Origin of the sequence: Alienimonas chondri (assembly GCF_013036045.1) — a bacterium.
In the GTDB taxonomy this organism is placed as follows: Bacteria; Planctomycetota; Planctomycetia; order Planctomycetales; family Planctomycetaceae; genus Alienimonas; species Alienimonas chondri.
In genome coordinates, this window is sequence record NZ_WTPX01000006.1 from 40001 (window position 1) to 97671 (window position 57671).

Annotated in this window: 46 protein-coding genes (2 of these 46 running past the window's edge); 31 read left to right on the forward strand and 15 right to left on the reverse strand. The window is 66.3% G+C overall.

Annotation, left to right across the window (positions count from 1 at the left end):
• Positions 1-1148 carry the 3' portion of a zinc metalloprotease gene (locus tag LzC2_RS01745; protein ID WP_171183085.1) on the forward strand. The gene continues 100 nt to the left of window position 1, outside the view, so only the last 1148 of its 1248 coding nucleotides appear in the window; its start codon lies beyond the left edge, outside the window; its stop codon occupies positions 1146-1148.
• A 505-nt stretch (positions 1149-1653) separates the two neighbouring features.
• On the opposite strand, the gene LzC2_RS01755 is transcribed toward LzC2_RS01745, so the two are convergent.
• The 4 genes from LzC2_RS01755 to LzC2_RS22505 form a co-directional block, all read right to left on the reverse strand.
• Entirely contained in the window at positions 1654-2784 is a 1131-nt protein-coding gene (locus LzC2_RS01755) for a sensor histidine kinase (RefSeq protein ID WP_171183090.1), read from the reverse strand.
• Positions 2785-2883: 99 nt separating this feature from the next.
• Positions 2884-3339 (reverse strand): response regulator, encoded by a 456-nt coding sequence (locus LzC2_RS01760; protein ID WP_171183092.1) that lies wholly within the window; start codon positions 3337-3339, stop codon positions 2884-2886.
• Between the two features lie 66 nt (positions 3340-3405).
• Positions 3406-5712 (reverse strand): ATP-binding protein, encoded by a 2307-nt coding sequence (locus LzC2_RS01765; RefSeq protein ID WP_171183095.1) that lies wholly within the window; start codon positions 5710-5712, stop codon positions 3406-3408.
• On the reverse strand, positions 5709-6347 hold the full coding sequence (locus LzC2_RS22505) for a biliverdin-producing heme oxygenase (RefSeq protein ID WP_171183097.1): 639 nt from the start codon (positions 6345-6347) through the stop codon (positions 5709-5711). Before LzC2_RS22505 ends, LzC2_RS01765 begins: the two co-directional genes overlap by 4 nt.
• 148 nt (positions 6348-6495) lie before the next feature.
• On the opposite strand from LzC2_RS22505, the gene LzC2_RS01775 reads away from it, so the two are divergent.
• A complete protein-coding gene (locus tag LzC2_RS01775) occupies positions 6496-9087 on the forward strand; it encodes a PIG-L family deacetylase (RefSeq protein ID WP_171183100.1) in 2592 nt (863 codons plus the stop codon).
• On the opposite strand, the gene LzC2_RS01780 is transcribed toward LzC2_RS01775, so the two are convergent.
• Complete coding sequence (locus LzC2_RS01780) at positions 9054-10367, reverse strand: glycosyltransferase family 2 protein (protein WP_315854493.1); 1314 nt, start codon at positions 10365-10367, stop codon at positions 9054-9056. The genes LzC2_RS01775 and LzC2_RS01780 overlap by 34 nt on opposite strands.
• A gap of 323 nt (positions 10368-10690) precedes the next feature.
• Here LzC2_RS01780 and gntA point away from each other — a divergent pair, with 323 nt between their 5' ends.
• From gntA to LzC2_RS01850, 13 genes are all read left to right on the forward strand, one after another.
• Positions 10691-11389, forward strand: a complete 699-nt coding sequence (gene gntA, locus LzC2_RS01785) for a guanitoxin biosynthesis heme-dependent pre-guanitoxin N-hydroxylase GntA (protein WP_206678529.1) — start codon at positions 10691-10693, stop codon at positions 11387-11389.
• Positions 11390-11440: 51 nt separating this feature from the next.
• The gene (locus LzC2_RS01790) at positions 11441-12097 is read left to right on the forward strand and encodes a DUF1989 domain-containing protein (protein ID WP_171183105.1); all 657 of its coding nucleotides are present in this window, start codon (positions 11441-11443) and stop codon (positions 12095-12097) included.
• Between the two features lie 150 nt (positions 12098-12247).
• Complete coding sequence (locus tag LzC2_RS01795) at positions 12248-13321, forward strand: ligase-associated DNA damage response exonuclease (RefSeq protein ID WP_171183108.1); 1074 nt, start codon at positions 12248-12250, stop codon at positions 13319-13321.
• Positions 13314-14918, forward strand: a complete 1605-nt coding sequence (locus LzC2_RS01800) for an ATP-dependent DNA ligase (protein ID WP_171183110.1) — start codon at positions 13314-13316, stop codon at positions 14916-14918. Before LzC2_RS01795 ends, LzC2_RS01800 begins: the two co-directional genes overlap by 8 nt.
• Positions 14919-14947: 29 nt before the next feature.
• Positions 14948-15244, forward strand: coding sequence for a hypothetical protein (locus LzC2_RS01805; protein ID WP_171183033.1), 297 nt, complete (start codon positions 14948-14950; stop codon positions 15242-15244).
• Positions 15141-17780 carry a ligase-associated DNA damage response DEXH box helicase gene (locus LzC2_RS01810; RefSeq protein ID WP_171183112.1) on the forward strand — a complete coding sequence of 880 codons (2640 nt, stop codon included), beginning with the start codon at positions 15141-15143 and terminating at the stop codon, positions 17778-17780. The genes LzC2_RS01805 and LzC2_RS01810 overlap by 104 nt, the downstream gene beginning before the upstream one ends.
• Before the next feature lie 64 nt (positions 17781-17844).
• Positions 17845-18528 carry a ligase-associated DNA damage response endonuclease PdeM gene (gene pdeM, locus LzC2_RS01815; RefSeq protein WP_246254649.1) on the forward strand — a complete coding sequence of 228 codons (684 nt, stop codon included), beginning with the start codon at positions 17845-17847 and terminating at the stop codon, positions 18526-18528.
• Positions 18529-19389: 861 nt separating this feature from the next.
• Positions 19390-20790, forward strand: coding sequence for an alkyl/aryl-sulfatase (locus LzC2_RS01825; RefSeq protein WP_171183118.1), 1401 nt, complete (start codon positions 19390-19392; stop codon positions 20788-20790).
• Between the two features lie 235 nt (positions 20791-21025).
• On the forward strand, positions 21026-22336 hold the full coding sequence (locus LzC2_RS01830; RefSeq protein WP_246254650.1) for an aryl-sulfate sulfotransferase: 1311 nt from the start codon (positions 21026-21028) through the stop codon (positions 22334-22336).
• A 311-nt stretch (positions 22337-22647) separates the two neighbouring features.
• A complete protein-coding gene (locus LzC2_RS01835) occupies positions 22648-24090 on the forward strand; it encodes a hypothetical protein (protein WP_206678531.1) in 1443 nt (480 codons plus the stop codon).
• Between the two features lie 110 nt (positions 24091-24200).
• Positions 24201-25154: an SDR family oxidoreductase gene (locus LzC2_RS01840; protein WP_171183121.1), complete on the forward strand. Its 954-nt coding sequence runs from the start codon at positions 24201-24203 to the stop codon at positions 25152-25154.
• A gap of 136 nt (positions 25155-25290) precedes the next feature.
• Positions 25291-26145, forward strand: a complete 855-nt coding sequence (locus LzC2_RS01845) for an SDR family oxidoreductase (RefSeq protein WP_171183123.1) — start codon at positions 25291-25293, stop codon at positions 26143-26145.
• Between the two features lie 53 nt (positions 26146-26198).
• Positions 26199-27110, forward strand: coding sequence for a DUF4437 domain-containing protein (locus tag LzC2_RS01850; RefSeq protein ID WP_171183125.1), 912 nt, complete (start codon positions 26199-26201; stop codon positions 27108-27110).
• Here the strand turns inward: LzC2_RS01850 and LzC2_RS01855 are convergent.
• The gene (locus tag LzC2_RS01855) at positions 27094-28725 is read right to left on the reverse strand and encodes an FAD-dependent oxidoreductase (RefSeq protein ID WP_171183127.1); all 1632 of its coding nucleotides are present in this window, start codon (positions 28723-28725) and stop codon (positions 27094-27096) included. The two genes, LzC2_RS01850 and LzC2_RS01855, sit on opposite strands and share 17 nt — an antisense overlap.
• A gap of 163 nt (positions 28726-28888) precedes the next feature.
• A complete protein-coding gene (locus tag LzC2_RS01860) occupies positions 28889-29878 on the reverse strand; it encodes a zinc-dependent alcohol dehydrogenase family protein (RefSeq protein ID WP_171183130.1) in 990 nt (329 codons plus the stop codon).
• Between the two features lie 176 nt (positions 29879-30054).
• On the opposite strand from LzC2_RS01860, the gene LzC2_RS01865 reads away from it, so the two are divergent.
• Entirely contained in the window at positions 30055-30423 is a 369-nt protein-coding gene (locus tag LzC2_RS01865) for a winged helix-turn-helix transcriptional regulator (protein ID WP_171183132.1), read from the forward strand.
• Between the two features lie 75 nt (positions 30424-30498).
• Here LzC2_RS01865 and LzC2_RS01870 read toward each other — a convergent pair whose 3' ends face one another.
• Both LzC2_RS01870 and LzC2_RS01875 read right to left on the reverse strand, forming a co-directional pair.
• Positions 30499-30729 (reverse strand): hypothetical protein, encoded by a 231-nt coding sequence (locus tag LzC2_RS01870; RefSeq protein ID WP_171183035.1) that lies wholly within the window; start codon positions 30727-30729, stop codon positions 30499-30501.
• Positions 30730-31163: 434 nt separating this feature from the next.
• Positions 31164-32081 carry an HNH endonuclease gene (locus LzC2_RS01875; RefSeq protein WP_171183134.1) on the reverse strand — a complete coding sequence of 306 codons (918 nt, stop codon included), beginning with the start codon at positions 32079-32081 and terminating at the stop codon, positions 31164-31166.
• Between the two features lie 86 nt (positions 32082-32167).
• Here LzC2_RS01875 and LzC2_RS01880 point away from each other — a divergent pair, with 86 nt between their 5' ends.
• Positions 32168-32683, forward strand: coding sequence for a DUF488 family protein, N3 subclade (locus LzC2_RS01880; protein ID WP_171183136.1), 516 nt, complete (start codon positions 32168-32170; stop codon positions 32681-32683).
• A 424-nt stretch (positions 32684-33107) separates the two neighbouring features.
• Here the strand turns inward: LzC2_RS01880 and LzC2_RS01885 are convergent, their stop codons facing one another.
• Positions 33108-33524, reverse strand: coding sequence for a hypothetical protein (locus LzC2_RS01885; RefSeq protein ID WP_171183138.1), 417 nt, complete (start codon positions 33522-33524; stop codon positions 33108-33110).
• Here LzC2_RS01885 and LzC2_RS01890 point away from each other — a divergent pair.
• Positions 33486-37415 (forward strand): nSTAND1 domain-containing NTPase, encoded by a 3930-nt coding sequence (locus LzC2_RS01890; RefSeq protein WP_349771121.1) that lies wholly within the window; start codon positions 33486-33488, stop codon positions 37413-37415. The genes LzC2_RS01885 and LzC2_RS01890 overlap by 39 nt on opposite strands.
• 170 nt (positions 37416-37585) lie before the next feature.
• On the opposite strand, the gene LzC2_RS01895 is transcribed toward LzC2_RS01890, so the two are convergent.
• From LzC2_RS01895 to LzC2_RS01910, 4 genes are all read right to left on the reverse strand, one after another.
• A complete protein-coding gene (locus tag LzC2_RS01895; protein WP_171183141.1) occupies positions 37586-37729 on the reverse strand; it encodes a hypothetical protein in 144 nt (47 codons plus the stop codon).
• Between the two features lie 340 nt (positions 37730-38069).
• Positions 38070-39851 (reverse strand): SIR2 family protein, encoded by a 1782-nt coding sequence (locus tag LzC2_RS01900; protein ID WP_171183143.1) that lies wholly within the window; start codon positions 39849-39851, stop codon positions 38070-38072.
• Positions 39852-40465: 614 nt separating this feature from the next.
• Positions 40466-41584 carry a nucleotide-binding domain-containing protein gene (locus tag LzC2_RS01905; protein WP_171183145.1) on the reverse strand — a complete coding sequence of 373 codons (1119 nt, stop codon included), beginning with the start codon at positions 41582-41584 and terminating at the stop codon, positions 40466-40468.
• A gap of 206 nt (positions 41585-41790) precedes the next feature.
• Positions 41791-42333 carry a Pycsar system effector family protein gene (locus LzC2_RS01910; protein WP_171183147.1) on the reverse strand — a complete coding sequence of 181 codons (543 nt, stop codon included), beginning with the start codon at positions 42331-42333 and terminating at the stop codon, positions 41791-41793.
• 479 nt (positions 42334-42812) lie between these two features.
• Between LzC2_RS01910 and LzC2_RS01915 the strand changes: the two genes are divergently transcribed.
• From LzC2_RS01915 to LzC2_RS01970, 12 genes are all read left to right on the forward strand, one after another.
• Positions 42813-43121, forward strand: a complete 309-nt coding sequence (locus LzC2_RS01915) for a hypothetical protein (RefSeq protein WP_171183149.1) — start codon at positions 42813-42815, stop codon at positions 43119-43121.
• Between the two features lie 46 nt (positions 43122-43167).
• Positions 43168-43575: a DUF1257 domain-containing protein gene (locus tag LzC2_RS01920; RefSeq protein ID WP_171183151.1), complete on the forward strand. Its 408-nt coding sequence runs from the start codon at positions 43168-43170 to the stop codon at positions 43573-43575.
• 17 nt (positions 43576-43592) lie between these two features.
• Entirely contained in the window at positions 43593-43769 is a 177-nt protein-coding gene (locus LzC2_RS01925; protein WP_315854497.1) for a DUF2997 domain-containing protein, read from the forward strand.
• Between the two features lie 260 nt (positions 43770-44029).
• Positions 44030-45499, forward strand: a complete 1470-nt coding sequence (locus LzC2_RS01930) for an AAA family ATPase (protein WP_246254652.1) — start codon at positions 44030-44032, stop codon at positions 45497-45499.
• An 81-nt stretch (positions 45500-45580) separates the two neighbouring features.
• The gene (locus LzC2_RS01935) at positions 45581-46624 is read left to right on the forward strand and encodes a hypothetical protein (protein WP_246254653.1); all 1044 of its coding nucleotides are present in this window, start codon (positions 45581-45583) and stop codon (positions 46622-46624) included.
• 2 nt (positions 46625-46626) lie between these two features.
• A complete protein-coding gene (locus tag LzC2_RS01940; RefSeq protein ID WP_315854495.1) occupies positions 46627-46887 on the forward strand; it encodes a hypothetical protein in 261 nt (86 codons plus the stop codon).
• A gap of 96 nt (positions 46888-46983) precedes the next feature.
• The gene (locus tag LzC2_RS01945) at positions 46984-47190 is read left to right on the forward strand and encodes a hypothetical protein (protein ID WP_171183158.1); all 207 of its coding nucleotides are present in this window, start codon (positions 46984-46986) and stop codon (positions 47188-47190) included.
• 98 nt (positions 47191-47288) lie between these two features.
• Positions 47289-48815, forward strand: a complete 1527-nt coding sequence (locus LzC2_RS01950) for a hypothetical protein (protein ID WP_171183160.1) — start codon at positions 47289-47291, stop codon at positions 48813-48815.
• A 36-nt stretch (positions 48816-48851) separates the two neighbouring features.
• On the forward strand, positions 48852-49313 hold the full coding sequence (locus LzC2_RS01955) for a hypothetical protein (RefSeq protein ID WP_171183163.1): 462 nt from the start codon (positions 48852-48854) through the stop codon (positions 49311-49313).
• 372 nt (positions 49314-49685) lie between these two features.
• A complete protein-coding gene (locus LzC2_RS01960) occupies positions 49686-50948 on the forward strand; it encodes an IS110 family RNA-guided transposase (RefSeq protein WP_171183164.1) in 1263 nt (420 codons plus the stop codon).
• 781 nt (positions 50949-51729) lie between these two features.
• Entirely contained in the window at positions 51730-52728 is a 999-nt protein-coding gene (locus tag LzC2_RS01965) for a transposase (protein WP_171183166.1), read from the forward strand.
• 22 nt (positions 52729-52750) lie between these two features.
• Positions 52751-53074 (forward strand): hypothetical protein, encoded by a 324-nt coding sequence (locus LzC2_RS01970; protein ID WP_171183168.1) that lies wholly within the window; start codon positions 52751-52753, stop codon positions 53072-53074.
• Between the two features lie 218 nt (positions 53075-53292).
• Here LzC2_RS01970 and LzC2_RS01975 read toward each other — a convergent pair whose 3' ends face one another.
• Entirely contained in the window at positions 53293-53511 is a 219-nt protein-coding gene (locus LzC2_RS01975; protein WP_171183170.1) for a carbon storage regulator, read from the reverse strand.
• A gap of 991 nt (positions 53512-54502) precedes the next feature.
• Between LzC2_RS01975 and LzC2_RS01980 the strand changes: the two genes are divergently transcribed.
• Positions 54503-57671 carry the 5' portion of a chemotaxis protein CheB gene (locus tag LzC2_RS01980; protein WP_261345155.1) on the forward strand. The gene runs 1904 nt beyond the window's last position, so the window shows 3169 of its 5073 coding nt (coding positions 1-3169); the start codon lies at positions 54503-54505; the stop codon falls past the right edge of the window.

Below are 57671 nucleotides of genomic sequence, written 5' to 3' on the forward strand. Positions count from 1 at the left end.
TGGAGGTCGAAGCCGATCGACCGGACGCGTTCGCCGGGCTGGTGCGATCCGCGGTCGATCGGTTCGATGCGACGCTCGCGGGGACGGCGGGGGTGTCGGTGAAACTGCTCGCCTTCCGGGGGCCGCACATGACGCCGGCGGAGGGAGCGTATCGTCCGCTGGATTTTCTCCGGGTGGGGATGACGGAGAAGTTGGAGCGCCGTGTCCACTTCCTGCTGATCGTCACGGAGGTGGACCTCGCCGCGACCGCGTTTACCTATACCGTCGCGCTGCCCAGCCGTCTGACGAACGTGGCGGTGATCTCCACGAAGCGGTTGGACCCGGCCTACCGGGGCGAGGAGCCGGACGCCGCCGCCGCCGCGGCCAATCTGACGGCGTTATTGCGGCACTGCTTCGGTCACCTGCTGAACCTGCCGCATCACCCCGACCCGGCGAACGTGATGTACGATTTCGCGGGCGTCGACGAGCTGGCTGCAATGACGGACCTCACCGAGGCCCAGCGATCCCGCATCGGGCGGAACCTGCCGCGGGAGGCCCGCGAGCGGGCCACGGCGAACCGGGCGGGCCGGCTCGCTCGGTGGGGGTTCGCCCTGCGAATCACCGGCGCCAACGCCGCCGGAATCGTGGCGGCGGCGCTGCGGGCGAACCCGATTCGCCTGCTCGGCCGGCTGCCGACGCTCGTCACGACCGCGTTGAGCGTCCTGCTGGTTCTGTTCTTCAGCCCGGAGCCGTGGGACGTCGGCAGCACCGTCGAGCTGTACCAGTTGGCCTTGTTCAGCGCGGTGGCGGTGCTCGGGGCGACGGCGGCATTGTATCGGGCGTTCGCGTTCGGGGCCGCTCGGGACCGCGGGCGGGCGCTGTCGGAGAGCGCGGTCGTGACCGCCGCCGCCACGATGCTAAGCCTCGGCGCGACGATGGCGCTGCTGTTCGTGCTGCTGGCAGGCTTGGTCTGGCTCGGCTCCTCAACGATCTTTCCCCGCAAGCTGATGGAGACGTGGCCGACCGTCGACCCAGCGGTGCGGACGGCGGATCACCTCAAGCTCAGCCTGTTCGTCGCCGCGATCGCGACGCTCGCCGGGTCGCTGGGCGGTCGGGCGGACAGTCGCGACCTCGTTCGCGGCGTCCTGTTCGTAGACGAGGAGACGTGAAGGCGTGCCGCCCCCGGCATCGATTTGGCGGATGGGCTGGCCGGAGCGTTCGGCGTGGTTACCGCAAACCTGATCGCCGGCAGCGAGGAGCGGGAGAGGTTGGCTGCGCGGCAGGAGCAGCGGACAGCGGGGCCTCCACGCCGCCGACGCAGGAGCCGTCCGGCAGGCGGCAGAGGACTTGGCCAAGGCGGTCGGTCGGCAGCGAGTCGCGCGGGAGGAGCCCTCGGCCGCAACGTGGGGCTGCTACGTCATGCGGTTCTGCGAACCCACCGCCAGAGAATGAAGCCCGACCACAGCATCGGGATCGGCAGCAACCAATACACGCTCACGACGACGTATAGCATTCAGGGCGTGCGTGTCGTCGAAGCCGTCGGCTCCGTCGTCGGCCGGAGCGGACATGGCGGCGCAAACGATCGAGACGGTGCGATTCAACCTGGCGGTAGCCACTTGACGCCGCACTTTGTCCCACGCAAACGGTTGTCCCCGTTCGCCAAGTTTCCGTGGATTAGGACGACGAAGTGTTGCCGGAACGCTGTGCATACTCCGTTGAGCCATTGGCCTCCGCTGGTTCTCCGAACGTCGCTTCGAAGGTTGAGCCTTGTTGCGGGATCGATTGAATCGTGATGTCTCCGCCGTACCGCTGAGCGATCCGCCGACAAAGAGCCAGACCGACCCCCGTTCCGGTCACCTCGGCCGGGGGATCCCCACGATAAAAGACGTCGAAGAGTTTCGGCAGGTGCCGACCTTCAATGCCGCGACCGTTATCCGTCACGCGAACGCCCCGCCTATCCGACGCCGCCGGGCCGATCTTGAGGACCAAATCGCGTTCGGGGCTGCGATATTTAATGGCGTTCCCGATAAGATTCTGAAACAACAGCGAGAGTTGAGCCGCATGAGCGGTCACCGTGGGCAACGGCTCTCGCTCGACCCGGGCGCGGGCCCGATCGAGATCCGGCCGAAAGCGGTCGAGAACTCGGTCGATGATTAAATTTAGATCGATCGCTTCCGGCGGGGACGAACTGTGTTCGATCTCCGCGAAGTCCAAGAGTTCCCGCACCAGATCCGAGAGCGTTCGGAGCGACTCCTCAGCCAGGGCGACGACCTCCTCGGACTGATCCGACAGCGGTTCGAGCCGCACGGCGCTCAGCGCCATGAGCGCCGCGGCGGCCGGGTGACGCACCTCGTGGGCGACCGTGTGGGCGAAGTTTCGCAGCTCCTGGTTCGACCGCTCCAGCGCGAGCGTCGTTTGTTTTCGCTCTACCGCGTAGCGCAGCGAGCGGACGACTCCGTCCCGAGAGAGCTGCGATTTGACGAGAAAATCCTGAGCGCCCCCGGCCACCGAGGCGGCGGCGAAATTCAGGTCGTCCAACGAGGTCAACGCCACCAGGGCGACGGTCGGGCAAGCCCGTTTGAATCGCTCCAACGTTTCGCCCACCTCACTGTCGGGCAAGCCGAGGTCGAGGAGCACGGCGTCGACCGACTCGGTCGTCAGGTAGCGCAGCCCCCCCGCCAACGTCGTCTCGCGGTGGAGTTCGATTCCGGATACGTCAGAGGTTCCGACACGACGCCGCAGGAGTTCATAGTGATCGTCGGCGTCTTCGACGACCAACACGCGCAGAAGGGGCGGTGATTGCATCAACAGCAACGGAGCATGAAATAGTCTGGGCCGACCGAACGCGAGAGGTCGCAGCCGATCATAAATGACGCGATGCGGTCGATGAGATGCTCGTCTCCATTAGTTCGGCGAAGGGGACGCGGCGCGGGCGTCCCAGCCGGACCAGTAATCGCTCAGGTCGCGCACCATCTGGCGGAACTGCTCAAAGTTGAGCGGTTTGACGACGTAGCTGTTCGCATAGTGCTGATAAGCCCGCGTTCGATCGCCTTCGTCGGCGGAGGAGGTGAGAATCACCACGGGGATCATTCGAAGTTCGGCGTCCGCCTTCATCGCCGCGAGGACTTCGTGCCCGGAGAGTCGCGGGAGGTTCAGATCCAGCAACACGACCTCGGGCCGCTCCGCCGTTTCATAGGGCGATTGACGGGTGAGGAGCCGCATTGCGGCTTCGCCGTCTTTCACGCGGACGAGGCTGTGCGCCGGCTCCTGCTGCGCAAACGTACGGGCCACCAGCGCCGCGTGATCGTCGTCGTCCTCCGCAAGCAGGAATCTCGTCGGTCGAGGATGAGGAGAGGGCATGAACGGGGGGGAATCTCGAGTCGAAAGGTGTGGGGGGCCGGAAGCCGATCAGCAGGGACGCTGCGATCATACGGCGCCGGCAAAGCGATGCTCGAGGGGCAGCTCGCGCGGAAAGGCCAAGTGGACGATCAGCCCGCCGTCCGAAGCGTTCTCCAGCCAGACCCGTCCGCCAAGCTGCTCGACGATTTTCGAGACGCTGGCGAGGCCGACGCCTGTTCCGTCTTTCTGAGTATGAACTCGTTGGAACAGCTGCATCGCCTTCGCGTGATACTCTTCCGGAATCCCTTCGCCCCAGTCGCGGACGGAGACGATGTGCTCGACCGCCTGAGATCGACAGGAGACTTCGATCCGGCGATTTTCTCCGTCGCAACCGTATTTGAGCGCGTTCGATAAGAGATTGTCGAAGACGCGAAGCGCGTCATGGCGGCGGCATACGAGCGTCGGCAGTCGGTCGTCGACGTCGACGGTCACGTCCTGCGCCTGAATACGGGGGGCCAGTTGGCCGAGCACATCGTGGACGACCTCGTTCAGGTCGACGGGGGCGCCTTCCCCCTCGCCCGCGCGACCGATCTGACTGAACGCCAGGAGATCGTTGACGAACGTGCCCATCGTCGTGGCGGCACGCTCGATTCGCCCGATCGAGTCCTCCAGATCCTCGGTTCGGCCGGCGGCGAGGTCTTCCCGCAGGACGCCGAGGAATCCCTGACAGGTCACCAGCGGCGACTTGAGATCATGCGATACGGAGTAGACGAACTGCTCGATCTCGTCCGTCTTTTGCCGCAGTCGCCGATTGAGGACTTTCAACTCGCGGGTGCGGCGGAGCACGAAGACGGCGAGCGCCTTTCGGAAATCATCCGCCGTCTCTCTGTCCACGTCCGTCCAGGCACGGCAGCGACCGCCGACCTGTTCGACCCATTCCGCGAACGAAGCCCTGGGCAGCAATCGTCCGCTGGCATCGCGGGACACCGCCTTCTCGGGATTGCCGCCCCACCGGACGGAACGAGCCTGTTCTTCGCGGAAGAACAGGATGAAGTCGCGTTCGCGAAACTGCAGCGACGCGACCCCGGCGACCCCCTCGGCGACCGCCGCCGCGTTCGGCAGGTCGCGGAGCAGCGACTCGGAGAAGAACAGGCCGTCCCCGCCGAGGCGGCCGATTTCGTCCATGAGCTTCGCCGCGTGTCCGCGTTCGGGAGCCTTGCCGAAGGTCCAGACGTCCTCGCCGAACCGCACGGCCAAGCCGTCGGCCTCCAATAACGCGATCAGGTCGTCCGCCACTTCCGCAAGCTCGGCGACGAGATCCTCAGCGGAATGCAGGCGGTCCAGAACGCGATTCTGAGTGACGAACCGGCCGTTCAGCGCCTGACGCATGCGCCGCTCTTCCGCCATTTGCACGCGGATCGAAATCGTCTCGCTGACCAGCGCCATCGCATGGACGGTATCCAGCGAGATCGCTCGGGGCGTCGCATGATGACAGGCGACCAACCCCCACAGTCGTCCCTCGCAAACGATCGACAGCACGACGCTGGCGGCGACGCCCATGTTCTGCAGATAGACGCGATGAATCGGCGACATGCTCCGCAGTCGGCACGCGGACATATCCAGCGGATCCCGGTTCGCGTCGTCCCCTAACAGCTCGACCGGTTCATACCTGACGTCGGCCAAGGCTCGGACCGGCGTCTCCAGATACAGCGCCCGGGCCTGTTCCGGGATGTCGCTGGCGGGGAAGCGAAGGCCCAGGTACGAGTCGAGCGATTCGTTGCGACTCTCGGCGACGACCTCGCCGCTGTATTTTGCATCGAATCGATAAATCATGACATGGTCGAAGCCGAGCCGCCGGCGGATCGCCTCGACCGTCATTTCGCACAACTGTTCGATCGTCCGGTCGCCTCGCGTCTGCCCCAGCAGCCCCGTGATCAGATCGTAGGTCTCGCGGCGAGACGCCCCCTCTCCGGAATCGTCCCGTTCCTCCGAAGCCGGTTCGAACTCCACGACGGTCTCGTCCCCAGCCTGATGGACGGAGGCCCGCAGCGGACGATCCACGTTTTGCGGCGCGTGAACCGTCACGAGCGTCGCTCCGCCCTCGAGTCGTGGGCGATCGAACTGAAAAGAATCCGGGAACCGCAGAACCTCGTCGATCGGCCGACCGACGGCCGCGTCCGCCGCGACCCCCGCGAAGGCCTCGAGGTTTCGACTGGCTCGGGTGATGCGCATGCCGCGATCGACGGCGATCAGGGCCCCGTGCGGCTGGATCGCCCCCGGCGTGCGGATCGGTTCCTGGGCGCACTCGTCCAGCAGCTCCTCGAGGGCTTCCTGAGGCTTCGTCTCGGAGTGGTGCGTCGTCTGTCGCCGTGGACGCTCGATCTGGCCGCTCATAATCTGTTCGACGTGGCCGGAAGAGAGACGACCGGTGGTAGGGGCTGACGAAGGAAATGCTCGAACGCGGCGGTCGCAGCCGCAGCCGCGCCGGCCCGCTGGGATTCCGTCCGCGTTCGGGCGTTGAGGATCTGCTTGAAGGCGTTCCACGGCCCGAGGGGATCGGCGGCATTGCGGAGGAAAAACGAGGCGCCCGTGGACGCCGTCACTCCCAATGACCGCCTTGCCATCTTGGCGATCGCCATCCCTCCGAGCGCCGAGCCTTCCACAACGTACAGGGCCCCGAGGAGATGCTCGACGGACTCCCCGTCGAACACCCACGTCGATCCTGAAGGAGCAAGGTTCGCCTCCGCTCCGACCGTTCGGAGGTCAGCTTGGAGCAGGGCGAAGCCGAGGGACCGCGGTCGTGCCGGGAGGGTCTCGCTCTGCGGGTGGGCGTCCACCCACCGCTCGACCGGCCCGACGCAGGCGGCGAAGTAAGCGAGCAGGGACGTATATCCCCGCCGGGTCTTCAGCAGAGCGGGAACGTCCAGCTTTTCTTCGACCAATCTGTGCCGCTCCGCCGTCACGGATCGCAGGTGCGCCGCGGCTGTGTCGGAGTTGAGATACGGCGGTACGGCGTCGGCTTGCGTCACCGGACAGCCCTGTCTTGCGAAAAAGGAATCGCAAAGTTTACCCATTCCCGGCGCTGAGTTCCCAAGCCCGGCGACGATCAAGCGGCGGCGACATGAGAAATCGGGAGGTTCCCCAGGCGGGCCCCAAGCGGCGTTCGTAACGTCCGACATGCCCGCCAGCCTGAACGACGCTGTTTCGTCTCGGTTTGACCAACCGCCTCGAAGACCAGCCGCTCAGGCGGCGCAATTCGCAGACGAGTTCTGTGCCCGAGAGAACGATCCGCGATACGGCCGAGCGGACGAGGCGACCGCCGATCTCTCCGAAGCCCTCTCGGTGCTTCGGCGTAGCGGACTGACGGTCGCTCCGCTCGCTGCGGAACGGGGCGGAAGCGGCTTGGGCGTCGCGGCCGACCAATGGCTGGAGGCTCTGGACGTTTGCCGGAGCCTCGGCCGTGCGTCGCTGTCGCTCGCTCGTTTGTACGAAGGACACCTGAACGGGGTTCAGCTGGTCGAACTCTACGGCGACGACGGCCTCCGGGAGCGGTTCGCCGCCGACATCCGGGACGGCGCCCTCAGCGCCATCTGGAACACCGAACGCCCCGGCCATTCGCTGGAACTCGTTCCCGACGAGGGACGCGTTCAACTGCGGGGCGGAAAAGTCTTCTGCAGCGGCGCCGCGACGGCGACCCGACCGGTGATCTGCGGCACGCTTGTCCAAGACGAAGGCGACGAGCCGGGCGGTTGGCAGATGACCGTGGTCCCGATGGACGACACGCCGCACACCCTGTTGCCCCCGGAGGGCGAACCGATGGGCGTCCGCGGCGCCGGAACGCGGTCGATCCTGTTTGAACCGACGGCCTCGATCGAGCAGGGCTCACTGGTCGGGGCGCCGGGCGACTATCTGCGCGAACCCATCCTGACGGCGGGAGCGGCCCGGTTCCTCGCCGCCCAAGTCGGGGCGTGCGAACGACTCGTGGAGTTGGTCCGGCAGGAGCTTCAGGCGGCGAAGCGCACGGACCACCACGGACAACGAACCCGAGCGGCGACGCTCACGCGGCTGACGACCCGCGGGCGACTCTGGCTCGACGGCTTCGGTCCGCGATGCGAACGCTGGCTCGACGACCCGTCGCAGGTAGACCGGCTGGTCGCCTACACCCGGGCCGCCCGAACGGAGATCGAGGAGCTTTCCCATGAGGTCATCCAGCTCGCCTCCCAGTGCATCGGACTCCGCGGCCTGGTGACGCCGCACCTGTTGGAGCGGCTGATTCGCGACCTCTCGACCTACCTCCGGCAACCGGCCCTGGACACGAGCGTGGAGGGCGTCGCCCGATTCACGCTCGACGAGACCGACGGCCTGTTCGCCCAAGAGTTGCTGGATCCCGACGTGACGGCCCCCGGGCCGAACCGGCGCCTGCGGGGCACGCCGTTCGCGGATCCGGCGTCGATCGCGGAGCGACCGGCCGACTGGGTCCGCACGCTGGGACGGACCGCGGTGATCGCCCCGCACCCCGACGACGAATCGCTCGGCGCGGGCGGCACGATCGCCCTGCTGCGGGACGTCGGACTGCCGGTGACCGTCCTCTTCCTCACCGACGGCGACGGCTCCCATCCCGGCTCGCGAAGCCATCCGCCGGCCGTCCTCGCCGAGTTGCGGCGTGAGGAAGCCCGCACCGCCTGCGAGCGGCTCGGCGTGGACTCCGACGCAATCCACTTCCTCGGTCTGCCCGACGGCGCAGTTCCGCGGAGGGGCGCAGACGGCTTCGAGGAGGCGGTCGAGCGCTTGCGAACCGTCCTCTCCGACCTGCCGGACGGGCCGCCCCACACGCTGCTCCTCCCTTGGCGACGAGAGCCGCACGGGGACCATCGCGCCGCATACGACCTGGCGACGGCGTCCGGCGGCGGGGCGCGACTCGTGGAGTACTGCGTGCACCTGTGGAAGACCCGGCGAGACGCCGACCTTCCGCGAAGGGACGGCTCGGCCGCCGAGGTCGTTCCGATAAGGCTGGACGTCTCGACCGTGTGGGACCGCAAGCGAGCCGCGATCGCGTCCCATGCGTCGCAGATGGACCCGCACGTCATTTCGGACGCCCCCGCGGGGTTCACCATGCCGGCGGAGTGGCGCGAGCAGTGCGAACGGCCGGGCGGACTGCAAACCGAGATTCTGCTGCTCCCCCCGGACGGACGAGCGGCGGACACCGTGCCGACTGCCTACTTCGATGCGAAGTACGAAACCGCCGTCGACCCCTGGGATTTCGCCGGCAGTCCCTATGAAGCCGCGAAGTACGAGGCGACGCTGGACGCCCTGCCGAAGACGCGATTCCGCCGCGGCCTGGAACTCGGCTGTTCGATCGGCGTCCTGACCGCGCGCCTGGCCGAACGCTGCGAGGCGCTGCTTGCCGTGGACGCCGCTTCGGCGGCGGTCGCCCGCTGTCGAACGCGATGCGAAGAGCTGGACCACGTCGACGTCCGCACGGCGGTTCTCCCAAGAGACTGGCCGGACGGTACGTTCGATCTGATCATCGCCAGCGAGGTTCTGTATTACCTCTCGAACGGCGATCTGGACGAAACGCGGGCCGCGATTCTGAGAAGCCTGGAGCCGGGCGGGCGCCTCGTACTGGTGCATTGGACAGTCTTCGTCCCGGACTACCCCCGCACCGGGGACGACGTCCACGACGCGTTCCAGGAGACGCCGGGCTTACGCCGCCTCAAGAGCAAGCGGGAGCCGTTCTATCGAATCGACCTGTTTGAGAAGGCAGATTGACAAGGGGGCTCGCGGCGGACGGTTAGCTGAGCGACGCGGTCGCTGAGTCGTTGAACGGCGTCTTTCAGAGGAACGGTCGGCGGATCGTGGGCCGCATTGAGATCCGCGACGATCCCCCCGAACGGCTCCCCCGCCGCGTGCCGGCGGGCAAGCGCGGTGCGGTCCAGCAGTCCGTGCGTCTCGTAGCGCTCCGCCGGCGCCGGCGGCCTCGACCAGATACGACGCAGCGCGGCCCGCACGTGCAGGCGACGTTCCCACCGCCGCGGGTCTTCGACGAGCCGGTCAGTCTCAGACTGGTCGGACGAAGAGGCCGAGCCGAGTCGCGTCAGCAAGTCCGCCAATCCGCCGGGACATCGGCCGTCGCGTCGGCGACTGGTCCGGACGCTGACTCGCGGGTCGTGACGGACGCGACCGCCGGCCCGCCGCACGGCGTCCGCCAGGGCGCGATCTTCCCCGCAGCGAAGGGCTGGGAAGCCGCCGCAGCGACGGAGCGCCTCCGCCGTGATCGCGAGGCTCGCCCCGGCTTCGTCCGTGTGCCGCGGCCAGGGGTCGTCCGGTTCCGGGTCGATCAGCCAGGCCAGCCGGTCGCTCAGGCGACGATGTCGGCGACGCAGCCCATGCCAACGGGCGGCCCGCCGGCCGATGAGGTCTGCGGGATCCGGCGCTTCGACGAGCACCCGCCCGCAGACGCAATCCGCCCCCTCCCGAAGCGCCCGCAGGTTTTCGGCGACCCAATCGACCGCCGGTTTCGTATCGGCGTCCGTGGTGAGCACGGCGCCTCCCCCGGGACCCCGATCGTCTGCGATGCGTTGGAGAGCCGCTCGGGCGAGCAATCGCCTCGCGGTCCCGACATGCGCGACGTCCGCGGGGAGCGAAACGTTCGCCGTCCGAACGACGAGACCCGCCCGCCGCCCGTAGTGCTGAGCGGCGGCGGCGGTTCGGTCCATGCAGTTGTTGGCCAGTACGAACACCTCAAAAAAATCCCGACCCGCTAATCCGCCTTGAGAGGCCAACGCCTCCATGAGCGGAGGCATATTTTCTTCTTCGTCGCGGGCGGGAACCGTCACCACCGCCGCCGGCCCCGTCCGGCCTGCGGAGCGCTGTCGAATCGCTCGCCTCAGAGGTTTTTCCCTCATCCATTCAGGAAACCGTGAAGGAAGGGGCGGCCGCGACCGAGAGCGGTTCGTTTTGAGTGCGGCGGATTCGCTCAACAAGAACCTTCCTGACAGGTCTTTCGGCAGTTTCGGAGGTGCGACGTTTACGAAGGCCGGAATAGACATTGGGAGATGTAGGCGCCGCCCCCTCAAGGCTGCACGGTCGGGGACCCAGTCGCGACTTGGGGATCTTCCCCGGGGGATCGCTCCGGTCGATTGCGGGGCAATCCGGCAGTGGCCGGACACCTGTGCGACCGAACACTAGTACCATGCTCGCAACGCCTCTCTCGCCCCCCTCGACCCGGTCTGGGGTTTGTCCTGCAGCCACATCGTGCGCGACGCAAGCGAGGCCGCAGGTTCCTTCAGACGGCTTCTACTGCGCGCCGGGACCGGGGGGCGAACCGGTCGTCCCGGATTCTCGACGGGCACACCTGGAGGATGCGGCGACCGTGCTGGAATGGTTGACGCAACGCGTCGATCCGAGCCGGCATCCCTGCGTCGCCGCCCGAGCCGCGTTCAATGCCGAGTCGTATCGGTTCGGGCTGTACGAGCCGCTGGGGTCTGACGCGGCGACGACCGGTCTCGCAGCGGATCTCGCGCGGTTCGGGCATGGCTCGACCGACGACGAGAACGGCGAGCCCGCAGATGCGGACGCCTCCGACTTCGCCACGTTTATCGCCGTGTTCGACGCACCGGGGCGACCGATGGCCGAGCCCGATCGTTATGCCGACGCAGACGATCCCGAGCAGGCGTTTGAGCGAGATCTCTGGCGGCAACTCTCCGCCCTGCACGCGACTGACGACGCGCCTTGGGACCCGGCGACCAGTGCGGACCCCGCCGATCAAAAGTTCTCGTTCAGCTTCGCCGGCCGGAGCTATTACGTCATCGGCATGCACCCGCGCAGCAGTCGGCCCGCGCGGCGGTTTCCGCGACCGGCGCTCGTCTTCAATCTGCACGAGCAGTTCGAAGCCCTCCGGCAAGCGGGTAAATACGATCGCATGCGAGACGTGATCCGGACTCGGGATCGTCAACGCACGGGCAGCGTCAATCCGATGTTGGCGGACTTCGGCAATCGTTCAGAGGCCCGCCAATACAGCGGACGGGCCGTCCCCGCCGATTGGAAGTGCCCGTTTCACGCCGCTCGATAACGCCGTCGCCGGCCGTTCCCCTTTCCCCCAGCGCCGCGCCCCTCGTCAACGATGCCCGCTCTCGCCCCGCCGCCGCCCGGCCCCGCGCCGCCGTCCGCTGATCCGACCGAATCTCGTCCGCAAGGCCGTCGCCGGATTGCGCCCTGTACCGGAATCGCCTTTGAATTGAAGCGGGGGGAACGTCTTCGCGTCATCGATCCCGGCGGCCGGCAGGTCTCCGACCTGCTCTGCTACCCCGCGGACGACGTGCGGGAGTTTCTCAGCTGCGGACGCACGTTCGACTATGAAGAGACGCTGCTGCTCACGACCGGCAATTTTCTCTGGTCGAATCGCTCGAACAAGCTCATGAAGATCGTCGCGGACACCTGCGGGCGGCACGATTTTCTGCTGACCCCCTGCAGTCCGGAAATGTATCGCATCCTCTACGGACTGGACGATCATCCAAGTTGCTTCGCCAACCTCGCCGAACGACTCGGCCCCTACGGCATCGAGCCGGACGCCATCCCGGGCACGTTCAACTGCTTTATGAACGTGCAGTTCCAGCCGTCGGGCAAGATCTCCGTGGAGACGCCGCTGTCCGAACCGGGCGATGCGGTCGAGTTCGAGGCCCTCGTCGATCTGATCGTCGGACTCACCGCCTGTCCCAGCGAGACGACCAACGGCGGATCGGTCGGCCCGATCGACTTTGAGATCACTCGCCCCGCCTGATCGCAACAAGTCCGGACGACCCGCGTTCCGTGGCGAAATCGTCGCCGCTTCCGAGTGAATCGATTGCCCCCCTGACGGTCAATACAACGGTCGACACGCACGACGGATCAACCGCATGCATTGATCTCTGATTCCCCCGCCGTCTCCAGTATGTCCGAACTCCTCACCCGCACAGACCGCGGTTTGTATTGCGAGGCGGGCGGCTTTTATATCGATCCCTGGCGACCGGTGGAGCGAGCCGTCGTCACGCATGCTCATGCCGACCATGCGCGACGGGGCATGGGGAGCTACCTCACCACCCCCGAGGGCGAGCCGGTGCTCCGCCCTCGCATGGGCGAGGAGGCGGTGATTCAAACCGCGGCGTACGGCGAAGCGGTTCATATGAATGGCGTGACCGTCAGTCTTCACCCGGCCGGGCACATCCTCGGCTCCGCTCAGGTGCGCGTTGAGCGCCGAGGCGAAGTCTGGGTCGTCAGCGGAGACTATAAACTCGGCTCCGATCGCACCTGTGCGACCTTCGAGCCGGTGCAATGTCAGACCTTTATTACGGAATCGACGTTCGGCCTGCCGATCTATCGCTGGCCGGATCAAAACGAGATCTTCCGGCAGATGAACGACTGGTGGGCGGCGAACCGGGCGGCGGGGAAGGTCAGCGTGCTGTTCGCCTACGCGCTCGGGAAAGCCCAACGATTGTTGGCGGGGGCGGACCCGTCGATCGGTCCGATCTACGGCCACGGCGCCGTGCAGGTGTGTAACGAGGGCTATCGACAAGCGGGGATCGACCTGCCGGCGTGCGAGTACGCCGGTCGCGGCGAGCGGGGCAAAGACTGGGACGGCGCCCTGGTCGTCGCCCCGCCGGGGGCGCGAGGCACGCCGTGGCTGCGCAAGTTCCGGAACTACAGCACCGCTTTCGCCAGCGGCTGGATGCTGGTCCGCGGGCAACGCCGGCGCCGCTCGGTCGATCGCGGCTTCGTCATGAGCGACCATGCAGACTGGGACGGACTACTTCAAACAGTCCGAGACACCGGCTGCGAGCGTTGCTTCATCACGCACGGCAGTCGGCGGGTGATGGAACAATATCTGAATAGCGAAACCGAGGTGGAGGCCCATCAGCTCGAAACGTGGTTCGAAGGCGAGACCGACGAGGGCAGCGCCGAATCGGACCGGGAATCGACTGACGAAGAACTCGCCGAAGCGGCGAACGAGGGCGCCGGCAATGAATAAGTTCACGACCCTGTTCACCCGGCTCGACGAGACGAATAAAACGCTTGCCAAGCAGGCGGCGTTGGTCGACTACTTTAAGGACGCCCCGCCCGCCGACGCCGCGTGGGCGGTCTATTTTCTCTCCGGTCGCAAGCTGAAACGGCTGCTGCTCTCCCGCGAGTTACGGGCGTGGGGGGCCGCGGAGGCCGGGGTGCCGGACTGGCTGTTCGAGGCGAGTTATGAAGTCGTCGGCGATCTCGCCGAGACGCTCGCTCTGTTGCTGCCGCCCCCGGAAGAAGCGACCGAGCTCCCGCTCAAAACCTTCGTGGAAGAACGCTTGCTGCCCCTGAAAGGGATGGAGGAGGGCGAGCGCCGGGCAGCGGTGGTGCAGCTCTGGCGGGAGCTGGATCGACCGCAGCGATTCGTCGCCGGAAAATTAATGACGGGCAGCTTCCGCGTGGGCGTTTCGCAGCGGAGCGTCATCAAAGCCCTCGCGATCGTCGGCGACGTTCCGCCCGAACTGGTCGCTCACCGCATGATGGGCACGTGGGAACCGACTGCGGGGTTTTATACGTCTCTCACGCTCCCCGAGGCCGACGGCGAGATTGACGCCAGCCGTCCGTATCCCTTCTTCCTCGCTCACCCCACCGTCGCCCCGTCCGACGACCTGGACGATGCGAACGAGTATTTCGCCGAGTGGAAGTGGGACGGCATCCGTTCGCAGGTGATCCGTCGGCAGGGTCAAAGCTTCGTGTGGAGTCGGGGAGAGGAACTGATCGGGGAGCGATTCCCGGAGATCCTCGCCGTCGCCGACGCATTGCCGGACGGCACGGCGCTGGACGGCGAGATCGTGATCGCCCGTGACGGAGACGTGCAGAGCTTTGCGGAACTCCAGCGCCGGATCGGCCGGAAGACGGTCGGCAAGAAGCTGTTGAAGGAGTGCCCCGCGCACTTCGTGCTGTTCGACGTGCTGGAAGCAGGCGGCGAAGACGTCCGCAACCAGCCATTAGAGCGCCGCCGGGAGTGCCTCGCCGCGATCGCCGAGTCGCTGGCCGAGCAGGGGCTGAATGTCTCCCCGTCGGACCTGCTGGAGGGCGAAACGTGGGAGGCGTTCGCCGTCCACCGGGAGCACAGTCGCTCCATGCGGGCCGAGGGACTCATGCTAAAGCGCAAGGACGCCCCCTACGGCGTCGGCCGGGTGCGGGGACCGTGGTGGAAGTGGAAGGTGGACCCGTATACCGTCGACGGTGTAATGCTGTACGCACAACGCGGCCACGGTCGGCGGGCGAGTTTGTATACCGATTATACGTTCGGCGTCTGGGACGAAGTCGACGGCGAAGCGAAGCTGGTCCCCTTCGCCAAGGCCTACAGCGGCTTGACGGACAAGGAGATCGGCAGCGTCGACAAATGGATCCGCCGCAACACCGTGAATAAGTTCGGTCCCGTCCGCGAGGTGAAGCACGAACGAGTCTTCGAACTGGCCTTCGAAAACATTCAACAATCGACCCGCCACAAAAGCGGCATCGCGGTGCGATTCCCGCGTATCGTTCGCATCCGGGACGATAAGATCGCCGCGGAGGCGGACACGCTGGACACGGTGAAGGGGTTGGTGGAATGACGAACCCCGGGTCTCCGTCGAACGCCCGCTTGGGGCTCATTCTGCTGTCGATGGTGCTGGGCTGGGTCTCCCTCAGCCTTGTGGCCGGCGGGATCGGCCAGTGGGTTTGGATGTCGGACCACAGGGCTGATTTCTGGGGACGGTTGTTCGGTGGATTACTTGTGGCGGCGGGCTTGGCGATTGTCCTTCTGCTCGTGCTGGCTTGGCGGAGACATCTTGGCAATGTGCCGAAGAGCCGTGACCATCGGGAAGCCGACCCTTTTGATCGGTCCGATCTGTCGGCGATCGCCCACCGCCCGCACCCGTCAGATCGACCGGCTCCCTGACGGTCGCGGCTCATTGAATACCCACCTGTCGAAACAGCCCACCGCCGCAGCCCGCACCCGCGCGAAACGCACCGTCCGCGACTGGTTCAGCGCGACCGGCCGGAAGCCGTTCCGCTTTCAAACCCGGGCGTGGAACGCCTATGCCCACGGCGAGAGCGGGCTGATTCACGCCACCACCGGCACCGGCAAGACGCTGGCGGCGTGGCTGGGACCGGTGATCGACGGCCTCGCCCGTGGGGAGACCGTCGACCCGGCGAAAGCGAGGGAGGCCGAGACGAAACGCCGTCGCCGCTCGCCGCCGTTGCGGGTGCTGTGGATCACCCCGCTGCGAGCGCTAGCCGGCGATACGGAGAACAGCCTCCGCGTCCCGCTGGAGGCGCTGGGGCTGAATTGGTCGCTGGAAAGCCGCACGGGCGATACGACCTCCAAGATCAAGTCCCGCCAGTCGAAACGTCTGCCTACGGCGTTATTGACGACGCCGGAAAGCCTGTCGCTGGCCCTCGCGCGGGCCGATTGCGTGGAGCAGTTCGCCCACCTCGAATGCGTGATCGTGGACGAATGGCACGAACTGCTCGGTTCTAAACGCGGTTCGCAGACGGAACTCTGCCTCGCTCGCCTGCGACGCTGGCGGCCGGGCTTGAAAACGTGGGGACTCAGCGCGACGCTCGGCAATCTCGAAGAGGCCGCGGCGACGCTATTAGGGACCAGCGGCGACGCCCCCACGATTCTCTCGGGCGGACGCCGCAAGAAATATGCGGTCGATTCGATCCTCCCGCAGAACGTGGAGCGCTTTCCGTGGTCGGGACATCTGGGTCTGAAGCAGCTCGACCAGGTGTTGCCGATCGTGGAATCGGCGGCTTCCTCAATCCTCTTCACGAACACGCGCAGCCAGACGGAACTGTGGTATCAGGCGATTCTCAAAGCCCGCCCCGACTGGGCCGGCCGGATCGCGTTGCACCACGGTTCGCTTGGAAAAGAGAGCCGCCGGTGGGTCGAGGCGGGATTGAAAAACGGCGAATTGAAGTGCGTGGTGAGCACGTCGAGCCTGGACCTCGGCGTGGACTTTGCCCCGGTCGATCGGGTCTTGCAGGTGGGCAGCCCGAAGGGCGTCGCCCGCTTGTTGCAGCGAGCCGGCCGCAGCGGACACGCGCCCGGCCAGACCAGCCGCGTGACCTGCGTGCCGACGCACGCCTTTGAACTGGTGGAGGTGGCCGCCGCCCGGGCCGCGATGGACGCCGGCCGGATCGAGGCCCGCACGCCGCCGAAGAAGCCGCTGGACGTGCTCATCCAACACGCCGTCACGGTCGCGCTCGGAACCGGGTTTGATCGGGACGAACTTCTCGCGGAGATTCGCACCGCCAGCAGCTTCGCGGCGGTAACGGAGGCGGAATGGGACTGGTGCCTGGACTTCATCACCCGCGGCGGAGAGGCGCTACGAAACTATCCGGAATATTCCCGCGTCGTTTTGCGGGACGGCGAGTACCGCGTCGAAGACAAAGGGATCGCTCGCCGCCACCGCATGAGCATCGGCACGATCGCCAGCGATGCGGCCGTCGAAGTGCGATATTTGAAGGGCGCCCGACTGGGCACGGTGGAAGAACACTTTCTCTCTCGACTCAAACCCGGCGATAAATTCCTCTTCGCCGGTCGGCCGTTGGAATTGGTCAAGGTGTTCGAAATGAAGGCGTGGGTACGCCGGGCGAAGGGCACGACCGGAGCGGTGCCGCGGTGGAGCGGCGGGCGCATGCCGCTGAGCGGCGAACTAGCCGCCGCTGTCCGGGAACGGCTTGAGGAGGCCCGCGACGGTGAATACCGGGGGCCGGAGATGAAATCCGTCCGCCCGATCCTCGAACTGCAACGCGATTGGTCGCACCTGCCGGGCCGGGACGAATTATTAATCGAACGCGTGAAAACCCGCGACGGACATCACCTGTTCTTCTTCCCCTTCGCCGGTCGTCAGGTGCATGAGGGGCTGGGGGCGCTGTGGGCGCTACGGCTCTCCCGGCGAGTCTCGACGACGTTCGCCGTCACGGTGAACGACTACGGCGTCGAACTCCTGTCACCGGTCCCGGCGCCGTTGGAGGCCGCATTGAACGAGAATCTGCTCTCGCCGGAACGCCTTCGCGAAGATATTGCGGAGTCGCTCAACGCGGTCGAGATGGCGAAGCGGCAGTTCCGGGAGATCGCCCGCGTCGCGGGGCTGGTCTTCGTCGGCTATCCGGGTGCCGGCAAGTCGGCTCGACAGATGCAGGCCAGCAGCGGTCTGCTCTACGACGTCTTTCAAAACTACGACCCGGGCAACCTGCTCTTCAAACAGGCGAGCGAGGAGGTGCTCGACCGACAACTCGACGCCGCCCGGCTGCGGGAGACGCTGGAGCGTATCAACGCCGCGAAGGTTCTGCTGAGCGACTGCCGTCGTCCGACCCCGCTGGCCTTCCCGCTGTTGGTCGACCGCATGCGGGAGCGGGTCAGTTCGGAAACGCTGGCCGATCGCGTCCGGCGGATGACGCTGCGACTGGAATCGGCGGCCGGGTGAACTCTGCGCCGGCCGCGCGGTTCCACACACCCGACGATCCCGCTCCGCCCTGCGTTCCGCCCTCATGACAGGCGATTTTCCGCTGACGTTTGGTGGAGCCGATCTCGTGCTCCTTCCCGAAAGGGCGGCGTACCGACCGAACCCGAACGCTGGATCGGGGGGCACGCTGTACGTTGCCGATACGCATTGGGGGAAGACCGCCGCGTTCCGCGCGGGCGGGATCGCCGTGCCGGCCGGCACGACGGCGGCGGATCTGTCGCGGCTCACGGCCGCCCTTCGGCGCGTCGGTGCGACGCGATTAGTGGTGCTGGGCGACCTGCTGCACGCTCGTCAGGGGCGGAACGAACCGGCGTTCAACGAGGCGATCCGCACGTGGCGGGCGGGCGTGGCCGACGTGCGGATCGAGTTGGTCGAGGGGAACCACGATCGCTCCGCCGGCGGCCCGGATCCCCGCTGGGCGATCGACGTCTATGACGAACCAACGCCGGACCCCCCGTTGGTGCTGCGTCACGTTCCCCACGCCGACCCGCGCGGCGCCGTGCTCGCCGGTCACGTGCACCCCGCCATTCGACTGGACGGACCCGGCGGCGAGCGGCTCAAACTGCCCTGCTTCCACATCGCGGGCGACGTCCTGACCCTGCCGGCGTTCACGACGTTCGCCGACGGGCTGTCCATCCGCCCCACCGTCGGCGACCGTCTCTGCGTGATCGCCGACGGCGCCGTGATAGAAGTCGATACGTCGCTTTGATTTAGAAGGATGGTGATCCGCAACGTGAGCGACGGCGTGTCGGCCCAAGCCGAAGAAGGATTTGGGCGGCCGTCGCGACAGCGCGAGTGCGGAGAGGGCAAGGGCGACCACGGCTCCCGAGATTTTCCAGCCGTTCTTGAACGCGGGCGTTCGGGTCGCGGATTGCAGGCAAAATACTTCGGGGGCCCGCTTCAAGGCTGCTCCGCAATGGTTGTCCTGGCGCCCGCGGACTAAGAATCGGTGATTGAGGTTCGGCGCCGTCCGCGACGACGAGTCGCCGGAAGCGGGTGTTGATCACCGGAATCGCCAAGGCGTTCCACGCCTCAGCTGCCTCGGCTGTTCGGTCGTACCGAACCCGCAGCCGCCGCAAACCCATTGCCCAATCGATTATCCGCTCGACGACCCACTGGATCTTCCCCGACCGGCTGCCGTATGGCGGACCGCGTTCCCGGATGGACAGCTCGACCCCCAGCGACCGCAGCACGTACCAGAGATCGTTCAGTCCAGAGATCGTTCAGTACGACGCGATTAAGAAGGCGAAGCCGACCGCTGGCGGCGCCGACCGAGCGGTCCGGCGGCAGGTGGTGAACGGCGACGTCGGCGAACTGTCTGGGCAGGCGGCGCTGGGCCATTACGCGAACTCTTGGACTGGGGGTCGGCCTTATTTCGCGAACTCCGCAACGCATTTCTCTGGCCGGTCCTTAGGTACCGGCCAACCTGACGCCGGCGGCGGTGTGCTGCCCCCGCTCCGTCGCTGTGAGCGGCAGGGCCGGGCGTCCAAAATTGCATCGATCCTCGGCAGGTTGCCGCCGCCGAGTGAACGCCGTAGCGTCGTTGCTCCCAGACCGAGAAGATGATCCGATGAAGCGTTTCGTGTTCGTATTCGCCGCCGGTTTACTCGGATTGGGCGGCGCCGCGTTCGCCCAGACGCCGCGGGTTGATGAGCCCGAGGCCGCGACGGCCGCGTTGCGGGCGCAGGGCGAGCAATTCGAGGAAGAAATCGTCACGGTCTCCGACGGCGTGTTCGTCGCCGTCGGCTACAGCCCGGCGAACGTGGGGCTGATCGTCGGCGAGAACGGGGCCGTGGTGATCGACACCGGCATGTCGGTGGACGACGGTCGCCGGATCGCCGCGGAGTTTCGCAAGCTGACGGACAAACCGGTCCGGGCGATCGTGTTCACCCACTCTCATGGCGACCACACCGGCGGGGCCGCGGCGTTTCTCGAACTCGCTGACGAGAAGCCGCAGGTCTGGGCGCATGAGAACTTCGGCAGCGAGGCCCGTCCGCTGCTGGCCGGCGGCGTTTCGTTTCAACGGGTCCGGGGCGCCCGGCAGGCCGGGTTTATGCTGCCGCCGGAGGACCGCATCAACAACGGCGTCGCCCCCGCCCGCTACCCCAAGCGCGGCGGCAACGCCTTCGAAGCGGGGCGGGAAGTGAAGCCTTCACAATTCCTCGCCGAGGAGAGCCGGACCGTCGAGGTCGGCGGAGTCACGATCGAACTGGTCGCCGCCCCCGGCGAGACGAACGACGAACTGTTCGTCTGGCATGGCGCCAGCCGCACGCTGTTCGCCGGCGACAACTTCTACCGCTCCTTCCCGAACCTGTACGCCATTCGCGGCACGCCGAATCGCAGCGTCCGGCTGTGGGCGGACAGCCTCGACAAAATGGTCGATCGCGACGCCGCGGCGTTGGTCGGCGGGCATACCGACCCGGTGCTGGGCGAGGAGCAGGTCCGCGAAGTCCTGACCGACTACCGCGACGCCGTGCAATACATCCACGACGAGACCGTCGCCGGCATGAACCGCGGGCTGACGCCGGACGAACTCGCCGCGACCGTCCGCCTGCCGGAGCGACTGGCGAATAAAGAGTACCTCCGCCCGTTCTACGGCCACCCGGAGTGGGGCGTGCGGAGCGTGTTCGCCGGCTACCTCGGCTGGTTCGACGGCAACCCCACGAACCTGTTCCGGCTGCCCCCGAAGGAAGAGGCCGAACGCTTCGCCAAGCTGGCCGGCGGCGCGGAGAACCTGCGGTCCGCCGCCCGGGAGGCGCTGGAGGGCGGCGACGGGGCTGACGCCCAATGGGCCGCCCAACTCGCCGACCGCCTGCTGGCCCTCGACCCGGAGGACCAGGCCGCCAAGAACCTGAAGGCCGACGCGTTGACGCAACTCGCCCGCCGCAGCGTGACCGCGACGGCCCGCAACTACTATCTTACCGTCGCCCAAGGGCTGCGGGGAGAAACCGACGACGCGGGGGCGGAGTGACCGTTCTTGTCGGAAGCCCCTCCCGCTGACGGGCGGCCACGTCGTACGCGCCCCGCGATCTGATCGTACTGCGAGCCAATCGAGTAATATGGAGGACGAAATGAAATCCTTTCGGTTTAGATTCAACCCATATTGCTCGCTCGCGCTTGTCTCTTTGCTTCTGGGAGACGGGCTAAACGCACAACCCCCACAGCGAGAACGGATCACAGCCGTCGCGTCAGTCGGCGACGCAGTGATGGAAGAGATCGACCTGGCTTTGCCTGGCGAGTTGTATCAAGGCTACCTGTTTTGGCATCAGGCGGATGAGCTCGCCACCGATGTGGTGAACTATGCAATGCTTCTCGATACTGAGGGGAAGGTCGTTCATCGCTGGGATACCGATTTGAATGGAGGGGGACACACCTCGTACCTGTTGAACGCCGGCGGTCTGCTGCGTACCGGCATCAGGGATAGGCGATACGTCGCGGGGCAGCCCGTGGCCGCCACCGACACCCTTCAGATTACAGACAAGACTGGGAAAGCCGTCTGGGAGCTGAGCGCCGAGGATCTTGATTTCAACGGGAACAAGATCACCTTTCACCACGATCTGTCGCCCCTGCCCGACGGCAATATTCTGGTCCTGATTTACGAAGAAATCAGTCCGGAAGCAGCGGCGGCGGCTGGTTGGACCGCCGGCGAAGGGAAGACGGTTTGGTCGGATGGAGTGCTGGAGATCAAGCCCGACCTGGAAAAGAACTCCTATGAAATCGTCTGGTATTGGCGTTTTGTCGACCACATGATTCAGGATCGGGATGCTGGAGCGGCCAACTACGGCACTGTCGCCGATCATCCGCGGAAAATCGACGGCCACTTCCCGAGTAGCTATGCGCCGATGAATGCCGTGCGGCAACATCTGAATGCGATCGACTATCACCCGGGCCTCGATCAGATCGTCGTCAGCTCCTTTATCTACAACGAAATCTGGGTGATCGACCACGGCACGACCGTTGAACAAGCCGCGGGCTCCACGGGCGGTCGAAGGGGCCGGGGGGGCGATCTGCTGTTCCGATACGGCAACCCCGCTACCTACGAGCGGGGCTCTGAGAACGATCGCCTGTTCCAGCATCAGCACGACGCCAACTGGGTCGATGCAGGTCTTCCCGGAGCCGGCAATATCTTGGTCTTCAACAACAACACGGGCTTGGGCGGCGTCACCGGGGTCAGCGGTGGCGCCGCGGAAGCCGCGGCCGCCCAGGAACAGTTGAAGGGGAACAGCAACGTCCAGGAGATTAGCCCCGCTGTCGATGAGGGACGTTACGTCGTCGGGGAGGCTGGAACCTTTGAGGCGAAAAGGATCTGGTTCTGGGAACACGAAGACTTCTTCGCCCCCTTTCAAGGCGGCGCTCGCCGCTTGCCCAATGGGAATACGCTTCTCACCGATACCGTGGGGAGAAGGGTCTGGGAAGTTGCGCCCGACGGGGGCGTCGTCGTTCGCTATAAAGGTCCTGCTCCTGCCTTCAAAGCGTTCAAGTACGCCGCCGAGCAAGTCGCGGATCTGCTGGAGTAGTCCACATAGATGCCCCGACGGGTGGGCTTTCTTTATGAACAGCGTGCTGTGTGACGTTCGACCGCCTCGTCGCTTGCCCGGGGGCGGCGAACTTTCTTCGATATGCTCATCTCACGCCTCTCGTCGGCCGACTTAGGCCGCCCTGCCGCAGCCCTTAGCACGATTCTCCCATGCGAAGCCGCACCCCCGCTCGACTCGGCCCTCTCGCCGGCGCGGCCGCCCTCTGTTTGCTTCAGGGATCCTTCGGTCTCGGCGAGACCGCCGGCGCCCAAGACGCCGATCCCATCTCCGTCACGGAGCTGATCGAGTCCTTGGAGTTGACCGAGAAGCAGGAAGCGGCCTTTCAGGAGCAGGAAAGGCTTCGCGAGGAGTCCCTAGGCAAGCTCCGGCAGCTGACAGGCGAGGAACGTCAGGCCGCGGCTGAAGCCTTTCAGTTGAAAAGGAAGGTAGCGCTTCAGAAGCTGTTCACGGAAGAGCAATGGAAGCGATGGGATGATTACTGGACGGCCTACTGGAGCCGTCAAGACAGCGAGCCGGGGCCGCCGGACACGTCCGGCCCTCAACCGGCGATGCCTCTGGCGGCGCCGGACCTTGAAGAAGCCACCGGGCGGTTTCAGGTCGCCAGGATGAACGGGCGGGTCAGCCTGGTCACCCCGGAAGGGAAGCCCTTCTTTTCCCTCGGCGTCACCCACATCATCGCCCTCTCCAACCCCGCCGAGGGGGAGCCGAACCTATTCGTCAATCGCTTCGGGCGAGATTGGTCGAACGCGGCGCCGGAGGTTGAAAAGAATCTCCGCGGCTGGGGATACAACTCAACCGGCTACGGCACGCCCGGTCCGCTGGGAGAGCGGATTCCCTACGCCGAAGGAATCCATACGGCGGACACCTCATTGTATTTCGGAAACAGGCAGTTTTCCTATCCGGACGTGTTCGACCCGGGCTGGCAGGCGGAGGTCAAACAGACCCTTCGGAAGAAGATTGAGCCTCACAAGAACAACCCGAACCTGATCGGGATCTACTGGACGGACATGCCGCTGTGGGATCTGCAGTACGGCCGGCGTTCCGGAAAAATGAACTGGGTCGAGGCGATGAAATCGCTTCCGGCAGAGGCGCCCGGCCGGCGGCGCTACGAGGAATTCGTGGCCGAGCGAGGGGATCAGGCCGCCGACGAGGATTTCCTGAGACTCATTGCGCGAACCTATTACAAAGTCCTCGGGGAGGAGACCCGCCGCCTGGCGCCGGACTCCGTCATCTTCGGAGAGCGATACGGCTCGAATATCACTCCCAGCATCGTGATCGAGGAAGCGGCGCCTTGGATCGACGCCGTCGCGGTTCAGCCCTACGGAAACCTCTTCAACGCCGCCGAGTTCGATCGCATTCATCGCGCCTCGGGCGGCAAGGGAATCCTGATTTGCGATCACAACATCAGCTTCCCCACGGAGGAACATCCGAAGACGATGTGGACGCAGCTGCCGACGGCGGAGGAGGTCGCCCGGACCCATGCAAAATATGTCAACGACGCCCTGGCAAAGCCCTATATCCTCGGCTACCACCGCTGCCAGTATATCGACCGCTTCCAACCTCACCGGGGCGTTCTCAAACAGGGCCTGGTCCGGGCGGACGGGACTCCCCATGGAGAACTTGTGAATCTGATTGCGGAGACCAACCGCGCCGTCTTGGATCGGTTTGCGAACTGGGATGGTCCAAGCCGCGAGCTGACACCAAGTGAGAACGCTGGTTCTCCTCAACGGTAGAATCCCGCGGCAGCGGACCCGTGAGACGTTCCCGAACTGCTCGGCGGGTGGCTGGCGCATCCGCCCGAGCTGCGTGACTGACTCCAAAACCAACGATCGCAGGTCCGAACGTGTCCGACGCAGACCCCAACCCGTTCGGCCCCGGGGGCTGGACGCCGGACCGCCTCGCGTCGCAGGCGGGGAAAACGTTCGTCATCACCGGCGCGAACGCGGGCGCCGGCTTCGAGGCGACGAAGCTGCTCGTGAGCCGCGGCGCCAAGGTCGTGATGCTCTGCCGCAGTCCTGAGAAAGCGGAGGCCGCGATCGACGAGATCAGGCGGCAGTTCCCGGAGGCGGACGTGCCGTTCGTTCGCCTGGACCTCGGTTCGCTCGCCTCGGTCCGTGAAGCGGCCGCGGCTGTCGAGCGAACGGTCTCGAAGATCGACGCCCTCATCTGCAACGCGGCCATCGCTCAGATTGCGGAGCAGGAACGGACCGCGGACGGCTTCGAGAGCCAACTCGGCGTCAACCACCTCGGCCACTTCCTGCTGTGCGGGTTGCTGTTCGACCGAATCGCGGAGTCCGGCGGGCGAATCGTCGTCGTCAGCAGCTTGGCGTACCGGATGAACCTGAAGCGGATCCAATTCGAGGACCTCGACTTCGACGGCCGCTACAACGCGCAGGCCGCCTACGCCCAGAGCAAGCTCGCCCAGATGATGTTCGCCTATGAGTTGCAGCGTCGCTCCCGCGAAGCGGGCCGGGACGTGCAAGCTCTCGTCTGCCACCCGGGGGCGTCGCGGACGTCGCTGATTCGAAAAGACGCCCCCCTGGCGACGCGACTGCTGTGGAAGGTTCTCTCGCCGCTGGCGCAGTCGGCGGAGAAGGGGGCGTGGCCGGAGGTGATGTGCGCCGCCGAGGAGGGGCTTGAGGCGGAGGCCTTCTACGGACCGACGGGACTCGGCGAGATGGTGGGGCCGATCGGCAGGTCCAAGCTCCTGCCCCACGCTCTGGACCGGGAGGCCGCGGCGAAACTGTGGACGATCTCGGAGGAGAAAACCGGGCTGGAATGGTCGCCGGCGGCGTAGGGGAGAGGCTCGGCGAAGCGTCGGGCGCCGTTCCGTCCCATCGCGCCGCCGACGGTTGAGGGCCGAAGGGCGGCCGCGCCTGGGTACGATCGCTGCGGATCGCTCTCCCTGCTCCCCCCACGACCCGGAACGAACGATGACCGTCTTCGTGACCGGCGCCACCGGCGCCCTCGGCGGCAAGATCGTCGACCGGCTGGCGGGCGGCGACGCGACGGTGATCGCCGGCGCCCGGAACCCCGACCGGGCCAACGCTCTCCGCGAAAAGGTCGCCGAGGTGCGGCGGTGCGATTACGACGATCCCGCTTCGATGCGAACGGCGTTCGAGGGCGTCGACGTGCTGATGCTGATCCCCAGCCTCGCGGCCGTCGAGCCGCGCATCCGTCAGCATGCCGACACGCTGACGGCGGCGAAGGAGGCCGGCGTGAGCCGCGTCGCGTTCGCCAGCTTCATGGCGGCGGAGCCGGACTCCCGGTTCCACGTCGCCCCGTTCCTGCTGTACGCGGAGTCGAAGCTGCGGCTGTCCGGGCTGGACTGGACGATCGCCCGCGACGGCATGTACCTCGACCCGGTCGCGGATTGGATTCCGGACCTGATCCGCGTGGGCAAGCTTCCGTATCCGGTGCGGCATGGCCGGGTCTCCTATATCGGCCGCGACGATCTCGCCCGCGCCTTCGCGGCGCTCTGCACGGGCGACGGCCATTCCGAAAGGCTCTATAAGCTCACCGGCCCGCGGGCGGTGAGTATGCAGGAACTCGCCGCGGCGGTCTCACGCCACACGGGCGAGGAGATCACCTACGAGCGGGTGTCCGAGGAGCGGTTTATCGAGATTTGCAAGGCGGGGGAGGAGCCGGAGGAGCTGATCAACGTCCTGCTGTCGATGTACCGAGCCGTCGAGCACGGCGAGTTCGAGGAGGCGACGGACCATGTGAAACAGCTGACCGGGGAGCCGGCGGCGAGCCTCGAAGAGTTCTTCGCCGGCTCCGGCGGCTAAAGGGTCTTTCACCGGCCGCCGACAGACAATCGCCTCCAATTGGAATTGATCTCATGAACGTACGACTCGGACTCCTTCTTCCTCCTGCAGCGCTGCTCGCGGCGGCGGTCGGCTCCTCCGCGTTCGTCGCGGCGGGCGTCGCGCAGGAACCTGTCGCTCCGCCGACGTCCGAGGTCGTGTTGTCGTCCGAGGTGAAATGGGGGGCGCTCAATCCGGCCCGCGGTCCGCAGGGGCCGCGGGCCGGCGACCTGTGGGGCGATCGGACCGGCAAGGGCGCCTCCGGCTTTCTCGTACAGTTTGCGGACGGCTTCGCCTCGCCGCCGCACATTCACAACATCACCTATCGCGGGGTCGTGATCCGCGGCTTCCTGCACAACGACGATCCCGGCGCTAAACCGATGTGGATGCCGGCGGGGTCGTTCTGGACGCAGCCGGTGGGCGAGGTGCACGTGACGGCGGCCAACGGCGGACTCGCGTTGGCCTACGTCGAAATCGACCGCGGCCCGTACCTCGTCCAGCCATCGGAGGACGCATTCGACGACGGCGAACGTCCGGTAAACGTGGACGCGTCGAACGTCGTCTGGCTGGATGCGTCCGCCGTGACGGCGATGGCCGGTCCCGTGACCGCGGACAGCCCGGACGGAGCGAAGGTCGCCTACCTGTGGGGCGCACCGCAGAGCGAGCGGCCCAGCGGGAGCTTCGTGAAGCTGCCGGCGGGCTTTCGGGGGGCGATCCGCAGCGCCGGGCCGTCGTGCCGCGCCGTCGTCGTTGAGGGCCGCGTCGAGCGGGACACGGCGGGCGACGACGACGCCCAGAGGTTGGAGCCCGGAGCCTACTTTGGCTCGACCGGCGCCGCGACGCATCACCTGTCGTGCGACGACGAAACGGGCTGCACGCTCTACCTCCGCAGCGTGGGACGTTTTGAGATCGTCCCGGCGCAGCCCGCGGCTACTCCCCCCGGCTGAGGTACTGGTGCACGCAGGTGACGGCGAGGGCGCCGTCGCCGGCGGCGAAGGCGCAGCGCTTGGTCGTGCCGCTTCGGACGTCGCCCGCGGCGAACAGGCCGGGGCGGGTCGTCTCCAACTCGCAGGGCACGCGGTCTTCCTTCCAGCGGTCGCAGTTCTGGATCGACGGGCCGGTCATCAGAAAGCCGTGGTCGTCCCGAGCCACGTCGTCCGGCACCCAGTCCGCACGAGGCTTGGCGCCGACGAAGATGAACAGGGCGGAGCAATCCACCGTCGAGGTCTCCTCGGTTTGATTGTTCCGGAGCGTGAGCCGTTCGAGGCGGCCGTCGCCGGTCAGCGCCTCCACTTCGGTGTGAAAGAGAACCTCCACGTTCTCCGCTCGTTCAATCCGCTTGGTGAGGTAGTTCGACATGCTTTTGCCCAAATCGTCGCCGCGGAGCAGCAATTTCACCTCGCGGGATTGGCCGGACAGGAACATCGCCGCCTGCCCCGCGGAGTTCCCGCCGCCCACGACGACCGCCGTCGCGTCGCGGCACTGCCGGGCCTCCACCGACGTGGCGGAGTAATACACGCCGGCCCCCTCCAGCCGATCGCAGCCGTCGACCGGCAACCGCTGGTAGGCCGCCCCGGTGGCGATCAGCGCCGTCTTCGTGCGGACCCGCTGACCGGTGCAGAGGTGGAGCAGGTGGGCGCCGTCCTCTTCGACGGTCATCTCCCGTACGCCGATCGGGGCGGAGAAGGACGCGCCGAACTTCACCGCCTGCAGGTAGCCGCGGTCGGCCAACTCCGTGCCCGACAGGCCCGCCGGGAAGCCCATGTAGTTCTCGATCTTGGAGCTCTGCCCCGCCTGCCCGCCCGGCCCGACCTCGTCGAGTAGCAGCGTGTCGAGCCCCTCGGAGGCCCCGTAGACCGCCGCCGCCAAGCCCGCCGGACCGGCGCCGACGACGACCAGATCGAACAGCCGGTCCTCGATCGTCCGGGAGATGCCGAGGCATTCGGCCACCTTCGCCAGCGCCGGTCGACGGACGACGTTCGCGCCGCACGCGATGATCGGCGTCTCGTCCGCGGCGGCGCCCCAGCCGGACAGCGCCTCGCGGCCGGCGTCTTCTTCGATGTCCTGAAAGGTGTGCGGGACGTTATTCTTGTAGAAGAACTCGCGGAGCCGCAGGGCGGCTTTGCAGTTCGCCCCGCCCACGACGCGGACGCCCATAAACTGCGATTCCTCCAGCCGCTTGCGGCGGACGCGGAAGGCCCGCATCAATTTGTCGCTCAACTCCGGCAGTTCCCCGAGCATCTCCCGGAACTTGTCGGCGGTCACTTCGAGCGCCCGGCAGTCGCCGTCGGCCACCGCGGAGACGATCGAGGGGCGCCCCGTGAACATCGACACGTCGCCGGTGAAAGTGCCCGGCCGATGGAGGCAGACGTCGCGGGGGGCGCCGCTCGACTCTTCGACGATCCGCACGTCGCCGGACTCGATCGCGAAGAAGGAGTAGTCGCGATCGCCGGCCGAGAACAGCCGCTCTCCCTCGGCAAACGACCGCGACGTTCCGAGCCGCCGCAGGCGGTCCATCTCGACATCGGTGAGGGTAGGGAACATCTCGGCGTCGGTCGCCATGAAAACGCCTCTCTGAAGATTAAGACCGGGTCGGTTCCGAACGCATTCGGAGCCGTCCCGTGCTGAGTCTGACCCGGCGGATCGAGCCTTTTTGATTCTACTCAGCCCCGTCCCGCAAACGTCGCCGTCGGCTCCAATTCGCCCGTGACCGCGGCCGCATCGATCACGGGTTCACGATGACGACCTTGCCCATGCCTTGGCCGCCCGCCAGCCGGGCGTGGGCCTCGTTGGCCTCCGACAGCGAAAACTGCGGCTCGTCGAGCATGGGCGTCAACGCCCCGGACTCGGCGAGTTCGGCGAGCGTGCGCAGGATCTCGCCGTGGGTCTCTCGGCCGACGTCGTGCAGCATCGGGATCAGCATGAACACGACGTGCAGCGAGAGCCCTTTGAAGTGGGCCGGCGTCAGGTCCAGTTCGCACATCGAAACGGTCGTGGCGATCTGGCCGTTCAGCGCCGCCGCCTCGAACGACTTCGTCAGGTTCTCCCCGCCGACCGAGTCGAAGACGACGTCGAAGCCCCTGCCGCCGGTGTGTTCGGCGACGTAATCCTCCACCGCTTCCGTCTTGTAGTTGATGCCGGTCGCCCCGAGCCGCTCGATCAACGTGAGTTGCTTCTCGCCGCCGCCGGTGGCGAACGTCTTCGCTCCGAGATGTTTGGCCAGCTGCACCGCGACGTGCCCGACGCCGCCGGAGCCGCCGTGCACCAGAACCGTCTGCCCCTCGCCTACGCCCGCCTGGGTTAGCCCCTCGTAGGCCGTGATCCCCACGAGCGGCAGCGCGGCCGCCTCCGCCATCGAGAGGTTGCCCGGCTTGCGGGCGATCAGTCGGCAGTCGGCCGCGATGGACTCGGCGAGCGTCCCCGGAAGGTCCGCCAAGCCGCCGGCGCAGCCGTACACCTCGTCGCCGGGCGAGAACCCGTCGACGCCGTCGCCGACCGCCTCCACCGTGCCGGCGAAGTCCATCCCGAGGATCGCCGGCAGGTCCGGGGAGATCGGCAGGTCCTCGCCCGCCTGTTTGATCTTCAAGTCGACCGTATTGACGCTCGACGCGGCGATCCGCACGAGGACCTGCCCGGCCCCGGCGGACGGCGTCGCGACTTCCGCGGCCTCGAACGTCGAGTCCTCGCCGTATTTGCGAACGACCATTGCCTGCATCGGATCACCCTGTCGATTGAAGTCGGAAACTCCGTGCCGTTCGTGCTCGCGAAGCCGCGACCCCGGATCCTCGACCCGCCGCCGCCGCCGTGCGTTGCTCGCTCGGGACGTACCGCCCATCTTGGCGGCAACCGTCAGACCCGCAAGAACGCACCGTTCGCTCTCTAAGGCACAGAATGGATACCAAGCAGGCCCGTCACACCGTATACGACCCTCCGGCGTGCCCGGTCGAAGCGACCCTCGAACTCATCGGCGGCAAGTGGAAGGGAATCGTGCTGTACTACCTGCTGGGCGGTCGCCTGCGGTTCAGCGCGTTGAAGCGGAAGATCGGCTGCGTGACGCAGCGGATGCTCACCAAACAGTTGCGTGAACTGGAAGCGGCGGGTCTGGTCGATCGCCACGTCTACGCGGAGGTGCCGCCGCGGGTCGAATACGAACTGACGGAGGAGGGCCGCTCGCTGGAGCCGATCCTGAACGCCCTCAAAGAGTGGGGCGAAACCCACGCGATGGCGTTGATCGAGCGACGCGCCGGCACGCAGAAGTAACGTCCGGGCGGAGGATGCCGGTGATCCCCAACTCGGACACCGGCCTCCGGATTTCGCACCCGCAAACCGAGTCGATCAAGCTGCCCGTCCACCGATGTCAGGATCACGACGGACGCCGGCGGCCGGTAGGACGAAGCGCTCCGCGATCGCGCGGGCGTACGCCTCTTCCGACTCGGGGATGTCGTACTTGCCCAGGTAGATGTGTTCGCCCGCGAGGATCACGCGGGCGTGGCCGGGCGGTTGGTGCAACCGGTACAACGGCGGCTTGGCGCCGCGACGGGGTGGGGGAGCGGACCTTTCCGGCATGCAAAAGTGGTAGGACGACCACTTCCGCGGGTGGGTGAGGCCGCTCAGTCTCGGAGGGCTGGTCGACGCAAAGGCGTCTTCGGCACGTCGCTTTCCCAATGGAAACCGCGACAAGTATCCCCGAGAGGATTCGAACCTCTGACCTCCGGCTCCGGAACGGACCCTATATCGAGAGACTCTATCGGCCGCAAACGCTACGCAGAAAGTGGCGAGTGCGGACGATACGCATTTCTCGCCCTCCTCGCAAGACGCAACACGGACCCTACAAAACCAGTGGTACGGCGGCGCAAAAGTGGTAGTCGGTGGTAGAAAGTGGTAGTCACCGTTAGCGGGCGCGCGTTCACTACCAGTGCCGTAGTGCGTTCGACTTCTTCAACCGGGTCGGTGAGCGTGCCGGAGTCGATCGTGCCTTGGCAGACGGGCGAGCGATCCACTCAGCCGAGAAACACCTTCCGGCGGTGCCACCGCAGGCACGCCGGGTCAGGCCGATTCGCCTCCACGTTCGGCAGCCTCATCGGCTGCCCCGCATAGTCAGCCAACGCCCGCTGGTCCGGTGCCGCCTCCCGGAAGTAGCGGTCGTTCGCCACCAGCACAGTGAGGTCGTCAGACAACGACCACAGCCCGTTGTCGAACAGCCAGTGCGGCAGCTTCGACAGGGCGATGCCGTTTTGCGGGGCGTTGTTGCGGCTGGCGGCGTGGGCGTGGATGTGGGCCGCGTCGACCGGCGAGCCGACGTCGACGGCGTCCAGCCGGTAGCCGGTCAGGGCGCAGGTGTAGTCGTAGGAGCTGAGCACCGTCAGCCGGAACCGGGCCGCGTTGCCGCGGGCCGGCGGGGCCTCGGGCACCGGCAGGTCGGTGTCGCCCTCGGCGGGGCCGGCGATCTGCAGCAGGGCGTATAGCTCCGCCCGCTCCTCGACCGGGAAGAACGTTTCCACGAGCACGTGCATCGCCGCGAGGCGGTTCTCCGGGTCTCGCAAGAAAGCGACGAAGCCCGGGTCCAAGGCCGCGGTGGCCGCCTTCTTGCGGTCGTCACAGGGGGCGCCGGCCTCGTCGAAGCACTCCCACAGCCCGTCGCTGGAGAGGTGGAAGAACGGCAGCCGCACGCTGGGCGGCTGGGTGCGTCTGTGGGCGACGATCGTCCAGAACACGCCGAAGCGGTAGGCCAGGGCGGGGGAGAGCGTCAGCGTCCGCCCGTCCGGGGCCAGCTCCTCGAACTGATCCAGCATGTTGAGCAGGAGCAGGGCCTTATGCGGGGCCGGCCCGCCCTTCGCCCGGTAGACGTTGAGGTTGGCGAGGCGTTGGAGCCAGTTATCCTTTGGTCGAGGATCGAGGGAGCCGCTCGTGATCGTCATTTTCTCTGGCCGGTCTGGTCCATTTGGGCCTTGACCTCATCCCGCTCACGGAGCGGCGTGCACCCCGTTCGAGTTCGTCGGAGTTGTTGAAGAGGTTCACCGTCGTGAACTGCCTGCCGAACGACAAGCGGGCGGTGGTCAACTGGGCAATGAGGGAGCATCGGGCTGCATGTCGCTGGTCCCCGAACCAGCTCCGCCATACCCGAGCCACCCAACTCCGGGCGAAGTACGGCATCGAGCTGACCCGCACGGTGCTGGGCCACAGCGACATCGCGACCAGCGCGATCTACGCCGAACGCGACCTCGCCGTCGACTCGATCGCCTACACGCACCTCCGCCCCCTCGGCTCGCCGCGGGACGCTCGCAAGCGATTCCAGGCGGACCGGGACTGGTCCACGTTCGCCACGGCCGTCAACGAGCACCTGACGACGCCGGCGGCGGTCGAGGCGCTGGAGAAGTTGGCCGAGCTGGTGTCTGTTGAGCCGTGCTGCCTGCTATGCACCTGCCCGGAACCGGACCGCTGTCACAGGTCGCTGGTCGCGGACGCCCTCGCGGAGGTGAAGCCGGTCGAGGTCGTGCACGTCCGGTTGCTGCAAGAGTGACAGGGGACGATTCGGAGTGCGGCTGGTACTGGACGATGACGACGCGCACGTCGCGTTCGACGCGACATATTCCGAGACCGCAGGGGCGGGAGGTACCGGGAAATCTTGACGACTGCTCTCCGCTACGGCATGTCTGTACACTGCCGTGGTTCGACAGCTTCCCGATCGAGTTTTGCCCGTGCCGTCGTCAGGAGGAGATGCCGGTAAAGCAGGTGATCGATACGAAGCCTTATGGGCCGTAGACGCCGCCCTTCGAGTTCTCCGGGGCGACGCTAAAGAAGTGACTTACGAGTCTCTAGATCCGATCCGCTCGCAGGGCGTCGAGTTCCATCTCCGCACGCACCGGGTCACCGAGTATTGGTCGGTGAAGCGACAGACGACGAAGGCCTCCGGATGGACTCTGGCGGCTCTTTCTTTGCAGACTTTAGGACGCTCGATCCTCGGAGACCTGATCGGTCACGTAGAACGGGAAGCGGACGCAGTTGCAGTATTCGCCTCTACTCAGCTCGCCTTCACGCTCGATGAGTTGCGCGACAACTCCAGCTCCGCTGAAATTCTGGAAGCGCGACTCCGACAATCTGCGGATCTTCGAGGGAAGCATGACAAGCACCTGCTGCCTCTGTTTGACGGCGATCAAGAACGGTGCCTGCGATTCCTCCAGCGCGTAGATGTGAGGGCTGTCGACGAAGGCAGCATGCGGAGCGGCAATGAGGAGGCGATCCGGCAAACTCTCTATTCCGCGGGAGGTGCTCTGGACGCTGCGGACGTACGCCGAGACCTCGTCGAGTTTCTGCTCCTCAACATGAAAACCGGCCTTCGCCGCGACGATCTCCTCGGACATCTGAAGCGGCGCGGCGTTTACCTTCGAGACTGGAAAAACGATCCTTCAGTCAGGCAATCGCTCGCCGCCCGGTGTAATGGGTACGTGGAGCCGCTACGTGAGAGCCTGATCTGCAATACGCTGTTGGCGCTTCCCGGCGCAGATCGTCTGACGGGGCCAGACGGTTTGCCCCCCGCACGTCGGACCTTAGTGACCGGAGGCGCCGGCGGCGGCAAAAGTTCCGAGTTGGCAGGGCTCGTCGTTCGTTTGCAGGAGAACGACGTTCCGGTATTGCCGGTGCGCCTCGATCAGCTTGAAGACGGCGTGCTGGTTCCCGAAAAGCTGGGGGAACAGCTGGGCTTGCCGTATCCGCACTCTCCGGTCACGGTGCTGGCGGGCGTTGCCGAGGGCGCCGTGGCGGTCCTCGTCGTCGACCAGCTCGACGCGGTGAGTGAAGTGTCCGGACGCCGGACGAACGGGTGGGCGCTCTTTAAGGCTCTGCTTGATCAGGCGGACCGGCACCCGAACCTGCGCGTTGTGGCGGCCTGCCGCGAGTTCGATCTCGAACACGACGAGCGGATGCGAAAGCTCAAGGCGAACGGATCGACGTTTCAACAAGTTCAGTTACGTCCGCTCAGCGACGCGAATTTGAACGACGCTCTGGAGGAGCGGGAAGTTCACTCGAAGTTGCGGCCGCTGCTCACCGTCCCGCTTCACCTCTCAATGTTTCTTTCCCTGCCTGCGAAAGAGGCCCGCGGCTTCCAATCGCGGGACGGGCTGTTCCGTAGATTCTGGCATGAGAAGCGACGAAAGGCGACCCGCAACTACGGTCGATCTCTCGATCTCGACGGCTACGTAAAACGCCTCACCCAGTGGATGAGCGACAATCAAGCACTCACAGCCCCGGAAGACAAATTCGACGGGCCCGAAGCGGATGCGCTCGCCTCCGAACGCGTGCTCGTGCTGACGAAGGAGGGCTACAGATTCTTCCATGAATCGTTCTTCGACTATTTGTTCGCCCGCGGGTTCGCGACCTCTGGGCGACTGCTGGACCTGTTGAATGAGGGCGAACAGCACCTGTTCCGCCGCGGTCAAGTGCGGCAAGTCCTCTCTTTTCTGCGATCGCCTTCCAGCATGGAGCGATACGAGCGGGAATTACGCGACGTGCTGTTGAGCGATTCGGTGCGCTTCCACATCAAGCGGGCGGTCTTGCAGCAACTTTCCGCAGTAGACGACCTACGGGCAGGTGAATGGCGAGTTTTGAGGGAACTGGAATCCACCGACGCGGAACTCGGCAACCACGTCTTCGCGACGATCCGGAACCACGGGGGTTGGTTCGACCTGCTCGACGAGCTCGGTTTCCTCGATGCCGGGCTGTCCGGGGCGGAGCCGGCGGAGCCGGCGGAGCAGGAGCGATGCGTTTCCCTTTTGGCGAGCTCGGAAGTGTTGGAGCAGCGTGCGGATCGGGTCGCGGCTTTGTTAACGAAGCATCGCCGGCATGGAGCCGACTGGGACGGTTACCTGCGACACGTCTGTTTGAGCGGCAACGTGTATCACCATCGCGATCTGTTCGATCTCTTCCTCTCGCTCGTAGCCGACGGGACGCTGAGGGGCGGCGAGGCTAACGGTCATAATTGGTGGCATTCTCTTTACGGGATGTCGAAAGATCGTCCGGATCTACTGGCGGAGGTGATCGGCGTCTGGCTCGACGACGCCCTACCGTCGACGCCGCGAGATTTCGCTTGGCGACATCTACAGAAAGGCGGACCGGATGGAGGTCTGATCGCCGATGCCTCGCAGGCTCCACTTGTTTTCGCGAGGCAGGTTTTGCCGAGAGTTGCCGCCTTCTCGAAGGAGCGTGCGGATGACATGCAGGACCAGCTCGCCGCCGACCCCCTCTGGTCCCGCCGCTCGTTCAAATCGTTCGGCGGGTTACTACATGAAACCCTTCTCGAACAGCTCGCCAAGACTCTGGAGTCGCTCGCCGTTTCGAGTCCGGAGGAGCTCGACCGCCTGCTCGATCCTGTCGCGGCTCAACCGCAAGACGTGATTGCTTACCTCGTCCTGCGTGCGTGGACGGCGTCACCGGGTCGATTCGGGGAGCGGTTAGCAAGATACCTCGCCGAAGACCCCCGCCGACTGAAAATCGGCTACGGCTCGTGGAGCGCGCCCGGCGAACCTGCCGTCATCAAAAGCTACCGCTCGATTGAAGCCGTCCGCGTCGCAGCGTCGGCTTGCTCGAACGAGGCGTTCGCTGACTTGGAGCGTGCAATCGTTGAGTTGCGAGACGGATGGGAAGCGCGTCACCCGAACACTCGCGGGGAGCGGCAGTTGCAGTTGCTCAACGCGATGGGCGAAAAACGTCTTAGTTCGGTCGGTCGGTCAAAGCTGGCCGAACTGCAGACGAAGTTTCCGAAGGCGAAGTTTCAAACTCCCAAACCGACCGGGCCCGGCTTCGTCGGCTCGCCAATCGGTCGAATGGCGCAGGAAAAGATGGCCGACGCGAACTGGCTGTCCGCCATGAGGAAGTACACCGGCGACTCGCATGACTTCAACGAGGAGGGCCGGGCCGTCGGCGGCGCCAGCGAACTGGCCGCCGAACTCGGCAGGAGAACGAGGGAGGAGCCCCGTCGGTTCGCGGCGCTGGCGCTGGAGATGCCGGACGACGTGCCCTCCATTTACTTCGATCATGTATTAATCGGCGTGGCGGACGCCGTCTCCCAAGCTTCCGGCGGACCGGCCCCGTTGTCGGTCGCGGAGGCGTCGGACCTTCTACAGCGTGTATATGAATTGCCCGACCGCCCCTGCGGTCGGTGGTCTGGCTACCTCATTCAGAAGTGGGAGGGGGCGGACTGGCCGGCATCGATCCTCGACCTCGTCGTGTGGTACGCAGAACACGACCCGTCTCCCAAGGACGAACTCTGGCGTGAAGATGCCAACGGAGGAGCAACCTACTACGGGGGCAATCCATACGAACAGGGAATGAACTCCGCCCGCGGTGCGATCGCCTCGGCCGTCGCGAGCCTCTTATTCGACGATTCCGCGAGGGCGGACGCTCTCGAGCCGACGATTGATCGTCTCGCCCATGATCGCTCCGTGGCAGTGCGGTCCTGCGCGATCGAGGCATTACTGGCTTTGATGAACGTGAAACCTGACCTCGCGATCCGCTGGTTCTTGGAGTGCGTCGACGTCGACCCGGTCTTACTGACCGGGCACTCGGCGACCCGTTTTCTTCGATACGGGGCCCATCGGGATCACGCGGCAGTTCGGCTTGTTTTACGCCGGATGCTCGACGGCGAGTCCGACCCGGCGGCCAAAGCCGCCGCGGAGATCTGCTGCGTGTTCGCTTTAGAGGCGGACGACGTGCCGGCCGCCGAGGAGGACGCCTCACGTGTTCGCTCCGGAAAGCCGCTACTGCGGATCGCAGCGGCCGACGTATACGGCAGCAACATCGGGCACGACCAATTCGGGGGGGCTTGCCTGAAGCTGTTGAAACCTCTGATTTCAGACGAGAACCGTGAAGTCCGGGCAGAGGCCGCGGAGGCGTTCCGGCATTTACCGAAGCTTGGTGAGTCCGAGCAGCGCGAGTTGCTAGACGCATTCCTCAAAACGGACCCGAGCGCGGAGGCGCTGGAGCCGGTGACGCACGCCCTCGCGGAATCTGCCGAAAAGCTGCCCGATCTCGCCGTCTGCCGACTCGTCGAGATGAGTCTGGCCTCGCTTGGCGAAGAGGCTGGCGACATTCAGAAGAGAACGGCCGGCGTGGCGGACGATCTCTCCAAGATTGTGCTGCGGTTGTACGCACAGTCGGGCGACACCGACGTCCGCCGGCGTTGTCTCGAAGCCATCGACCGCATGGCACTTGCGCGAGTCTACGGGTTGGCGAGGGAACTTGAGCGAATCGACCGCTGAAGGAGTAACGTGATTCACTACGCCCCGACGTTGCGATGAATTGCAGCGTGACGCGTTAGCCGTATTAACACGTAGTCGTGCCATCCGTAGATCCGCACAGAGGTTACGCGGGTGAAAACCGTCCGCCGAGGGTGTTAAGGCCATCTCGGCGGACGGTCCGCGTCGAATTGCTACCGCCGCGACTCGCTCAGAACCACGTTCGCTGCGAGCGCCAGCAGCCCCAGCACGATGACCGGGGGCGTGCACAACATCGCGAGGTACTCCGAGACCTGCCGGGGTTCGGCGATCGCGGCAGCCAGAAACGGGGTGAGCATCCTTGCTCCCCAGATGAGGAACGAGATCGGCCGAGAGATTCTGCGCGTCCGTCTACCACATGCACCTTCCGGACGCGCACCTTACTCGCCTCAACCTCTTAAAGTCCGAAAGAACTTCCTGCCTTTCCAGCGGTGTTTTTGCCCCCTTGCGATTGCAGCGTCGCCGCAATTTGGCCCTGCGGTGTACAGGAACAGCTACCTCGATTCCTGTGACGAAGTCACGTACCGTTTGGCGATGAAACCAGCAATCGCGTACCCCATCTGACCGATAGGGGGTTTCGTGGTTCCGTAGACCGAAAGCCGCCTGCCAGTGCTCTGTCGAGCGGGACGGGAACTGGATCTACAAGGAACGGTCAAATCGGTCTTGCACTGCCTTCCGTACCCTGCGGACGGTCAACTCCAGCCGAGTTTCGTCTCCGCCGCAGACTCCGGCCGAAGCCAGAGCCGCCATATACGAACGGTCCTCGAGCAACAGCTCGAAGGGATCGACCTCGTCGGAGCGAAACGAACCCAGCTTCCACAGAAAGCGACCGGGCCGCGGGAAATAGTTTCGGCCGCTGGAATCGGCGTCCGGCGAGGACTCGCTCCCGTATCGTAGATCTACTTCCACGACGGCCTGCACCGCCTCGAAGCGGTCGAATACCCGCTCATACCTGCGATCGGCCGGGATTGCCTTCTGTAGGAGCGGCCGGCAATGACGAAAGAGCCACTCGCTCATAGGCACGCGGTACTCGTCTGGAGCCTGCGCCTGCTGGAAGTGGCCGGAGGGATCGTCGTACCGGATTTCGCGTAGGAGCGGACCGACTGCGCCGAAGCGCGAGGTTGTGACCTTTGGATCAGCAAGCAGCCGGACCAGCGTCCGCACGTTGTCTTCCGCCGTAGCCGCCAACCCTAGAACGTACAGAGCCTGCACAGCGGGGATGACCTTCATCGCGTCGTTGCCTCGATAGCCCGCTCGATCGACGGCTTTCTCGCCGAGACGTTCCAGCGAGCGAACGATCAAGTGGTCGGTGGCGACATCGCCCCATCGTGTGACCGGCATCCCGCACGCGAGATAGATCGAGAGGTCCGAGAGCGTCCCCTCCACCAAAGCCTTGGCGGCTTCGGTCTGGTTCGCCTGTGGCTCCGTCGTCGCATACCGCCGTTCGAGCTTGGCGACCGCCTGCTCCGTCGCCTCGTGGATCAGGTCGTGTAGGCGAATCCGGTCATCTGTCCGGGCGACGTACCGTTTGGCCGCGGCTTCGGCGGCGCGAACTGTCATCGGATGCTCGTGTCCGGCCTCCGCGATCGCTTCGACTCGATCGGCGAGTGCCGAAAAAAACTGATCGGCACCCTCGATCGGCACGACGACGCCCGCCCTGTGCCGGATCAATCGGGACGCGAACTCCGTCAGTTTGCCGAAGGTTGTCCAGTAGAACGTATAGCGGCGGGCAGGCGATGACTCGATCGCCCGGCAGAGAGCCGTATCCCACTCGCCGGACCAGCCGCACACGATCAAGCCGAACTCGTCGAGCACCCGCTCCAGCAGTTGTTCGGTTCGGGCGTCATAGTCGTCCAGTTCTTCGGCGGTGTTCTTGATGCGGGCGTCGAGGTAGTCGCCGTGTATTTTCACGACCAAGCAGTGCTGATGGACCAGCGGCTCCATGCCCTCGACGGCGTCCGGGGTGGAGACGACCGCCGGCTGGATCCCCTCATCCTCGAGCGCTCGCTCGATCAGCCGGTCGAAGTTCGTGGTCAGGATCACGCGGACGAACCCGCCCTTTACCAGTCGGGCCACGGCCCGGTGGGCGGGCGTCGGCTGCTTCTTGCCTTCCTCGTCTTCTTCGGGGGACGGTTCGAAGTACCCCCGGAGCGTCCGCTGGCGCTCGGCCGGCGTCTTGGCGAGCGTGTCCAGCAGCTTCGAATAGTCCGGCTCTCCGCCGAAGGTCTCCCGATACCACGCCTCCGGATCGGCTCCCTCGCCGGCGTCCTCCGCGGCGGCCAGTTTGCGAACGAGGTCCATCGTGACGCCCCAGCCCGTCGGGATCTGGGCGGACTGCGAGACGCCCGATCCCAGCAGCAATGCGTAGACGCCGGGGCTCGACTGGACCGCGAAGCTGAGACTGGTGAGCGGGTCGATCATCGGTCGGCCGTCGATGCAAGAAGGTGCCGGAGGTCGAGTGTACAGGAGGTGAACGCACGTCACACCGGATCGGATCAACGGAGAACTGTTCTAGCATCCGCAAAGCGAGGTATGGCCGACGCCGAAGCAGAGCGGTCTACGAAACCCCCTCGCTGCCCAACACGGAACAAACCCGGGCGCGCGGGGCGATGAGACTCCGCCGGGCAAAGATTTTCACCCCTGTGCCTCTGGCGCGAAGTCGAGGACCGACTGATCAACTTCTTCGAAATACTGCGAGAGTTTGGCGTGCGGCCGGTACTGGGCGTTAATGACGCCGTCAACATGATATATCTGAACGCCGCCAGTGAGCCGCCTTCGGTCGGAGGCAATTCGATGTGCGTCGATCAACACTGGCAAACGAAAGCGTGATTTCGCAGACGTCGGCACCGTCACTGGCCAAGCTCCTCCCGCCCCAGTCTGCACCGCCGCCAGCCAGTTTGTCACGCCTTGGCGCTTCGGCAGCAGTCATTCAGAAATCCGTTTACCTTGCTTGACCTCACGTAGGCACGACAGTCGCCAGCGGCGCGGGCGAAGGGGCTGGACCCTACTGAACAGGACCCGGTGAATCTGGCGACCTAGAGAATGTAGACCCCGGCTCTGCCGGCCCGCACCACTCTGCCGTCCCGCCTCACCATCACGTCGAGATAGTGAAGCCCCCTGTACACGGTCGGCTCCCAATGTTCGACCTCGTGGGGCGGATTGCCGCGAACGGGGACGGCTGTCTCATGATTGCCACGGTTGTCGCCGTCCCGCTCTTGCGCCTCGCGTCCGTGATTCTCGACGCGAAAAACAACCTCCGGCTTGCCGTGGGGCGTGTACGGTAGCCGAGCCCGAAACTTGATCCACTTGTCTTTAGGCACCGCCCGCCCGCCCGGCGCTAGGGAGTAGAGTTCAGGAGCGTCCTTAGCATCGTGGACTGAAGCCTTGACGACAATCGGCGAATCGCCGGGGAATGCGAGAGCGAAGGGGGTGCATCGCAAGTATTCGTCCGCATCGAGCAGCCATTGACAATAATTCACCGGCCGCCCGTCGGCCCCCTCATGGTTCGGCGTCACGTACGGCGCCGGCACGTCCTCAGTGCCCCTGCGGATTGTTTTGGATCGGAGCAGCTCCTCCGGGAAGTCGATGTGCTCCCGCAACGCCTGTCCCAGCATGACGTTATTCCGGCCCGCCGCCTGCTGCAGCTTCGCGGCCACGTCGACATGAAAGGAGGTCGCCGTCACTTCATGGGTCGGCCCCACGCCGTAGCTCGACCAAAGCACTTTCTCCTCCGGTCCGTAATCCAAGCCGACCCGGACGCCAATGCTCTTGCGGACCCCGGCCTCCTTCAACTTCTCGGGCACGACGTTCTCCGCGAACCAACGCAGTACGGCGGCGGCGTTGAGAGCGTCGATCACGGCGTTTTCGGTGCGGCCGCTCTTGCCACCGAAAAAAGCCAGCACGGCGTCGCCCATCAACCGATGAACGTGCCCATCGAACGACTGCACGATCGCGATCGCCGATTGCAGAAAGGCGCTCTTGATTGCACGCACCTGCCGAAGGTCGTAAAGGAGGCCGAGTCGGGTGGAGCCGGCGATGTCCATGAACAGGCTGACGATCGGGCAGTACTCCTCCCCCGCTGTTTCTGCGAGGTGGAGAAAATCCGGGTGCGGCCCGATTGAATGCTCCCTCGTCACCTCGCTGCGACCGAACAAATCCCGTAGCCGAGGCTCGAGGCCGGCGACTGCGGCTGTGCCGGCGGAGTTTGTGATCAGACTCCCTGACTTAGTCGCAGTCCTTCCCGTGTCGGAGAGCTGAACGCTTTCCGGAAAGCCGGCGTTGAGAACCCCCCCGCTGAGTCGAAGACGATCGCCGAAGTCGCCGCCGAGGGCAGACTTGATTGAAGTGCCGGGAGCGATCATCAGTTGGAGAGGATAAAAATCGTGGAGGTAATGGTGGAAGCGGCGGCCGCCAGCAGCGCCCAATGAAGTGGTCGGTATTTCCCGTCCGCGATCTCGCTCAGCACGTAGACGTGGTTGGCCAAGGCTGAAACTTGGTCAGCCCCGGAGGCCTTGACCAGCGCCGCCCGGTAAGCCGCTGGCGAACCGTGACGGAGAACGTCACGCCAGAAAATCAGACCGGCCTGAGGCTTCTCTCCCTTCCACCAATCGCGAACTGACGCCGGCAGCGAGCGCAACCTCGGGCAAACGGCGCATGCGCACCCAACGACGGCAACGGCGACGGAGCCGAGCGAGAACCACCCGAACCATGCAAGGTTTGCCCTCCCGGACATAACTGAGGCTAAGCCGACATCGTCGTGAAGGTAGGACAGGATCCCGACGCACCAGCCCGCCAGTACGACCGCCTTCGCGTCCGCGAAACGGATGTATTCGTTTAGGTAGCTGTGGACGCCCCAGACGAACGAGAGATCATCATCCGCTGGCTCCGAATTCTTATCGTTCATGCTCAGCGCGATAGCTTACGGGTGGGCGAGTTTGCTCGGCTGCGATTGAAGCCGAGATCTGCTCGCGTGTCCAGTATGTTCTGCGAGAGGGGCCGACGCAGCCCCAGATTGTTTCGGGCGGGTCGAGGTAACACCTGCGGCGCCTAAACCCGCCGCCGATTCGCGTCACTGTGAAGTAGTCCGCCCCGCTACATGCCGGGCGCGAGGTCCTTCCCGCACTCGGAGGCATGCATGCCCGAGTCCCCGTCGTCGGTTTGGCTGGCGCTGCTGAAGAGGTGCATGGGCGCCGCCCTCCTCCTCGCCCGCGTCTGAGGGGCTTGAGGAACGCCACAGCGGCTATCCAAGCGGTCGTTCGTCCGTCAGAGCAGTCGTTCGTCTGTCAGATGACGGGGAAGCTTCTGAATAGAAGAGCAGAACGCCGCACTGTGAGGCGCCGCCGCGGATTATCCGCCGGCCCCTCTCTCCAGTCGGAAGACACCATGCCCGACCCGTCGCCGATCGCGGCCCCGCTGCTCGCCGCCACCGGCTCCTCCGGCCCGTGGGCGAACGACCTGTTCCCCGCCGTCCTGCTGCTCGCCCTCGGGGCGGCGTTGGTGGCCCTGGGGGCCTGGATCGTCAAGCCTCCGCCGCCCCGGCACAACGAGCGTCGCCCCCGCGGCGACCGCAAACGGAACCGCGGCCCCCGCCGCGACAGCCGTGGCCGGTTTCGCGGTCCGTCGCCGAACGGCCCGGCGACGCAAACTAGCCCCCCGCCGGACCCGATCCGCCGCCCGCTGCGGCTGCCGTAGTAGGTCCGCCCTTTCCCGCATTCCCCTGAAACGAAAGGAGGTGACGATGAGCCACGTCGTCACCATCGAGACGAAGCTGAGAAACTCGGCGGCATTGTCCGCCGCCTGCGTGAGGCTCAAGCTCCCCGAGCCGAAGCGGGAGAAGGTAAAGTTCTTCGACGGCGCCGAGCACAGCGGCTTGGCCGTCCGCCCGCCGGGGTTCGTCTACCCCGTGCTGGTGCAGCCCGACGGTGCCGTCCGCTGCGACACCTACGAGGGCCGTTGGGGCGACGACGCCTTCCTCGGCCGGCTGAAGCAGGCCTATGCGATTGAAGCCGCCAAGCTGCAGGCCAAAGCCCGTGGGCACCGGATCAGCGAGACCCCGCTACCGGACGGCGGCGTGAAGCTGACCGTCACCGCCGGGGCCGCCGGCTTCGGCAGCGCCCCGCAGCAACTGTACGGGGGGCTCGCCTAATACCCCCCCACATCGAGATCACCGTCACGCCCGAGGGCGAGACGAGCGTGGAGACGAAGGGCTTCGCCGGACCGAGCTGCAAAGCCGCCAGCAAGCCCTACGAGGACGCCCTCGGGGCCAAAGCCGCCGAGCGACTGACGCCGGAGTACCACGCGACGCAGACCGTCGCGGACGAGGGGCGGCTGCGGGCCTGAACCCCGCCGCCGAGTTCTTTCCCAACCTGAACCACAGAAAGGAGGTGCGGATGCCGCACTTTCATGCCCCCCGCGGGCGACCGCGGCGGGCGTCGCAGCGACGCGGGCGACGCAATGATCGGCCGAACTTTGGCCCCCGCCGGTCGTCCCGCAGGTCGGGAACTACGTCCGGCCGCGGTCGTACCAAGTCGCGGTCCCAGAAAAGCCCCGGCGAGTGCGTCGCCTGCGTCGATGCGTCGCCAGTCGGCAGCCCCCTCAGCTTGACCGCCCGGCTGACCGAACTGATCGCCGCCGCCTTCCCAGGCGTGCTGGTGACCAGCGACGAGCCCGAAGAAGTGTTGAGAGACCTCGCCCGCCTGTGCGGCGAGCGGAAGTGGAACTTCGCCACCTGGACCGCCGACGGCGGCGAGGACGGCCCCGCCGACCCGCTCGCCGCCGTGAAGGCCCTGCCGCAGTCCGGCGACGGCGAGACGCCGGCGGTGTTGGCCATGGTGCACCTGCATCGCTATTTCCAGTCCGCCGAACTGCTGGCCGCGGTTCGTACCGCGTTGGCTGCCGGCAAGACCCGCAGGACGCACCTCGTGCTGATCCAGCCGACGGGCGACCTGCCCGCGGAACTGCGTAGGGACTTCGTGACCGTCACGCATCCGCTGCCATCGCGGGATGAACTGGATGTCGTCGCCCACGGCGTCGCTACGGAGCCGGGCGAACTGCCCGACGAACTGCACACGGTACTGGACGCCGCCGCGGGGCTCACGCGGGGCGAGGCCGAGAACGCATTCGCGTTGAGCCTTGTCCGGCACGGCAAACTGGACCCCGACCCATTGTGGGAGCTGAAGGCGAAGCAGCTCGCCGCCGGCGGTCCGCTGACCCTCCACCGTAACGGCCCCGGCTTCGGCAGCCTCGGCGGGCTGAACGCCCTCAAGGAGTTCTGCCGAGCCGCGTTGACGAACCTGCATGCCGTGGCGGAGCCGAAGGGCGCCCTCCTGCTGGGGGCGCCCGGAACTGGAAAATCGGCGTTCGCGAAGGCCCTCGGTAGCGAAGTCGGCAGGCCCACGCTGTCGCTGGACATCGGCGGGTTGATGGGTTCGCTCGTGGGGCAAAGCGAGGAGAACACCCGGCGGGCGTTGGCCACGGTCGAGGCAATGGCCCCGTGCGTGCTCTTCATCGACGAGGTCGAAAAGGCGTTGGCCGGGACCTCCGGCGGTCAGCAGGACAGCGGCGTCGGAGCCCGCTTGCTGGGCACGCTGCTGTCGTGGCTGGCGGACCGCCCGCGGGGCGTGTTCGCCGTCGCCACCAGCAACGACGCCAGCCGGTTGCCGGCGGAACTCACCCGCAGCGGCCGGTTCGACGCCACGTTCTTCCTCGACCTGCCCGCGGCCGAGGAGCGGGCGTTGATCTGGGACCGCTACCGGGCCGAGTACGGCATCGACACCGGCAACGAGCCCGTGGACGACGAAGGCTGGACGGGAGCCGAGATCGAGTCCTGCTGCCGCCTCAGTGCCTTGCTGAACGTCTCCTTGGCCGAGGCTGGGAACTACGTCGTGCCGGTCAGCGAGAGCGGCAGAGAGCAACTGGCGAAGCTTCGCCGGTGGGCGTCCGGTCGGTGCCTGGACGCCGAGGACGGCGGGCCGTACCGGCATCGCGATCGGCAGCAGTCCGACGACCCGCAGCAGCCCCGCCGCAAGACGCAGCGGAGACCGCCGGGCGAGAGCTACTCGCTGAATTAAACCCGGCTGCAGTCACGCCAACTTTTATACGCCTCGGCATTTCGCCGGGGCGTTTCTCATTTCCCACCCACAGGAGCCGCCATGACGCTGCTGATCAGCCCGCCGCGACGCGGGCGAACCCGACCCGATGACGAAGACCTGCCGGACGCCGAGACCGACCACGGGGCCGCAGAGATCACCGTGCTGGACGAAGAGCGGGATCACCGGGAACAGGATCCCGCCGAGCGGCTGCGGGAAGACGCCGCCGCGGTGCGGCTGCACATCAGTTGGCCCGGCCTGCGACGGACGCTGTCGGCGGAGCAGAAGGAGGACGCCGCCAGCCCCTTCGACGCCGAGTCCGGCTCGTTATCCGCCAGCAAGAAGCTGCTGGACACGAAGCATCCGGCCCTGCGGGCCGCCGCCAAGGTGCGGCACGCGGCGGTGTCGTACTGGAAGAACGCCAGTCTGCCGTACCCGGAGGCCGGCGTCCGCCTGCTGCCCCGCACCGATCTGCCGGCCTTCGAGCGGCGGATGGGCGACTTGCAGGCGGAGCTGGCCGACGCTGCCGCGGATGTGGATGCGCACCGCGACGAACTGGTGTCCCGAGCCAGACGGCGACTGGGCGACCTGTTCGATCCCGTGGACTATCCCCCGTCGCTGGCGCCGTTGTTCGGCCTGAGTTGGGATCTGCCCGCGGTGGAGCCGCCGGACTACCTCCGTCGCCTCTCCCCCAGGCTGTATCAGCAGGAGTGCGATCGCGTGCGGCAGCGATTCGAACAGGCCGTGGAGTTGGCCGAACAGGCGTTCGCGCAGGAACTGGCCCAGTTGGTCGAGCATCTCCGCGAACGGCTCACCGGCGGCGAAGGCGGCGGACCGCGGGTGTTCCGCGACAGCGCCGTCGAGAACCTGACCGAGTTCTTCGCCCGCTTCCGCCGACTGAACGTTGGCGGCAACGAGGAACTGGACGCCGTGGTCGCCGAGGCCGAGGGCCTGATGCGGGGCGTGGATCCCGTTGATCTGCGGGCGTCGACCGGCGTCGGCTGGCTGCAGGACCGCGTGCGAGACGGCCTGACCGGCGTGGCCGAGGCCCTCGACCCGCTGCTGACCGACGCCCCCCGCCGCCGCGTGCTGCGGGCGCCCCGATGAGCGTGTTTCGCGCAACACAAGAGCTGTTCGTCACGCCGGACGGCGCCGTCCGCGGGTTGTACGGCCAGCTGATCGACGCCGACGCGATCGGGGACAGCGCCGTCGTGCGGGCCAGTCACGTTGAGCCGCACCCGCACGGCGGCTGGACGGCTGATCTGTCGCCAAGCGCAGGGCCGGTCCTCGGACCGTTCCCGCTGCGGAGCGACGCGTTGACCGCGGAGGCCAACTGGCTGACCCGCAACCTGCTGACCCCGCCGGGCTGAACGTCCAGCCCTTTCACCTTCACCCCCCGAGCGGCGGGTCGGCTTCATCGCCGGCTCGTCGCTTTTCTTTTCCCACTTCACGAACAGGAGCTTCCCATGCCTCAGCACGAACTGAACCGCCGCATCGCCGCCGTCACCGGCGAGAGCGTCGGCGAAATCGCCCGGATGGGCTTCCAGATCGACGGTCCGCCGTCGTTCACCCACTTCGACGACGACCTCGGCCCCATCGACTGGGACGCCGAGCAGGCCAGCCGCCGCAGCGACCTGGCCCGCTGCGGCCGGGGCCGCGTGGCTTTCCACTGAGACGGCCGCAGGCCCCTTCACGACCGGCGACGGGCTGATACCCCGTCGCCGGCCTTTTCATCCGCTTCACCACTACCGCACCGAGGAAGGCCCGCCCCATGCCCCCGATCACGCTGCCCCGGCGGACGCTGCACAGCTTCCGCACGGTTCTGAAGAAACACCTCGGGCTCAAAGCCCGCGACGACGGCCCCTGCGTCCGCGTCGACGCCGGAGCCGAAGGCGGAATTCGTCTCACTGCCGTCGGTCCCGACGGTCGCGGGATCAGCCTATTGATTCCCGGCGATCGTCCGCCTGCCGGTTTGATTCTGCCGTTCGCCCTGCTGGGCGACGCCGGCGCCGCGAAGAACGGCGATGTGCATCTGTCCGAAGCCGATCGCGGTTCGGCCGTGGTCGCCAACTGGGACGAACGCGGCGTGCCCCGCAGCGTCCGCGGCACGCTGGAGAAGAAGGACCGGGACCGGGCTGCGGACTTCGCACCGCCCGCCGTGCCCGAATGGCACGACCGCGGCGATCGCTTCGGCGACGTCCTGCGAGCCGCATGCGAGGTCACGGACGTTGAGTCGACCCGCTACGCCCTCGGCTGCGTGCGGCTGGACCCGCACGCCGGCCGCATCGAGGCGACCGACAGCCATCACCTGCTGATCGCCCGCGGGTTCACGTTTGGGTTCGACCAGCCGGTGTTGCTGCCGGCCCCCCACGTCCTGTCTGCCGCCCCGCTCCGGGGCGGTGACGTGAAAGTTCAGTTCCTATCCGGTGGGAAGTCCGCTGGGCTTGTCGTGCTGTCATGCGGCGATTGGACCGTCTGGACCCCGGAGGCCCGCGATGCCCGGTTCCCCGATCTGGACCGTGTGGTGCCGAGCAAGGTGGGGAAGGCCGGCGTCTCGCTCAGCAAGGGGGACGCCGCGTTCCTGTTGGATCGCATCGCCAGCCTGCCCGGAGCCGGCGACGAGCGGAAGCCGGTCACGCTGGAGACGAAGGACGGACTGTTCCTGATCCGGGCCGCGGAGCTGGGCGGCCAGCCGGTGGAGTTGGCGACCGCTTCTTCGCAGGTCACCAGCAAAGCGATCTGCGTGGCGGACCGCCGGTTCGTCGCGAGGGCGTTGGCCAACGGCTGCACGGAGATCGTGCTGAACGGTCCGGAGGTGCCGGTGCGGTGCGACGCCGCCGGCACAGAAACTCTCAGCACGACGGTCGTCTTCGCCACGCTCGCCGGCGATCCCGTCCCGGCCAAGGACGCGGTGAGGCTGACCGCAGATGAACCCACGAACTCGGCTCCGCAACGAGCCGCTGAGACGCCCGTCGCGGTCCGCGAGGGCCGCTCGTCTCAACCCGCTTCTCCCACGAGGAACGTTCCCGTCATGCCCCGCAATCGCATCGCCCAGCACGCGACCGGCTACACGACCAACGGCAGCAACGGCCACGCCGTCCGCGGTGACGAGAACCCGGACGGCACGCCGAATCACGACGCCCTGCTGGAGCGGGTCTCCGCCCTCGGCAGCACGCTGTCGGACGCGGCCGGCGAAGCCCGCAGCCTCGCCAGCGACTTGCGGAAGCTGAAGAAGCGGAACCGCACTGTGACCAGTGCCCTCGCCGGCCTGAAGCGGCTCGGCTCGCTGGTCGCCTGACGAGTCCCTGTTTCGCAAAACACGAAGGAGAGCGACATGCTCAAGCTGAACGCGGGCCTGTCCCGCAAGATCGGCCTGCCGAACTACGGCAGCCGCGGAGCGATGGTGAACGTGGAGATCGAGCTGCCCGCCGACGTGCTGAAGGACCCGGAGAAGCTGAGGCGGCAGGTCCGCGGCTGCTTCGAGACGCTGCGGGCCGCGGTCGACGAGGAGTTGGGCGTGACGCCTCAATCCTGCAACGACGTACAGGAGCAACGCTGGCGGCCGAGTGCAGACCCGCGGCGGAATGGCCGCGATAACGAACACGCCGCCGACGGTAACGGCGGACCGCCCGCCACGGAGAAGCAGGTGCGGGCATTGCACGCGTCCGCCCGCCGGGCCGGCGTGGGACTCGCCGACGAACTGAGGGAGCGGTTCGGCGTCGTCACCGCCGACGTCCTCACCAGGCGGCAGGCGAGCGAGGCGATCGACGGGCTCAAGAGCCGAGTTGGAGACTGATCTGACCTATCGGAGAAGAACCCCGCCCCGCCCGGGTTCGGGCGGGGCGGGCCTCTTCCTTTATCGGGTATGAGGGTGACAGATCGCGGCGTCGAACCGCCACGCCGTTGATCGACCTGACCGTCCCGGGTCTGCTGCCCGTCGCCGGGCCGCGGACCGAGGTGACCCGCGTTTCTCAACCTGTTCGACCGCGTGCGGGCGTTCGCCTCGGGGGCTGACCGACGATGGCTATGGGCCTCGAGCCCGCTTTTTTAACTGGTCACCCCGCGGCCCGCCCGGCTGGGCTTCGAGCCCGAAGAGGTAGCTGCCGAATTGCCCGTTTTCGCCCGCCCGCGTCGAACCCATTCCCATCTCAAACCCGGGAGCCCGGCGATGATCAGGTACGTGGGGGTCGACCTGCACAAGCACTTCATCGAAGTGTGCGTGACCGACCGCAAGGGAAAGGTGCTCCAGCGTCACCGCGTGGAGTGTCTCCGCGACGAGCTGACGGCGTTCGCCCGAAAGATCCTCAAGAAGACCGATCAGGTCGCGTTGGAGGCGACGACGAACACATGGTCGGTGGTCGACCTGCTCCGCCCGCACGTGAAGCGGGTCGTCGTCGGCAACCCGGTGAAGACGAAGGCGATCGCCGAAGCCAAGATCAAGACGGACAAGGTCGACGCCGAGACGCTCGCCCAGTTGCTGCGGTGCGACTACCTGCCGGAAGTCTGGCAGCCTGACGCCGAGACGCAGCGGCGGCGGGACTTCATGACCCACAGGACGGCTCTCTCGTCCCGCCGGTCCCGGCACGCCAACAGGGTGCAGGCGATGCTCTCGCGACTGATGCTCCGACCGCCGGCAAAGTACCTGTGGTCGAACAAGGGCGTGGCGTGGCTGGAATCGCTGGACCTGAGTCCGCACGATCGATTGCTGATCGACATTCACCTGCGGCAGTGGCGGCAGGCCGGCGAAGAATTTGAGTTGGTCGACCGGGCGCTGGTGGAGATCGCCCGGGAGGATCCGGACGTTCGGCTGTTGATGACGATGCCCGGCGTCAGCCACGTCGTCGCCGTCGGCGTGCTGGCCGCTCTCGGGCCGGTGGAGCGGTCCAAGAGCGGCGACCACGCGGCGTCGTATCTGAGGCTGGTCCCGTCGACCCGGCAGTCGGGATGCAAGACCCGTCACGGTCGGATCACCAAGGCCGGCAACCCGCAGACGCGGGGGCTGCTGACGCAGTCTTGCCAGCACGTCGCCCGGCACGAAGGGCCGCTGGGGGCCTTCTACCGCAAGCTGGCGAGGCGGAAGCCGCATCAGGTGGCGATCATGGCTCTCGCCAGGAAGGTCGTTACGGTGGCGTTCCTGATGCTCAAAAACCGCGAGCCGTACCGGTACGCCCGGCCGATGTTGATGGCTCAAAAGTTCACGAAGCTCCAGCGGAAGTACCGCCCCGAGGAGCGGGGCAAGCCGCGACCGGCATACCGCTGCGCCGCCGACGGGTTGCCGGCGGTGTACGACGAGGTCGACCTGCCGGAGACGACCGGACCCGGCGACCTGCCCGAAGGCGAGCGGAAGATGCTGCTCGACAAAGACGTGATGAAGTACGTCGAGGAGCTGTACGCCCCGCGGGTGAAGCGGTCCGACGAACCGGTCCTGTAGATCCGACCTGACGACGATCGGGCCGTCCTTCGGGGCGGCCCGGTCGTCATTGTTTTAGATATCAGGAACCTGCGTCGGACCTTGATCGGTCACGGCTCGACCGATCGCCCAACCTTCTGAGCTTCGCTTTCCGGGCGGCGGCGCTCCCGGTCTGCGACGGTTCGGACCGACATCGAGAAAACTCGGCCCAAAACCGGGACGGAGACTGGAACCCTCAGAGGTAGACGCCAGCGATTGCGGCCACGGCGGGGGCGGGAGCGATTTCACATTTCACAGTCACACGGGCAGGAGAGAGCGGAGGGGAGAAGTCCTTTCTACCTCTTCTTTAATAGAAATGGTGTGAAAGTTTGGAGGGGGCGGTTTCCTGCTGTCCCACTTGGACCAACGGCTTCACATCGATTTCACATGGGCGGGGCCGCGGCGTGAAATTGTGAAGAACAACCCGCCGCGACAGGCCGGCCGTGCCGGGGTCCGCGTGCCGCCGACGCAGATCACGCCAATCACCACGCCCGCCGGGGCGGCCGGAGGCCGCCCCGCATGTTTGTGGAAAGGGTGAAGCACGCTTCTTCGAGGTCAGCGAGATTCTGCCGGTCGGTCGCTGGTCGCCGCCGCGTTCCGCCGTTCCGGGTGAGGGAAAATATCCCCATTTCCCTTCTCTGAGTTCGGCTTTCGCAGTTTCGCTCTACGTGCCACCACGGGCGCCGCGAGCGAAGAGGGGAGCCGACGATTCGTACCTTGAGCGAAGTTCTCACGCACCGCTCGCGGACGAGGTTGGCTCCCCATGGAGATCACGGCGAGCTTCCTGCCGCTGCTGCAAGTTTTCGCCGGTTTATTGACCCGGCCGACTCTGCGAACGCCAACAAAGTTGATCGCCGGCTGGGTCTGCGCCCCGCGGCGAACGATCCCTGGCATGGTTGGGGCCGCCGGCGCCGGCAGGCATCACGCCACCTCTTCTCGGCTCTTCGCCTCGGCCGTCTGGTCGATCGACCGCGTCGGGCTGGCCGCGTTCAATGTCTTCGCCGCAGGGACGCAAACCGTGTTTCTGGCCGTGGACGACACGCTGCTGCTCCGCCGGGGCTCAACGATCTCCGGGACAGGCATGCACCGCAATCCGCTGATCTCCAGCCGCGGGCGCACAAGGTTCGCGTGGGGCCACTGCTGGGTCGTGCTGGGCGTGGTCGTCGAAAGCCGCCACGTTCTGGGACATCGATTCACGCTGCCGGTCCTGTGCCGGCTGTACCTGAACAAGGCGTCCGCGAAGAAGTGGCAGCGGGCTTATCGGAAAAAGAACGAATTGATGCTCGACATGCTGCGAACGCTGGAGCGCCACGCCGGGCGAAAAGGCAAACGCCTGCATTTGCTGGGCGATGCGGCGTATACCGCTCCGGTCGTGCTCGCGCAGGTCCCAGGCTCGGTCGCCGTGACCGGCCGCGTCGTCTCGAACGTCCGGCTGTGCGAACCCCCGCCGCCGTGTCGGCCCGGTCAGAACGGCCGGCCCCGCATCCGAGGCGCGTCGCTGCCGAATCCGCAGCAGATGTTGGCTGCGAAAGGTCTGCCCCGGCGGACGCTGAAACTCTACGACGGGCCGGCCTACCGGGTGCGGACGGTCGAGGGAGCCGGCCGGTTTCACAAGGCGCCGGAACGCCATGTGAAGGTCGTGGCGATCGAGCACCTCTGCGGCGGACGCGGTGTCGAAGCGTTCTACACCGCGCCGGCGACCGACGGCGAAGCCCCCGACGGCGAGCCCCGCGCCGAGACGATCCTGCGACGGTATTCCTGATTCCTGGCGGTGGTCGATTGAGGTGACGTTCCGCGACGCCAAGCAGCGGCTGAAGATCGCCCAGCCGCAGAACCGCACGACGCAGGCGGCCCGACGCACGGCGGCGACCGGCTTTCTGCTCTGCAGCCTCGTGGTCTGGTGGCACGAAGCGATCCGCCCGAAGCCCGCCGACTCGCTGCGCAACTGGCCCGGCAAGAGGGGCGCGTCCTTCGCCGACATGCTGGCCGCGCTGCGGCTGGAGTGCCTGGAAACCACGAGTCGAACGGCTTTTCCGACCCCCGCCCGCGGCCCGGAGGTCAGAAAAGTCCTCGACCATCTTAAAACCCTGCTGACGCTCGCCGCTTGAAACTGCGAAAGCCGAACTTAGGGTCCCTGATTTGCCGAAGGTCTGGCCGAGAGGACGCATGACGGCCCATCCGAATTTAGTTGCCGATCGCCTTCGCCCCGCCGTCGACCCATCCCCGGGGGCGGCGCCGCGGCGAGCGTCCCTGCCGGCCGTCGCGGGAATCCCGCTCCGGCGCCGATCTCCGCGGGCAATCCGGCCCACGGCCCCGGGGGAGAGGGTCAAGAGAGGGCCACGACGGCGTCGCCGCGAACGCGGGAAGGGCTGTCAGGTTCAACCGCAGGCATCGGCCGCATGGCGAGTTCTCCGCGGACGATCCCGAACTTCCGCGGCGCTTCAACTCCCAGCCTGACCGATCGCCCCGTAGCCGTCACCGTGATCGTAATTCCGAGTTCCGGGAACTGAACTGCCTGTCCCGGCTTGCGAGAAATCACCAGCATCGTCCTGCCTCCATGTAAGGGACGTCGATTGACCGCGGCGGGCTATTGGAGAGTTCTGACTCTCCGACTTCCGGCGGTCAGGCCAGACCATATGTGAGGCGGCGGGGGCCGCAATCCCACAGCTCAAACGACGGGCAGTCACACCGGTGGGGCGGACAGCGATTCCCCTGTCGAATCGAGAGGGATTCCCCGAGTCTCGACTGCCACGTCGGGCTGTCGTAAAAAGCTGCTCAAGCGATCAGCGGGAAGCCTTTTCGTCGTGGGACTTCTTCCGGGATGGGGTGTGCCGCTGGAACACCGCGGCGGACCAATGATCGAACAGACAGGGAACTTGCAGAAGGAACGGTCTACGAAAACCAGCAGGTGTTCCTCCTCCGCCGTGGCGGCGATCGCCAGCATGGTTTTGGACGCGCCAAACCCATCCAGCCACACGTCGAACGGTTCGTCTTCCGACTGACTTCTGCGATGCCCCGCCTTCAAACGGACACCCAAGGTTTGCTCCTCTGCTCCCGCGGCCGGATCCTTCCCTCATCGGGTCTCGAGATCGCCGCCAGCTCTCCGCCGCGGCATTTCGCCGTCGCACCAACAGTCTTCAGTTCTGCATTCAACTGCCCCGATTGAACGCAGTTTGCAGTGTCTGAACGATCCCCGAAACCCTTTGCGTCGGCGGGACGATTCCCGCATCGCTGGCCGAGCGAACTGCGAGGTCGAGAGCACTTCTCTCCAGCGTGATTCTGAGCGGATCGGCAAACGATTGCACCCGTCCCGGCGACGCCGTCAACGTCCCGCTGGCTGGACAAGCCGGCCTCGAAAAGGAGTGAAGCTGTGCCGATCAGGTCGCCTTTTCGGATGCGTGCCCCCTTCACCAGCTGAGATCAAGCGACGCGTTGCCACGGGGGGGGGGCCGCCCTACCGTGGGAAGAGTTCGCCCGTATCCGCCGTGGATTGGTGGACGTCTCACGCGGATCAGACACGGAACGGGCGGTGAGGCATGGACGACTCTTTTGCAGATACCGCTGACACCGGGCTCGGTCGTTCCAGACCACCGCAGCAACGGACCTCAACGTTGTACGTGGTGGGCATTGGGGCGTCCGCGGGGGGCCTCGAAGCGTTAGAACGCGTGTTCCGGGCGATGCCGGCGGACACGGGGATGGCATTCGTCATCGTGCAGCATCTGGCGATGGAGCACCGCTCCATGATGCCGGAGTTGGCCGCCAAATGGACGGCGATGCCCGTCCGTCAAGCCGAGGACCGCATCGCCTTGCGGGGCGATCACATCTATTTGCTACCGCCCGGCAAGGAGATGATTCTCTCGGAGAACCGGCTGCTACTGACCGACCGGGACCCGGATCAAACGCTCTCGCTGCCGATCGATCGATTTTTTGCCAGCTTGGCTCGAGATCGAGGACGGCACGCGATCGCGGTGGTGCTGAGCGGGACCGGCAGCGACGGATCTCGGGGTTTGGTCCGCGTGCGAGACGCCGGCGGTCTTGTCATCGCTCAAACCGCGGACACCGCGGAGTTCGACGGGATGCCTCGCAGCGCCTTGGACACCGGGGCGGTGCATGTGGTTTTGGCGCCGGAGAAGGTCGGTCCGACGTTGGCGGAGTTCTCGCAGTGCCCGGACATCGACGCTGTCATCGAATCGGCCCGACCTGTTAAAAGCGGCGGCGAAGGCCTCACCCGCGTCTTCGAACTGCTGCGGGAAGCGTACGGCATCGACTTCGCAGACTACAAAATCAGCACCGTCTCCCGCCGGACGGAGCGGCGGATCCTGCTCGGCCGGGCGACCGATCTTGATGACTACGTCGATCAACTAGAGAACGATCCGGAAGAGCTCTCCCGGCTGTACCACGACCTGCTCATCGGGGTGACGGAGTTCTTCCGCGATCCGGAGGCGTGGGCGGCGTTCTCGGAGGCGATCAAGACGATCTTGGAGCGGAAGGAAGACGGCGAGGAAGTCCGGGTGTGGAGCGCCGGCTGCGCCGCGGGACCGGAGGCCTATACATTGGCGATCGTGTTGGCAGAGCGGATGCGTCGGAGCGGCCGCGAGTTGCCGGTCAAGGTGTTCGCCACGGACGTCCACCGCGAATCGCTCAACGCCGCCGGGGCCGGCGAATACGACGCCGACGCCCTCGCGAAACTGCCCGCCGAGCTGCGGGATCGGTACTTCACGGAGTCCGACGGGGGGCGGATGCGCGTGCGGCCGGAGCTGCGGCGGAACGTGGTGTTCAGCTCCCACAGCATCATCAAGGATCCGCCGTTCACGCGGCTGGACGCGATCTGCTGCCGGAATGTGCTAATCTACTTGCAGACGCCGGCCCAGCGGAAAGCGATCTCGCTCTTTCACTTCGGGCTGAAGGCCGGCGGTTTGATGCTGATGGGCGGCAGCGAATCGCCGGGCGAACTGACAAGCGAATTCGAGTCGATCGGCTCGCACGAGAAACTTTTCCGGAAGCGACGCGATGTAAACCTGCACCGGACGGTGCGGAGCCCGTTGAGCGGCGGCGGGGCCGGCGGCGGGGCGACGACGCGGGCGGACGCCCTCGCCCGACGGCTCGCTCTCACGGTGCCGCGGTCCGGGCGCGGGGCCGGCGACCGGCTGACCGGGTACTACGACGTCCTGCTGGGCAAGTTCATCCCCCCGGCGATGCTGGTCGGCAGCGACCGTCGCCTGCTGCACACCTTCGGCGGGGCGGGTTCGCTCCTCCAGCAACCGGACGGTCGTCAAACTGACGACCTGTTCGCCCGCCTACCCGCAGATCTGCGGGCGACCGCCGCGGGCGGTTTTCAACGGGCCCTCCGCGACGGTAAGGAGGTCGCGTTCCGGGCCGTCCCGGTTCCGCTTCCGGGCAGTGCGGACGCTGCGACCACCACAGTGCACTTCACGCCAGTCACGCACCCGGACGACGGGGACGTCTCCGCCGTGCTGATCCGGTTCGCCCCGGAGACGGCCGGCTCCCCCGAAGTCGGTGCAAACGGCGGGGCAGACGAAGCCCCCGCCGCCGCCCCAGTTGAGCAGTTCGTTCCTCAAAGCACCGCGTCCGACGATGCGGAGGCCGAACGCCTGCGGGAAGAACTGAACTACACCCGCGAAAACCTCAACGCGCTCGTCGAGGAGCTGGAGGCCAGCAACGAGGAACTGCAAACGACCAACGAGGAGTTGATTTCCACCAACGAGGAGATGCAGAGCACCAACGAGGAACTTAACTCCGTCAACGAGGAACTTTACAGCCTCAACGCGGAGTATCAGGCGAAGATTCGCGAGCTGACGGAGCTGTCCGACGACGTCGAGAACCTGCTCCGCAGCACGGACGTGCACACGGTGTTTCTGGACGGGGAGTTGCGGGTGCGGAAGTTCACTCCACGGGCGGCGGAACTGTTCAATCTGGTGGACTCCGACGTCGGCCGACGGTTCGACAGCTTCCGTCACCGGATCGACGTGCCGGATTTGGCCGAAGACCTCGCCGGCATGCTGGAAGACGGCACCACGCTGGAGAAAGAGGTCCGTGGTCCCCACGGCGAACCCTACCTGTTGCGAGTGCTCCCCTACCGAAACGACGTCGACGGCTCCGACTCCCCAGGGACGCAAGAAGCGCCCGGCGCCGGCGGGGCGGTGTTGACGCTGGTCGACATCCACGCGCTGCGGCAGGCGGAGCAGCGCTTCACGATCGCGCTGCGGGCTTCCGGACGGGCGATGGTGTTGGCGGACGCGGGCGGCCGCGTCGTGCTGGCCACTCCGGTCGCGGCGAAGCTATTCGGTGCCGGCGACGCCGACGAACTGGTCGGCACGAAGCTGTCCGACCGGCTCACTGAAGGCGACTTTGCTCGGTTGAAGGCGAGCGGCGCGGGGGCCGACGGCGGCGGCGTGCCCGTCGACCACGCCGGGATGACGGCGTTGCGGGTCGACGGCGCCACGTTCCCCGTCGCCGTCTCCGTCGCCCGGGCCGACGAGGCCGACGGCACCTACCTGCTCGCGACCTTCGTCGATACCGGCGGCAGAGACGCTTTAGAGCAGAAACTCGAGCGGAAGCAGCATGAACTGCAAGCCGTGCTGGAGAACAGTCGCGCCGCGGTCTTCATTAAAGACCTCGACGGCCGGTACGAATTAACAAACTCGTTCCTTGAAGATTTGGCTGGCAACCCGGAGGGCGGGATGG

What these genes read in the sequence shown, in the direction of transcription:
- LzC2_RS01775 (WP_171183100.1), top strand. Translation starts at nt 6,496, where the DNA reads ATGCCCGCCAGCCTGAACGACGCTGTTTCGTCTCGGTTTGACCAACCG.
- LzC2_RS01755 (WP_171183090.1), bottom strand. Translation starts at nt 2,784, where the DNA reads ATGCAATCACCGCCCCTTCTGCGCGTGTTGGTCGTCGAAGACGCCGAC.
- pdeM (WP_246254649.1), top strand. Translation starts at nt 17,845, where the DNA reads ATGACAGGCGATTTTCCGCTGACGTTTGGTGGAGCCGATCTCGTGCTC.
- LzC2_RS01875 (WP_171183134.1), bottom strand. Translation starts at nt 32,081, where the DNA reads ATGACGATCACGAGCGGCTCCCTCGATCCTCGACCAAAGGATAACTGG.
- LzC2_RS01890 (WP_349771121.1), top strand. Translation starts at nt 33,486, where the DNA reads ATGAAAACCGGCCTTCGCCGCGACGATCTCCTCGGACATCTGAAGCGG.
- LzC2_RS01760 (WP_171183092.1), bottom strand. Translation starts at nt 3,339, where the DNA reads ATGCCCTCTCCTCATCCTCGACCGACGAGATTCCTGCTTGCGGAGGAC.
- LzC2_RS01960 (WP_171183164.1), top strand. Translation starts at nt 49,686, where the DNA reads ATGATCAGGTACGTGGGGGTCGACCTGCACAAGCACTTCATCGAAGTG.
- LzC2_RS01915 (WP_171183149.1), top strand. Translation starts at nt 42,813, where the DNA reads ATGCCCGACCCGTCGCCGATCGCGGCCCCGCTGCTCGCCGCCACCGGC.
- LzC2_RS01950 (WP_171183160.1), top strand. Translation starts at nt 47,289, where the DNA reads ATGCCCCCGATCACGCTGCCCCGGCGGACGCTGCACAGCTTCCGCACG.
- LzC2_RS01870 (WP_171183035.1), bottom strand. Translation starts at nt 30,729, where the DNA reads ATGCCGGAAAGGTCCGCTCCCCCACCCCGTCGCGGCGCCAAGCCGCCG.
- LzC2_RS01895 (WP_171183141.1), bottom strand. Translation starts at nt 37,729, where the DNA reads ATGCTCACCCCGTTTCTGGCTGCCGCGATCGCCGAACCCCGGCAGGTC.
- LzC2_RS01845 (WP_171183123.1), top strand. Translation starts at nt 25,291, where the DNA reads ATGACCGTCTTCGTGACCGGCGCCACCGGCGCCCTCGGCGGCAAGATC.
- LzC2_RS01800 (WP_171183110.1), top strand. Translation starts at nt 13,314, where the DNA reads ATGAATAAGTTCACGACCCTGTTCACCCGGCTCGACGAGACGAATAAA.
- LzC2_RS01910 (WP_171183147.1), bottom strand. Translation starts at nt 42,333, where the DNA reads ATGAACGATAAGAATTCGGAGCCAGCGGATGATGATCTCTCGTTCGTC.
- LzC2_RS01790 (WP_171183105.1), top strand. Translation starts at nt 11,441, where the DNA reads ATGCCCGCTCTCGCCCCGCCGCCGCCCGGCCCCGCGCCGCCGTCCGCT.
- LzC2_RS01765 (WP_171183095.1), bottom strand. Translation starts at nt 5,712, where the DNA reads ATGAGCGGCCAGATCGAGCGTCCACGGCGACAGACGACGCACCACTCC.
- LzC2_RS01780 (WP_315854493.1), bottom strand. Translation starts at nt 10,367, where the DNA reads ATGTCTATTCCGGCCTTCGTAAACGTCGCACCTCCGAAACTGCCGAAA.
- LzC2_RS01975 (WP_171183170.1), bottom strand. Translation starts at nt 53,511, where the DNA reads ATGCTGGTGATTTCTCGCAAGCCGGGACAGGCAGTTCAGTTCCCGGAA.
- LzC2_RS01965 (WP_171183166.1), top strand. Translation starts at nt 51,730, where the DNA reads ATGGAGATCACGGCGAGCTTCCTGCCGCTGCTGCAAGTTTTCGCCGGT.
- LzC2_RS01855 (WP_171183127.1), bottom strand. Translation starts at nt 28,725, where the DNA reads ATGGCGACCGACGCCGAGATGTTCCCTACCCTCACCGATGTCGAGATG.
- LzC2_RS01860 (WP_171183130.1), bottom strand. Translation starts at nt 29,878, where the DNA reads ATGCAGGCAATGGTCGTTCGCAAATACGGCGAGGACTCGACGTTCGAG.
- LzC2_RS01920 (WP_171183151.1), top strand. Translation starts at nt 43,168, where the DNA reads ATGAGCCACGTCGTCACCATCGAGACGAAGCTGAGAAACTCGGCGGCA.
- LzC2_RS01900 (WP_171183143.1), bottom strand. Translation starts at nt 39,851, where the DNA reads ATGATCGACCCGCTCACCAGTCTCAGCTTCGCGGTCCAGTCGAGCCCC.
- LzC2_RS01945 (WP_171183158.1), top strand. Translation starts at nt 46,984, where the DNA reads ATGCCTCAGCACGAACTGAACCGCCGCATCGCCGCCGTCACCGGCGAG.
- LzC2_RS01865 (WP_171183132.1), top strand. Translation starts at nt 30,055, where the DNA reads ATGGATACCAAGCAGGCCCGTCACACCGTATACGACCCTCCGGCGTGC.
- LzC2_RS01935 (WP_246254653.1), top strand. Translation starts at nt 45,581, where the DNA reads ATGACGCTGCTGATCAGCCCGCCGCGACGCGGGCGAACCCGACCCGAT.
- LzC2_RS01885 (WP_171183138.1), bottom strand. Translation starts at nt 33,524, where the DNA reads ATGTCCGAGGAGATCGTCGCGGCGAAGGCCGGTTTTCATGTTGAGGAG.
- LzC2_RS01810 (WP_171183112.1), top strand. Translation starts at nt 15,141, where the DNA reads ATGTGCCGAAGAGCCGTGACCATCGGGAAGCCGACCCTTTTGATCGGT.
- LzC2_RS01795 (WP_171183108.1), top strand. Translation starts at nt 12,248, where the DNA reads ATGTCCGAACTCCTCACCCGCACAGACCGCGGTTTGTATTGCGAGGCG.
- LzC2_RS01955 (WP_171183163.1), top strand. Translation starts at nt 48,852, where the DNA reads ATGCTCAAGCTGAACGCGGGCCTGTCCCGCAAGATCGGCCTGCCGAAC.
- LzC2_RS01850 (WP_171183125.1), top strand. Translation starts at nt 26,199, where the DNA reads ATGAACGTACGACTCGGACTCCTTCTTCCTCCTGCAGCGCTGCTCGCG.
- LzC2_RS01830 (WP_246254650.1), top strand. Translation starts at nt 21,026, where the DNA reads ATGGAAGAGATCGACCTGGCTTTGCCTGGCGAGTTGTATCAAGGCTAC.
- LzC2_RS01825 (WP_171183118.1), top strand. Translation starts at nt 19,390, where the DNA reads ATGAAGCGTTTCGTGTTCGTATTCGCCGCCGGTTTACTCGGATTGGGC.